Origin of the sequence: Williamwhitmania sp. (assembly GCA_035529935.1) — a bacterium.
In the GTDB taxonomy this organism is placed as follows: Bacteria; Bacteroidota; Bacteroidia; order Bacteroidales; family Williamwhitmaniaceae; genus Williamwhitmania.
On sequence record DATKVT010000198.1, the window covers coordinates 1 to 57148 of the forward strand.

Annotated in this window: 50 protein-coding genes; 17 read left to right on the forward strand and 33 right to left on the reverse strand. The window is 43.5% G+C overall.

Going from position 1 to position 57148, the window contains the following annotated elements:
- The coding region (locus tag VMW01_15015; GenBank protein HUW07556.1) for a transketolase C-terminal domain-containing protein at positions 1-548 on the forward strand (548 nt) is incomplete at its 5' end.
- Between the two features lie 53 nt (positions 549-601).
- Here the strand turns inward: VMW01_15015 and VMW01_15020 are convergent.
- The gene (locus VMW01_15020; protein HUW07557.1) at positions 602-2518 is read right to left on the reverse strand and encodes a Na+/H+ antiporter NhaC family protein; all 1917 of its coding nucleotides are present in this window, start codon (positions 2516-2518) and stop codon (positions 602-604) included.
- A gap of 178 nt (positions 2519-2696) precedes the next feature.
- Between VMW01_15020 and VMW01_15025 the strand changes: the two genes are divergently transcribed.
- On the forward strand, positions 2697-3287 hold the full coding sequence (locus VMW01_15025) for a YqgE/AlgH family protein (protein HUW07558.1): 591 nt from the start codon (positions 2697-2699) through the stop codon (positions 3285-3287).
- On the opposite strand, the gene VMW01_15030 is transcribed toward VMW01_15025, so the two are convergent.
- The 6 genes from VMW01_15030 to VMW01_15055 form a co-directional block, all read right to left on the reverse strand.
- Positions 3284-4153 carry an aminotransferase class IV gene (locus VMW01_15030; protein HUW07559.1) on the reverse strand — a complete coding sequence of 290 codons (870 nt, stop codon included), beginning with the start codon at positions 4151-4153 and terminating at the stop codon, positions 3284-3286. The genes VMW01_15025 and VMW01_15030 overlap by 4 nt on opposite strands.
- Positions 4154-4156: 3 nt before the next feature.
- Entirely contained in the window at positions 4157-4642 is a 486-nt protein-coding gene (locus VMW01_15035) for an HAD family hydrolase (protein HUW07560.1), read from the reverse strand.
- A gap of 90 nt (positions 4643-4732) precedes the next feature.
- Positions 4733-5362, reverse strand: a complete 630-nt coding sequence (locus tag VMW01_15040) for a rhomboid family intramembrane serine protease (GenBank protein ID HUW07561.1) — start codon at positions 5360-5362, stop codon at positions 4733-4735.
- An 8-nt stretch (positions 5363-5370) separates the two neighbouring features.
- Positions 5371-6399 (reverse strand): DNA polymerase III subunit delta, encoded by a 1029-nt coding sequence (holA, locus tag VMW01_15045; GenBank protein HUW07562.1) that lies wholly within the window; start codon positions 6397-6399, stop codon positions 5371-5373.
- A gap of 5 nt (positions 6400-6404) precedes the next feature.
- Positions 6405-7175 carry an AMP nucleosidase gene (locus tag VMW01_15050; protein ID HUW07563.1) on the reverse strand — a complete coding sequence of 257 codons (771 nt, stop codon included), beginning with the start codon at positions 7173-7175 and terminating at the stop codon, positions 6405-6407.
- 80 nt (positions 7176-7255) lie between these two features.
- Positions 7256-7519: a cupin domain-containing protein gene (locus VMW01_15055; GenBank protein HUW07564.1), complete on the reverse strand. Its 264-nt coding sequence runs from the start codon at positions 7517-7519 to the stop codon at positions 7256-7258.
- A 181-nt stretch (positions 7520-7700) separates the two neighbouring features.
- On the opposite strand from VMW01_15055, the gene VMW01_15060 reads away from it, so the two are divergent.
- Together VMW01_15060 and VMW01_15065 are read left to right on the forward strand one after the other, a co-directional pair.
- The gene (locus VMW01_15060) at positions 7701-8156 is read left to right on the forward strand and encodes a type I restriction enzyme HsdR N-terminal domain-containing protein (protein HUW07565.1); all 456 of its coding nucleotides are present in this window, start codon (positions 7701-7703) and stop codon (positions 8154-8156) included.
- Positions 8157-8290: 134 nt separating this feature from the next.
- The gene (locus VMW01_15065; protein ID HUW07566.1) at positions 8291-9775 is read left to right on the forward strand and encodes an aminotransferase class V-fold PLP-dependent enzyme; all 1485 of its coding nucleotides are present in this window, start codon (positions 8291-8293) and stop codon (positions 9773-9775) included.
- A 77-nt stretch (positions 9776-9852) separates the two neighbouring features.
- On the opposite strand, the gene VMW01_15070 is transcribed toward VMW01_15065, so the two are convergent.
- The 9 genes from VMW01_15070 to recR all read right to left on the reverse strand — a co-directional run bounded on the left by VMW01_15070 (position 9853) and on the right by recR (position 23270).
- Positions 9853-10413, reverse strand: a complete 561-nt coding sequence (locus VMW01_15070) for a GNAT family N-acetyltransferase (protein ID HUW07567.1) — start codon at positions 10411-10413, stop codon at positions 9853-9855.
- A 5-nt stretch (positions 10414-10418) separates the two neighbouring features.
- Positions 10419-12929, reverse strand: coding sequence for an OmpA family protein (locus tag VMW01_15075; GenBank protein HUW07568.1), 2511 nt, complete (start codon positions 12927-12929; stop codon positions 10419-10421).
- Positions 12926-15373 carry a hypothetical protein gene (locus tag VMW01_15080; protein ID HUW07569.1) on the reverse strand — a complete coding sequence of 816 codons (2448 nt, stop codon included), beginning with the start codon at positions 15371-15373 and terminating at the stop codon, positions 12926-12928. Before VMW01_15080 ends, VMW01_15075 begins: the two co-directional genes overlap by 4 nt.
- A 138-nt stretch (positions 15374-15511) precedes the next feature.
- Entirely contained in the window at positions 15512-16795 is a 1284-nt protein-coding gene (locus VMW01_15085) for a hypothetical protein (protein HUW07570.1), read from the reverse strand.
- 238 nt (positions 16796-17033) lie between these two features.
- Positions 17034-18326 carry a dihydrolipoamide acetyltransferase family protein gene (locus tag VMW01_15090; protein HUW07571.1) on the reverse strand — a complete coding sequence of 431 codons (1293 nt, stop codon included), beginning with the start codon at positions 18324-18326 and terminating at the stop codon, positions 17034-17036.
- Positions 18327-18392: 66 nt separating this feature from the next.
- The gene (locus tag VMW01_15095) at positions 18393-20330 is read right to left on the reverse strand and encodes a glycosyltransferase (protein HUW07572.1); all 1938 of its coding nucleotides are present in this window, start codon (positions 20328-20330) and stop codon (positions 18393-18395) included.
- Between the two features lie 73 nt (positions 20331-20403).
- Entirely contained in the window at positions 20404-21612 is a 1209-nt protein-coding gene (locus VMW01_15100) for a PLP-dependent aminotransferase family protein (protein ID HUW07573.1), read from the reverse strand.
- A 274-nt stretch (positions 21613-21886) separates the two neighbouring features.
- Entirely contained in the window at positions 21887-22621 is a 735-nt protein-coding gene (locus VMW01_15105) for a tetratricopeptide repeat protein (protein HUW07574.1), read from the reverse strand.
- 19 nt (positions 22622-22640) lie between these two features.
- Positions 22641-23270: a recombination mediator RecR gene (recR, locus tag VMW01_15110; protein ID HUW07575.1), complete on the reverse strand. Its 630-nt coding sequence runs from the start codon at positions 23268-23270 to the stop codon at positions 22641-22643.
- Positions 23271-23377: 107 nt separating this feature from the next.
- On the opposite strand from recR, the gene VMW01_15115 reads away from it, so the two are divergent.
- Together VMW01_15115 and VMW01_15120 are read left to right on the forward strand one after the other, a co-directional pair.
- A complete protein-coding gene (locus VMW01_15115) occupies positions 23378-24832 on the forward strand; it encodes a sodium:solute symporter (protein HUW07576.1) in 1455 nt (484 codons plus the stop codon).
- Positions 24833-24922: 90 nt separating this feature from the next.
- Positions 24923-25792, forward strand: a complete 870-nt coding sequence (locus VMW01_15120) for a ChaN family lipoprotein (GenBank protein HUW07577.1) — start codon at positions 24923-24925, stop codon at positions 25790-25792.
- A 69-nt stretch (positions 25793-25861) separates the two neighbouring features.
- On the opposite strand, the gene VMW01_15125 is transcribed toward VMW01_15120, so the two are convergent.
- Both VMW01_15125 and alaS read right to left on the reverse strand, forming a co-directional pair.
- Positions 25862-26356: an RDD family protein gene (locus VMW01_15125; GenBank protein ID HUW07578.1), complete on the reverse strand. Its 495-nt coding sequence runs from the start codon at positions 26354-26356 to the stop codon at positions 25862-25864.
- 111 nt (positions 26357-26467) lie between these two features.
- On the reverse strand, positions 26468-29089 hold the full coding sequence (gene alaS, locus VMW01_15130; protein HUW07579.1) for an alanine--tRNA ligase: 2622 nt from the start codon (positions 29087-29089) through the stop codon (positions 26468-26470).
- A gap of 146 nt (positions 29090-29235) precedes the next feature.
- On the opposite strand from alaS, the gene VMW01_15135 reads away from it, so the two are divergent.
- The 5 genes from VMW01_15135 to VMW01_15155 are packed head-to-tail and all read left to right on the forward strand — an operon-like array spanning position 29236 to position 33426.
- Positions 29236-30207, forward strand: coding sequence for a M23 family metallopeptidase (locus tag VMW01_15135; protein HUW07580.1), 972 nt, complete (start codon positions 29236-29238; stop codon positions 30205-30207).
- Between the two features lie 10 nt (positions 30208-30217).
- Entirely contained in the window at positions 30218-31189 is a 972-nt protein-coding gene (locus tag VMW01_15140; protein ID HUW07581.1) for a M23 family metallopeptidase, read from the forward strand.
- An 8-nt stretch (positions 31190-31197) separates the two neighbouring features.
- Positions 31198-31533: a MerR family transcriptional regulator gene (locus VMW01_15145; GenBank protein ID HUW07582.1), complete on the forward strand. Its 336-nt coding sequence runs from the start codon at positions 31198-31200 to the stop codon at positions 31531-31533.
- A 10-nt stretch (positions 31534-31543) separates the two neighbouring features.
- Entirely contained in the window at positions 31544-32647 is a 1104-nt protein-coding gene (locus VMW01_15150; GenBank protein ID HUW07583.1) for a Nif3-like dinuclear metal center hexameric protein, read from the forward strand.
- Positions 32648-32652: 5 nt separating this feature from the next.
- A complete protein-coding gene (locus tag VMW01_15155) occupies positions 32653-33426 on the forward strand; it encodes a C4-type zinc ribbon domain-containing protein (protein ID HUW07584.1) in 774 nt (257 codons plus the stop codon).
- Positions 33427-33496: 70 nt separating this feature from the next.
- On the opposite strand, the gene VMW01_15160 is transcribed toward VMW01_15155, so the two are convergent.
- From VMW01_15160 to VMW01_15170, 3 genes are read right to left on the reverse strand one after another with little or no spacing between them, the layout of a single operon-like run.
- Positions 33497-34288 (reverse strand): TPM domain-containing protein, encoded by a 792-nt coding sequence (locus VMW01_15160; protein HUW07585.1) that lies wholly within the window; start codon positions 34286-34288, stop codon positions 33497-33499.
- A 10-nt stretch (positions 34289-34298) separates the two neighbouring features.
- Complete coding sequence (locus VMW01_15165; GenBank protein ID HUW07586.1) at positions 34299-34733, reverse strand: TPM domain-containing protein; 435 nt, start codon at positions 34731-34733, stop codon at positions 34299-34301.
- 3 nt (positions 34734-34736) lie between these two features.
- The gene (locus VMW01_15170; GenBank protein ID HUW07587.1) at positions 34737-35327 is read right to left on the reverse strand and encodes a LemA family protein; all 591 of its coding nucleotides are present in this window, start codon (positions 35325-35327) and stop codon (positions 34737-34739) included.
- A gap of 229 nt (positions 35328-35556) precedes the next feature.
- On the opposite strand from VMW01_15170, the gene VMW01_15175 reads away from it, so the two are divergent.
- Together VMW01_15175 and VMW01_15180 are read left to right on the forward strand one after the other, a co-directional pair.
- Positions 35557-37566, forward strand: coding sequence for a urocanate hydratase (locus VMW01_15175; GenBank protein ID HUW07588.1), 2010 nt, complete (start codon positions 35557-35559; stop codon positions 37564-37566).
- A 58-nt stretch (positions 37567-37624) separates the two neighbouring features.
- Positions 37625-38044, forward strand: coding sequence for a hypothetical protein (locus VMW01_15180; GenBank protein HUW07589.1), 420 nt, complete (start codon positions 37625-37627; stop codon positions 38042-38044).
- Here the strand turns inward: VMW01_15180 and VMW01_15185 are convergent.
- The 5 genes from VMW01_15185 to porU are packed head-to-tail and all read right to left on the reverse strand — an operon-like array spanning position 38041 to position 44278.
- Positions 38041-38367 (reverse strand): thioredoxin family protein, encoded by a 327-nt coding sequence (locus VMW01_15185; GenBank protein ID HUW07590.1) that lies wholly within the window; start codon positions 38365-38367, stop codon positions 38041-38043. The genes VMW01_15180 and VMW01_15185 overlap by 4 nt on opposite strands.
- A gap of 5 nt (positions 38368-38372) precedes the next feature.
- On the reverse strand, positions 38373-38732 hold the full coding sequence (locus VMW01_15190) for a CoA-binding protein (GenBank protein HUW07591.1): 360 nt from the start codon (positions 38730-38732) through the stop codon (positions 38373-38375).
- A 6-nt stretch (positions 38733-38738) separates the two neighbouring features.
- On the reverse strand, positions 38739-39221 hold the full coding sequence (gene ispF, locus VMW01_15195) for a 2-C-methyl-D-erythritol 2,4-cyclodiphosphate synthase (protein ID HUW07592.1): 483 nt from the start codon (positions 39219-39221) through the stop codon (positions 38739-38741).
- Between the two features lie 3 nt (positions 39222-39224).
- Positions 39225-40415, reverse strand: a complete 1191-nt coding sequence (porV, locus tag VMW01_15200; protein HUW07593.1) for a type IX secretion system outer membrane channel protein PorV — start codon at positions 40413-40415, stop codon at positions 39225-39227.
- A gap of 44 nt (positions 40416-40459) precedes the next feature.
- Entirely contained in the window at positions 40460-44278 is a 3819-nt protein-coding gene (gene porU, locus VMW01_15205; protein ID HUW07594.1) for a type IX secretion system sortase PorU, read from the reverse strand.
- 93 nt (positions 44279-44371) lie between these two features.
- Between porU and VMW01_15210 the strand changes: the two genes are divergently transcribed.
- The 4 genes from VMW01_15210 to VMW01_15225 all read left to right on the forward strand — a co-directional run bounded on the left by VMW01_15210 (position 44372) and on the right by VMW01_15225 (position 49094).
- Positions 44372-45406, forward strand: a complete 1035-nt coding sequence (locus VMW01_15210; GenBank protein ID HUW07595.1) for a PorP/SprF family type IX secretion system membrane protein — start codon at positions 44372-44374, stop codon at positions 45404-45406.
- 106 nt (positions 45407-45512) lie between these two features.
- Positions 45513-47054 (forward strand): gliding motility lipoprotein GldJ, encoded by a 1542-nt coding sequence (gldJ, locus tag VMW01_15215; GenBank protein HUW07596.1) that lies wholly within the window; start codon positions 45513-45515, stop codon positions 47052-47054.
- Positions 47055-47066: 12 nt separating this feature from the next.
- Positions 47067-48407: a UDP-N-acetylmuramoyl-tripeptide--D-alanyl-D-alanine ligase gene (gene murF, locus VMW01_15220; protein ID HUW07597.1), complete on the forward strand. Its 1341-nt coding sequence runs from the start codon at positions 47067-47069 to the stop codon at positions 48405-48407.
- 9 nt (positions 48408-48416) lie between these two features.
- Positions 48417-49094 carry an inorganic pyrophosphatase gene (locus tag VMW01_15225; GenBank protein HUW07598.1) on the forward strand — a complete coding sequence of 226 codons (678 nt, stop codon included), beginning with the start codon at positions 48417-48419 and terminating at the stop codon, positions 49092-49094.
- 92 nt (positions 49095-49186) lie between these two features.
- On the opposite strand, the gene VMW01_15230 is transcribed toward VMW01_15225, so the two are convergent.
- The 7 genes from VMW01_15230 to ppk1 all read right to left on the reverse strand — a co-directional run.
- Entirely contained in the window at positions 49187-50812 is a 1626-nt protein-coding gene (locus VMW01_15230; protein ID HUW07599.1) for an AMP-binding protein, read from the reverse strand.
- Positions 50813-50858: 46 nt separating this feature from the next.
- Entirely contained in the window at positions 50859-51890 is a 1032-nt protein-coding gene (locus tag VMW01_15235; GenBank protein HUW07600.1) for a glycosyltransferase family 2 protein, read from the reverse strand.
- A gap of 4 nt (positions 51891-51894) precedes the next feature.
- Complete coding sequence (locus VMW01_15240) at positions 51895-52773, reverse strand: lysophospholipid acyltransferase family protein (GenBank protein ID HUW07601.1); 879 nt, start codon at positions 52771-52773, stop codon at positions 51895-51897.
- 92 nt (positions 52774-52865) lie between these two features.
- Entirely contained in the window at positions 52866-53663 is a 798-nt protein-coding gene (locus VMW01_15245) for an inositol monophosphatase family protein (protein ID HUW07602.1), read from the reverse strand.
- Complete coding sequence (gene mtaB / locus VMW01_15250; protein ID HUW07603.1) at positions 53660-54967, reverse strand: tRNA (N(6)-L-threonylcarbamoyladenosine(37)-C(2))-methylthiotransferase MtaB; 1308 nt, start codon at positions 54965-54967, stop codon at positions 53660-53662. Before mtaB ends, VMW01_15245 begins: the two co-directional genes overlap by 4 nt.
- Before the next feature lie 35 nt (positions 54968-55002).
- Positions 55003-55932, reverse strand: a complete 930-nt coding sequence (locus VMW01_15255) for a hypothetical protein (GenBank protein HUW07604.1) — start codon at positions 55930-55932, stop codon at positions 55003-55005.
- A 15-nt stretch (positions 55933-55947) separates the two neighbouring features.
- Positions 55948-57148 (reverse strand): polyphosphate kinase 1 (gene ppk1 / locus VMW01_15260; protein ID HUW07605.1); only part of this gene is annotated, 1201 nt, incomplete at its 5' end.

Genomic DNA, 57148 nt, shown 5'->3' on the forward strand with positions numbered 1-57148 from the left:
GATGTTACGTAGGTAACCAACGTAACATCCTTACCCTCGTTAAGTATCTCAACGGCTATCGACTAAAGGAGCGACGACCTGAAAATATGGGGGAATATACCGTGCCGCTTGGTGTGCCAGAGATACTTAACGAGGGTAAGGATGTTACGTTGGTTACCTACGGTTCTTGCGTGCGCATTGCACAGGATGCGGTGGCTCAGCTCAAAGAGTTTGGCATTGGTGTGGAGTTAATCGACGTGCAAACGATGCTACCCTTCGACATCAATGGCGTTATTGTTGAATCGCTGAAAAAAACCAGCAGGGTTGTCTTCTTCGATGAGGATGTTCCCGGTGGAGCTACGGCTTACATGATGCAGAAGGTGTTGGAAGAGCAGAAGGGATTTCGTTACCTCGATTCGGAGCCACGCACCGTTACTGCTCGCGACCATCGGCCTGCCTACACCACTGATGGAGATTACTTCTCTAACCCAAATGCGGAAGATGTGTTTGAAACCATTTATGGCATTATGCACGACGCTAATCCAAAACGGTTCCCCACTCTCTACTAATTTTTTAAGATGATAATCTTATGTGACGATCGTAGAAAATTACGGTCGTTTTTTTATAAAGTCTCCTTACCAAATTTTGTTATTATAACCCAGATAGCTAGCGTTCCAACGGGGTAAAGAATCCATGTAGAGATGCCAAATGATGCTGGAAGAATTCCGAATACCAACGATATGCCTGCAACCGTTAGTGCATAGGGCATTTGGGTATTCACGTGGTTTATGTGGGTGCAACCGCTGGTTAGCGAGCTGAGAATAGTTGTGTCGGAAATTGGGGAGCAGTGGTCGCCAAAGACCGCCCCGGCAAGTATGGAGCTAATTACACCGTAGAAAAGGTTGATGGAGATATCGGCATTGAGTCCGTGCTGCTGGTTAATCATCCATGTAGCTGGTAGGATGAGCGGGTATAGAATGGCCATGGTACCCCACGATGTTCCGGTGGAAAAGGAGATGGCTCCAGCTAAAATAAAGGTAAGCGCGGGCATAAGGTAGGGTGATACCTTTGCCTTGATGAGTAATCCGCTAATGAACTCCGCAGTGTGCAGCTGCTGCGTCATGCTGGCAAGTGCCCAGGCGAGCACCAGTATCAAAATCGCTGGTAGCATAGTTTTAATGCCGTTAATCAGGGCATCAATGGACTGGCTGAGGTTGAGTAACCGCTGGGATAGGGTAAGCATCATGGCGGCAACTACGCCTGTAATCGACGACCAAAGGAGCGCCTTAAATGAGTCGGCACCACCAATAATGGTCAGCAATTTTTCCCAGAAGGTAAAGTGTGAGTCGCTCCACAAGCCTGGCTTCCATCCAGTGTAGATTAGGGCTCCAAAAGTTCCCAAGATTACTATTAGCACTGGGATGGCGGCGTTGTACCATCGTGGATTTATCGAGGATTCCTTCACCATTTCGCCAGTTATACCCACGTCGTTGTTATCGTAGGTGATTTCGCCTGCCCGTGCCTTTTGTTCAAATTTGAGCATTAACCCAAAGTCGCGCTTCTTCCAAATAAGCACAAACATAAATATGATGCTGAAGATAGGGTAGAAGCGGGTGTTTAGCGACTTGATAAAAACGGCGTAGGCGCTTTCGTGGATACCTACGCTGTTGAGCCCCTCTTGGATGTAGCTGAGTTCAATGCCTATCCATGTGGTTATGAGGGCAAGTGCTGCAACTGGGGCTGCTGTAGCATCCACAAGGTAGGCCAGTTTTTCCCTCGAAATCTTAAGCCTGTCGGTTATGGGCCGCATAGTGGTACCCACAACCATGGTGTTAGCATAGTCGTCGAAGAAGATGGCAAGCCCCAAGAGGTAGGTAATCATTTGGCCCGAGCGAGGCGTGCTGGCTCTCTTTGCAAGAGCATTCACAATGCCACGCATTCCACCATTGAGGGTTACAAGGCTCACCATGCTACCAATGAGCAGGGAAAATACGATAATGGAGGCGTGGTTGGAATCGGCTAAAGCGTTGATAATATAGGTATCCACAATGGAGAATATGCCCTTAAAGAGTGCCACCAAGGCGTTGCTCCCGGCGTAGAAGTGCATGGTGGCGGCACCAATTAGCAGTCCAAGGAAGAGAGAGGTAAACACCTCTTTTAAAACCAACGCTAGGGTTATGGCTAGCAGTGGAGGAATTATGGAGAACCAGAGAGGGATGGGGTTCACCTCCGTGTGTTGGCTCCATGAGCCAACGGTAACCGTGACAGTTTCCTTGCTCCGAAAGGATAAGCTAATGCTTCCTTTCCCATTTTGGAGGGCCACTCTCACCGTCGTGTCAGCCGTTGTAACCGTTGCAAAGTTGTGTGCTGTGCCTATCATTGTGCTATCCACCGAAATATTGAATGCTCCTGGAATCTCCTTAACTAGAATCCACGGTGCTTCAATGGTTATGGGTTGATGTTTTTCGTTGGTGGTGGCATTGGCTGATGCAGTAAAGGTTATAATGCCAAAAATGGTGATGCAAAGCTGTTTAAACATATCCCATGAAAATTTGCTTAATGTAGCAATTTTGATTTTTGGCGAGGTAGGGTAGAGGGCAATTATTCACGTTTTTTTTTGAAAATTGCACGTTTACTGGTTTTTTAGGTCAAAAGATAGTGTATGTGCGATTTAGAATAAAAAAAATCCTTAATTTGTGCTAAGAAAGTAAACCTGTATGCCAATAGAGAATCACGACTTCTTTAAGGTTGAACATTCCAGGATTCAACCTGCTCAGGGAAGAGTGCTGGTGTCGGATCCTGCACTAAGTGACTTTTACTTTTCCAGAGCGGTAGTGCTGCTTACCGAACATAATGAAAAGGGCACCATCGGCTTTGTGCTAAATAAGCCCATTCAGGCTTCTCTTGATGAACTTCTAAAAGATTTTCCTGAGTTTAAGGCGCACGTTTCGGTGGGTGGCCCAGTCAATCCTAATTCGGTTCATTTTATTCACACCTTAGGAATGCAAATTCCAGGAGCTGTGCACATTTTTGCCAATCTCTTCTGGGGAGGCGAGTTCGAAGAGTTGAAGGGGCTGATTAGGCAGGGTTTAGTAACGTCACATCAGGTGAAGTTTTTCTTTGGATACTCTGGCTGGGCTCCAAAACAGCTTATAACCGAAATGAAGTTGGACTCTTGGGTGGTTTCCATTCTCGATTCCGATATGATTATGGAGCAAGGTCGAGACATGTGGAAACAGGCTGTAGAAAATTTGGGGGAGGAATTTAGAGTTTGGCTCAACTACCCTGAGAATCCTAATATGAACTAGCCTGCAAAGGTTGCAGTGGTAAGTGCTGTCAGCAATCTTTTAGCCGTGTTGTTAAAGTAGCGCCTATCCTTATAGCCCATCACCCAACGAATCCCGTTTACTGCATTTGTGAGGAATATTTCGTCGGCCTGTAGAAGCAATTCAGGCCCAATTGCAAGATCGGTTTTTACTTTTAAACCAAGTGTTGGTGCCAAACCAATAATTATCTTGCTCATAATGCCATCAACACAACCCTGCTCAATTGAAGGGGTGTAGAGCGATTTTCCTTTAACCAGAAAGAGGTTGGAGCTTGTTGCCTCAACAATCTTATTATCGGTGTTTACCAAAAGACAGTCGCCAAGGTCATTGCTTTTCTTGAATTTTGATGCCATGACGTAAATAAGGGCGCTGGTGGTTTTGAGGTTAGAGAGGACGTTAACCGGTTTTTTGAACTCAGTGAAAAGGTCAATAAAGAGTCCTTTCTCGTTCAGCTGATATTTATCCTGCTCAAGAGGTAGCGCTTCAATGGTAAACGAAATGTCATCGTACTCTGGAGTATAAAGCCCACCCTCCTTACGAAATACAGATATCCTAACACGAGCGCTGCCAAATATTCTCATTTTATTCAGCAACTTAACAACAAGCCCAAACAGTTGTTCCTCTTCAAAGTAGAGAGGTTTAGTCATGCCCAGAATCAGCATGCTTTTTACGAGCCTTTGGTAGTGAAGTGAAAAATGTCGGGGTTCCGTTCCATAGGCGTGGATGGTTTCAAAGAGCCCATCGCCATAGCAGAAGCTCCTGTTTTGAAGTTTCAACACCGGCTTGTCAGGGTCGAAGAAATCGCCATTGACGCAGCACCAGCTTTTGTACGATCGCAGTTTCTCCATGTGTTAAGGGATGTTTTTTATTCCGTCAAGAAGGTTTCCGTTGGTTCTCACAAGAATACCCTTGACTCCTGCGGCTTTGGCGGCTTCCATGTCGCGAGGGCTGTCTCCAAGAAAGAACGATTCCTTGAGATTGATATCAAACCGTGCTGCCGCTTTTTCTAACAGTAGTGGCTGTGGCTTTCGACAGAGGCATCGGCTGGTGCTTTCGTGGTGAGGGCAGTAGTATATTTCGTCGAATTTTATGTTCCAAGGCAGAAGTAGTCGTTGCAACTCCTCGTGGAAGGCATCCACCTGTTCGCATGTGTATTCTCCTCTTCCAACTCCGCCTTGGTTGCTAATAACGATGAGCAAGTAGCCCTTACTTGCCAGCATTTGTAGTGCTTCACCCACGCCTGGGTTTAGCATACAGTCTTCTACTCTGTATACATAGTAGTGCCCTTCGTCGCTGTTTAGCACGCCATCCCGGTCAAGAAATACCGCCTTATTCACTTTTAGTTTTCATTTTGTTGATAACTGAATCGCATAAATTAAATGCTACAATGTATACTAAATATTTCTCTGAGCGTGGTTTATGCCTTGCTATTGATGAAGCAATCCAATGCCCGTAAGAAAGTAAATGTAGAACTTAGGATTCATTAGTAGTGGGAATAGTAGTCCAAAGATAGCACCCAACAGGTGAGCATCATGGTTAATGTTGTCCTTGCCCTTGCGGCTCATATACTGTGAGTAACCTAGGTAAAGAATACCAAACACGATTCCTGGTATTGGGAGCAGAAAGAAGAAGAGTAACTTCCCCATTGGATCAAAGAAAATGGCTGTGAAGACCACCGCCGAAACGGCACCCGATGCCCCAATGGAGGTGTAGGCGGGGTTGTTCTTGTGCTTTTTCAGTGTTGTTAGTGTCGAAATAAGAATGCCACCTAGGTAAAGCGTGAGGTAGCTTACATTGCCCGAAAGTATTAGCTCTTGGGCCTGAAGTTGTGAAAAGATATGTTCAACGTAGGTGCCGAACGACCACAGCACAAACATGTTTACCCCAAGGTGGATGTAGTCGGCGTGAATAAACGCATGCGTAAAAATACGGTAGTACTGCTTGTTATGGACCACATCGAAAGGGGTAAGCTTCATCCTGTGGAATACCTCTTCGTTGTTGAATGCCCATATTGATACAAGGGAAGTAACTATAATGATGATTGTGGTTATGTTCATTTTACGTTTTAGATGTAAAAAATTTTAAGAATTAACTCCTGCAGTAAATCGCCGTCCGATGATGTATTGCCACCCCACCCTTTGGACTTCATGTCGTATTCTCGCAAAAGTGCAATAATCGCCACAGCTTTGGTTGGATTAAAGTTTTGGGCTGCCAGCTTATAGTCGTTCACAAAAAAGGGGTTTACCCTGAGCTTTGCTGCCACATTATCCTTCGACTTGTCCTTCAGTAGATTGTAGATGAGAACCTTGCTAAAGTGGTTGAATAGTGAAATAATGGTCAGCACAAATGGGTTATCCTTTGGGTTGCGCTTGAAGTAGTCGGCAATCAGCAGGGCTTTGTGGAAATCCCTGGTGGAAACGGCTTTGTTCAACTCAAAGGTATTGAAATCCTTGCTTATACCGATATTCTGAACCACATTGTCGTCAGTTATTGTCTTGCTTCCCTCTGGCAACGTGATGATCAGCTTTTCCAGCTCGTTAGCAATCTTTGAAAGGTCATTTCCCAAATACTCCTTTATTAGAAATGCTGCCTTTTCATTAATGCCAATACCCCTCGCTTTTAGGTAAAGGTTCACCCACTGAGGGATGTCGCTATCGTATAGCTTCATCGACTCAAATACCTCTCCAATTTCGGCACAGCGCTTAATGAATTTTGTTCGCTTGTCGAGCGCCTTATGCTTAGCCGCGATAACCAAAATGGTTGATTTTTGTGGAGACTGTACGTATACCTCTAGATCGGTAATGTTACGTATGTTCTGTGCCTCTTTTACTATCACCACCTGATAGTTGGCCATCATTGGAAACTTGCGTGAGGCATTAATTATTGCTCCGGCATCTACATCTTTGCCATAGATTATCAGTTGGTTAAATGCCTTCTCTGCCTCACTCAACAGGTTGTTAGCAATGTAGTTGGTGATTTGGTCAATGTAGTATGACTCTTCACCCATCAGCACGTAAATGGGCTTGTAGATCTTGTTCTGTAGATCCTTTAGAATGCGTTGGTATTCAGAAACGGCATCGTTCTTCTTTGCCATACAGCTTAGAATCTCAGGTGTTTAACGGACTCACCGTTGTTAATAATTTCGTGCATTGCCTCCAACCCAATGCGTAGGTGGTCGTTTACGTATTGGTCGGTAACCATCCTGTCGCTTTCCGACGTTTTAACACCCTCCGATATCATGGGTTGGTCGGTTACAAGCAGAAGAGCACCGCAAGGAATCTCGTTTGCAAAGCCAACCACAAATATGGTTGCCGTTTCCATGTCGATGGCCATTGCCCTCGTTTTAGTAAGGTAGTTCCTAAATCGCATATCAAATTCCCAAACCCGACGATTGGTGGTGTAAACTGTTCCAGTCCAGTAGTCTCTGCCATTATTGCGGATTGCCGACGATAGGGCACGCTGCATATTAAATGCGGGTAGCGCTGGAATTTCAGGGGGTAGATAGTCGCTGGATGTACCATCGCTTCTAATGGCGGCAATTGGAAGAATGAGGTCGCCAAGGCTGTTTTTTCTTTTCAAACCACCGCATTTGCCAAGGAAAAGCAGCGCTTCGGGATGGATGGCGCTGAGCAAATCAACTATTGTAGCAGCGTTTGGGCTGCCCATGCCAAAGTTGATCATAGTGATTTTTCCAGCCGTTGCTGCCGGCATGTTCGCCGTAGGATCCTTGACTTCAGTATTGTTCCACTCACAAAAAAGGTTGAGATAGTGGCTGAAATTTGTGAGCACAATGTGTGAGCCAAACTCGTTGAGAGCTAAACCGGTATATCGGGGTAGCCAGTTTTCGACTATTTCCTCTTTTGTTTTCATCTCTTCCTTTTTTTGTGAAATTATACAAAGGTAAGTTTTTTGCCGCAGTTCGCTGTTGCGCGAATGTGAAAAGAGGTTAACTAGCCAAAGGTGTAGTGTTTCTTGATGGGCTTTGTGATTTTCCAGATACAGGTCAGCCCCTGCTCAAACTCCACCCAGTCTCCCGGGCCAAAAGTCACCTTGTTCCCCTGCGAGTCGGTCACTTCAGCGCTGCCTTCTAGAATGTAGCAAGTCTCCTTTTCTTCGTATTCCCAAGTGAAAACGGACATCTCCTTTGTCCATATTCCCCAGCTGCTTGCTTTGAAAACTTGCGCTGCAGAGGGTTTGGTTACTCTCATTTTCATAAGTTACTAACGTTTGTAGTGTTGGTGAATTTTATTCGAAAATTGAAAAGAAAGTTTCCATCTCTCTTTTACTTCATCTCTTGACTGCCTAAATTAGCTCACCTTGTTGAGGTGACAATACTAGAAATAATTTTTTTTGTGGGGTGTTTTTATTTTCTTTGAGGTAGCCAACCCTATCTAAATGCAGCTCAATTTACCGGAATGTAACCTTTCTATTCGTGAAACCCTTGTGGGGAAGGAGGTTTTTGACCCCTTTCGAAATAAGTTTGTAACCTTAACGCCCGAAGAGTGGGTTCGCCAAAACTTTTTGTCATTTATGGTTACGCAGCTGGGTTTCCCAAAAGGGTTGGTTGCTGTTGAGCAGCAGCTGAAAGTAAACGGGCTGGTGCGGCGCTGCGATATACTTGCGTTTTCTCGAACGGCAAAGCCTATTTTATTGGTGGAGTGCAAAGCATCGTCGGTACAGCTATCCAACGAGGTTTTTGCACAAGCAGCGAGATATAATTTAACACTGCAAGTACCCTTCATGATAATTACCAACGGCCTTACCCATTATGCAGCGCAGCTCTTCCTTGAGGAGAAGCGGTTTAGCATGCTCAATACCTTTCCCTCTTTTGAAATGATTGCAGGTGTGTAGAACTTTTAATTGCACAATGTTTGCTAAAAGTTTGCGCATTTAGGATAAAATATGTTTTGCAGCTTTTACACAAATGCCAATATTAAATCGATTGCAACAACTAATTATTTTACTACTTTGCAGCGGTTTTTAAAGTGAATTCAACAGTTTCTTACAGCTATATGGAGTCCTTGCAGAATCATTTTGAGAAGTTTAGAAAGAACATCGTTGGCATTGATGCTACCTACCAGTCTCCTTATGGGACAATGCCGGTAATTTATGCTGACTGGATTGCAAGCGGTAGGCTTTACCGCCCCATTGAAGAGAAAATGTTGGAGGTGTTTGGCCCAATGGTTGCCAATACCCACACAGAAAGCAGCGAAACCGGTCGATTCATGACCGAGGCTTATCACTTTGCTCTCAAGGATATTAAGAGGCACGTAAATGCTGGACCGGCTGATGTGATTATAACGGCTGGTTTTGGAATGACCGCCGTTGTCAACAAATTTCAACGAATTCTTGGGCTGAGAAACAGAGCCGTTCAGTTCGCCTCTCCCGATGATAAACCGGTGGTTTTTGTTACTCACATGGAGCATCACTCTAACCAGACTTCATGGTACGAGACTAATGCGGATGTAGTGGTTATGGAGCCCGACGAGAATCTCTTGGTATCTGCCGAAAAACTTCGGGAGGCCGTGGCCCCATACCGAAATCGCCCTTTGATAATAGGCTCCTTTAGCGCAGGTAGCAACGTAACAGGTATTCTTACTCCATTTCATCAGCTAGCAGCTGTGATGCATGAGATAGGCGGCTACTGCTTTGTCGACTTTGCTGCTTCAGCACCCTACGTTGCAATGGACATGCATCCAGCGAAGGAGGAGGAGCGCTTAGATGCAGTATTCTTTTCTCCACATAAATTTTTGGGCGGCCCTGGAACTTCTGGTGTGTTGGTATTTAACTCTGTTCTCTATAAAAACAGGGTGCCCGATCAGCCTGGCGGTGGAACTGTGGACTGGACTAATCCTTGGGGGGAGTATAAGTATATCGACGATATTGAACGCCGTGAAGATGGTGGAACGCCAGGATTTCTACAAGCCATTCGGGTGGCTTTGACCATAAGGCTGAAGGAGGAGATGGGCGTTGAAAAGATTCATGAACGCGAGAAGGAACTGGTGGAACATGCTTTCCGTCGCTTAGATGCCATACCTCGGGTGATTACCTTAGCCACCGATTGTAGATGTAGAATTGGTGCCGTTTCATTTTATATGGAAAACCTCCATTACAACTTGGTGGTGAAATTGCTCAGCGACCGGTTTGGCATTCAAATGCGTGGTGGCTGTGTTTGCGCAGGCACCTATGGCCACTTTCTGCTACATGTTTCCAAGGAGCAGTCGCACAGCATTAGTGAAATGATAAACCACGGGGATTTATCCCAGAAACCTGGCTGGATTCGGTGGTCGATTCACCCTACTACTACCGATTGGGAGGTTGATTACATTGCAGATGCACTAGATAAAATTGCCCAGCATTCTGATGAGTGGGCGAAGGATTACCGTTACTGCAAACGGTCGAACGAGTTTTTCTATTCCGGGTCAAATCCGGTGGAAAAGATACCTGCTGAAAACTTTTTTGAACTATAACAATCTCAACAACACCTAATCTAAACCTAACCTGTGGAGGCTTGCACCGTTTTTGGTGCAGGCCTTTTTTGTGCTTGCTAGCTCTTACTCGAAATGGTAAGGGGGTTTATCATTTGTAACATCAGTTCGTCGTCCCATCCGATGGCTGTTTTCAACCATTGCTCCTTAATGCCGATTACTTTAAATCCCATGCGCTGGAATATTTGTAGACTGGGAAGATTGCTTGAAGCAATGTTGCAAAAAAGTTGATGAAGGTGGAGCGTTTCAAAGGAGTATTTAACTAACAGTTTGAGCGCTTCAGTGGCATAACCCTTGTTTCTCTCCTCTGCGTCATGAATTAGAATACCAATACCGGCCCGTGAGTGGTAGGGGTCGAAGTCAAATAGGTCGATGGCTCCAACAGGATGAAACATTAGCGAACTTTGGTTCTTGGCTTCAATAATAAGGCGGAGTTGCTTGGTTTCGTATATATCCAAGTGCGATGAATCGATATATTTTTTCAGTATATATTTTGAAAATGGGGTAATGGTATTGCTCACGCTCCATATCTCCATATTGTTCTCCCAGCTATACAGCAAATCCACATCGCCCGGTTCAAGCGCCCTTAATCGAATATTTGAACCTTGAAGGCTACCCATCTTTTTTACTTTTTAAGGGTAGTGATAAATGCATCAGCGAATTGTTTCTTTATCTTGTTCTGCAGTTCGGATAATGCTTCTTTTTTTGTGCCATACTCGCCATAATAATAACGGAAAAAACCATCGTTACCCTTTTTCTCAGTTACCAAATCACTCAAGTTGCCAAACTTTGTCAGAGGTGTTGGCACCTTTGATGCCAGGATTTGTATGGTAAACATTGCCTTTGGTTTTTTGGGCGTTGGCGTTGCAGCATCAGGAGCCTTTTTTGTAACTAACTGATCAATTGCAACATTGCTAACGATAGCTGCCGATGGAAAACCTCCATCAATGCACTGCCCAAGAACTTTTACTGCATCGCCCTTATTGGTAAATCGTCCAGCTGTTATAAGGATGCCGTCACTAATGGGCAATACATTTATAGCTATGCTGCTTAAATAGGGGAGCGATTTAAACCAGCTGGTATCTGCTTCGGCTTTCTCCTTACAAAGCAGTATGGTAAAGTATTCCTCTTTCTGAACTTTGAGATTTTCAGGGATGGAAACATCTTCGGTGATGATAAGGGAAGCATTGCCCTTAATAACCTTGACGGAGGCTCTTCGATTGAATCGACGCCCGTCAGGATTATCGGTTCCATCTGGATTCTTGTCGACGGCAATATTTTCAGATGATCCGGCTGCTCTGGTAACAAACCGATTCGCCTCTATCCCCTTGTTGGTGAGAAAATCGACAACCGACTTTGCCCTTTTCAGTGAAAGAGTTTTGTTGTATGCTGGAGAGCCCTTGGAGTCAGTATGGCCACTAACTTCTACTAGTAACGATGGGTAGGTCTGCATTATGCTGTAAACCTTCTCAAGGATGATTTGGGCATCCTTGGAGAGCTCATAGCTGTTGAAGCCAAACTGAACCGATTGGACGGTTAGGTAATTACCGGAGGAAACTTCCGTTGGTATGAGGAAGATGGAGACAGGCAGTTCCGTACCCGACATCTCTGCTGGAATATACAGATGCTGCCTTACTTGTTGGTAACCAGGAATACTAGCCGTTAGCTGGTAGTTTCCCGTTTTTAGGCTTAGCATGAAAGTGGTGCTGCCATTTCTTTTAATCTCCGGTTTCAGAGTATCACCTGTTGCAATATTTACTATTGCTAGGTTGATTTTCGAATCACTAAGATCGGCCTGGTCTTGGGTAATCAGCACACCATTAATTGTGGCGTTGTCGGTTTGGGGAACAAGGGCAATTTCTGCTAAGCTAACCCGTTCGTGAGGACTGTTGTCAGTGTGATGGAAAATAATTCCCTTGATTCCCTGGTCGCAAATGGGGCAGAAGAAAAGGTTGTCATCAGTGGTGTTGATGGGGTAACCAAGATTAATTGGTGTTGAGAACTTTCCATCATCTCCAAGTTTGGAGAAAAAAATGTCGTAGCCTCCCATGTTTTCGTGCCCCTGAGAGGTGAATATCAAGGTGTTTTTGTCTTCGCAGAAAAAGGGAGATTCTTCGTTGTAAGGTGTGTTAATCTCCGGACCTAGATTTTCTGCTGGGCCCCAGTTGCCCTCTGCATCCTTCATCGATTTATAGATGTCAAGGCCTCCATAACCCCCTTTTCTGTTGGAGGTAAAGTATAGTGTTTTTCCATCAGTGGATATGGAGGCATTGGTTTCCCAGAAGGGGGTGTTAATGTTCTTGTTCAATTTTTCGGCTCTAGACCAACTTTTCCCGTTGAACGTGCTGTGATAAACTTCCCCATTGCCATGGTCGTTTACAAACACAAAAATTTCCTTCCCGTCGGCGCTGCAGCTGCTAATGCTGATTTCCCCTTCCAGCTGAAGCGGTATGTTGAGGCTTTCCGGCTCCGACCAATTACCGTTCTCCTTTTTGCTCCAGTAGATAGCTTGGTAGAACTTTTTATGCTGCGTGAAAAACAGCGAACTGCCATCTTCTGATATAACTGGGTTGTAGGCTAACTCTAGGTTAGGAAAGTTGAAGTTGATGATTTCGAGATCTGTTTTTACTGGTTTTTTGAGAAAAAGTTCGGCCTTTTTACAGGCACTAATTTGCTGGTCAACAAAGTCATGATTGTATAAATCCTTGGTGTCGAGCTGACTTTTAAACTTTTCATAGCACTCAATGGCTTCTTTAAGTTTGTTGTCAATTCGGTAGGCATCGCCCAAGTATAGCCATACCGTTGTTGGAGCGAATGTTTCTTTGTACGAGCCTTCCTGATACTGGCTGCTAACGTGTTGTGAGGCATATTCTAAGTAGGCTAGCGCTTTTGTCTTTAGGCCCGAAATGTTTAGAAGGCACACACCAATTCGGTAGTTGATGTTGAAGTTTGCTGGTTGCATCTTCTGCGCCTGCTGGTATAACGCAAGCGCTTCCTGATAGTCAGTGTACATGAAGTAGTACTCGGCATCGGTAAAAACATCTTTGAATGACCGAGGCAAATTGCTTTCTTGCGCCATGCCAGTAATGAACAGAAGCAAGGTAAGAAGAGTTAATAGTAGCCTTTTTCCTATCATGCGGCAGAGTTTCTTTGCTTGTTTGATTTTTTTCTCCTTACAAAAAGAATAAGTAGTAAGAATAGTAAGCCAATTCCAATTGCAGACCCTACACCATAGGTTAGGTATCGGAGACCATTTTTATGCTCGGCGGATGCAACAAGTTGACTCCTAGTCTGTGCGTCAAGATTCGAGAATTCATCAATCGTAATTTCTGAAAGAAGCTGTGCAAGCTCACTCTTGTAGCTTTGAAAATCTACTTCGTCCAGCGAGTGTAAAAGGTCTATCAGCTGGCTGAACGACTCAATCTGATTAACTTCTGGGTCAATGCTGTTTAGCATTAACCTCAATTTCCCACTTGCCTTAGATTTTAGCAGGTTAAAGAGATTTATAAAGGATGAACCTTTGGTTTCTTTAACAATATTGCGCGACCTGTTGCTCGCGGTTGAAAGTTTGTCCTGCTCCTGCACAAGCTTGTCGAGGAAAGTTGCCATTACCTTAATCAGATCGTCGGTAGTATAAGTCCCTGAGTCGGTTTGGTTAAGTAGGGTTGCCATAAATAAATGAGGCGATACACCTTGTAACTCAGCACTTTTGTCAATTAGGCTGTCTGAAATATTAAGTCCATATGCTCTGAATATTGTCAATAGTTGACTTGATGGATTATCGGCCAGTGACTCACTGGAAGGTCGTATTTCGGTTGCCTGCAGGGGCATTCCGGGAACGCTAAAAATTGAAGCCATCCGATTTTTAAACTGTAACCCAATATCTGTTTGGTACCTAATGTCGAGCAAATATGGAGTGGAATCCTTTAGGTTTGCACCGTTTATTTTCTGAGATACTTCTTTGGCGCTTTGCCCTAATTCCTCGGATTCAGAGAGGTTGTTGATGCCAATGCTCGCAATTTTTGGAACCATATTCATATTGGGTTCCGCCAAAGAGGCATTTTTTGATGAAAGTATGGCAACCTTATCCCGTAAGTCATAGCGCTTACCGTCGAAGTATAGTTTATAGCGTAGGTTGGGATTAGTATATTCGGCTTGGTCCTCATTTTCAGGAACAACCAAGGCGAGTTTTTGAGTATTCAGTGTGTCAATCACAAGCAGCTTTTCCTTTGCATTGCGGTTCCTCCTGAGGGCAAGTTGGTTACGAAGAACAACCTCACGGGCATATCTATCCGAAAAGATTTCGACCTTAAAGAGGTCCATCTCACCATAGCTATCCGGATCGAATCGAGCTATTAATCCGTATTGGCCATCTTCAAGGGGCATAAAGTCATTGTCATCGTCCGTTGTGTTGATTGGATATCCTAGGTTCTCGGGTTTTGACCAGTGATTAGGGGGAGTTAAGTTACTAAAATAGATGTCGTATCCACCCAGCCCAAGGTAACCGTCGGATGAGAAAAAAAGCGTTTCGCCCGTTACTGTGAGTTTGGGGTTTGTTTCGTTGAAAGGTGTGTTGATATCCTTTCCTAAGTTAATGGCAGGTCCCCAAGTGCCATCGGGCTGAAGGTTGCTTTTGTAGATGTCTAATTCGCCAGATCCGCCTTCCCTGTTGCTTGAAAAGTAAAGCGTTTTTCCATCTGGTGAAATACACGCACTCGCCTCCCAGTATTTCGTGTTAATGTTTGGCCCAAGGGGCTCAATGGGATTCCAACGACCGTTACGATAGTGGCTCACGTATATATTCCCATCCCTGTTGTCATCCTTGTAGAGGTATAGGTCGGTTCCGTCGTAGTTGAGCGATAGCGTTTGGAGGTTCTGGTCGGTCTCCAGTTCGGCGGTAATATTTGAAGGTGTTCCCCATCCTTGACCGCTTTTTCGCGCTACATAAACCGCTTGGTAGAACTTCCGTTTGGATGTAAAAGCTAGAACTTGTCCGTTGTAAGAAACCGTTGGGCTATAGTTGGAGAATCTGTCATTCACAGTCGGGCCTAGGTTGCTGAGCAGAAAGTTAACAGGCATATGCTGCAATTCTGCAGAACTCTCAATGGTTTTCGTTTGCAAATCGAACAATGGAATATCGAACTCCTTGCTCTCTTTCTTTGTCAGTTGTCGGAATTTTGAGAACACACTTTTTGCCTTGCCCAGCAGATTGTTTGTGAGGTACGCATTCCCTAGAAAGTAGTATGTTTCAAGCGGAGCTTTCTCTTCTTTAATGGAGTTTTCCCTATAGTTCTTTGATGTATTTTTTGATGCTTCTTCTAAAAATGGGATTGCTTTGTTCCTTCTGCCAGGAAGGTTAAGGTAGCAAATACCAATTCGATAGTTGAGATTAGCCGTTCTGGGAACATCCTTTATAACTTGAAGATATAGGGACAGAGCTTCTTCATAATCTTCGTAAAAAAAATAGCTGTTTGCGTCAAGGTATAAATCACTTGCCGAAGATTTCGGTTCCTGTGCCTGCAAGCATAGTGTTTGTATGAGGATAATCAGCAGTGCTGACAATAGGAGTTTAGATTTCATTTATTGTTTAGTTCCGGTTCTTTTTATAGGAATTGCATTGCACCAAATTGCAAGCCAAGTTATGGATTTTTTTGGAATTCATGAAGACTTAAATACGCTGATTTTGACTCATGGGGATTGTTTTAATCGACTTACTAGCTATGGAAGTAGGTCCATAATTACCAAATCGTAATCGCCAAAGCCGTTTGGATCGCGCTTAGAAACTAGTGCTTGTTTGCCATCGCCCAATGGGCAAAAGTAAATGTCGTCGTCGGTGGTGTTTATACCGTAACCTAAATTGTGGACATCGGTAAAGCTGTTACCAGTTATTTTTGCTGTATAAATATCAAAACCGCCATATCCGTTATGTCCATTGGAAGAGAAAAAAAGTGTTTGTCCATCATTGGTAAGTGCAGGGGAGTCTTCGTCGTAGGGGGTGTTGATTTCAGGGCCAAGGTTAATGGCTTCACCCCATTCACCAGCAGCGTTCATCACCGATTTATAGAGGTCATATCCTCCGTATCCTCCGTCCCTGTTACTGCTAAAGTAAATTGTCCTTCCATCTTTGGAAAGGAAGGCGTCCAACTCAAAAAATCGGCTATTAATATTTTTATTTAGGCGTTCCATTGCGTTCCACTTACCCGACGTGGAGTCGTACCGGCTCATGTATATATTAAAATCGTCTATGTCGTTTCGCGTAAAAAGGAGGATATTGCCATCGAAGGAGAGAGAGCATGTATAAACGGGCCCTTCTGCGTTAACTTCTGCCGTAACATTTTTTGCTGGTATCCATTGACCTTTAGCTCCAATTCGGCTAATAAATATTGCATTGTAAAAGCGCTGAATGGAGGTGTAGGCTATTACTCGCCCATTGCCCGAAATGCAAGGCCTGACTTCTGGAAAGGAGGTGTTAATGTTCCCTCCAAGATTTGTCTCTGTTGGTTGGGTTGGTCCATTGGTTACAGCGAGGGCGTGGCTTACGGAATTGAGATCTTGAACTACTAAGTCTTTCAGCTTTGTCTCCTCAGGTTTTAGTAGGTGCAGGTATGATTCATATGCAATCTTGGCTTTTTGGAGTTCACCTGCAATACGGTAGGCATTACCAAGAAGTAGAAATGCTTCTCTCGGGGCTGAGGTTTCAGTATAGTATCCCTCTTTATATCCTTGGTTTATTTGTGTGGTGGCCTTTTCAAGATAGACGATTGCTTTCTCCTTTTCTCCGGGAATATTGAGGTAGCACTGCCCAATGCGGTAGTTAATATTTGCAGTGTTTTTCCCTGCTTTGTATAGTTCTTTGTAAAGTGGCAGGGCGTCTTTATACTCTTCATACAAGACGTAGTACTCTGCATCTACAAACACACGCTTGTAGTAAGATTCTTTTTGAGCAAATCCGTGTGATATGGATAATAGAAGAAGTGTTAATAGCGCAACGATTCCTCTCACAACCTGCCGTTTAATTTTCAGTATGTTTACGAAACTTCCTAAGTATGAACAAAAATGAGAAAAAGTTTTTATTAAACGAAGACAATGAGTGATATTTTTTACGCATGTTGTTCGTTTCCATTAATCTATTAAAATAAAAATGGAACCCGCGGTTCCATTTTTTTACTTAAACGTACAGCTGCGTTTGTTGACTTGCTGTTGAGTGGTTTGTGTGTGAAAATTAGCGTTATGGGTATTGTTATAGCGTTCTTTTTACATCAAATTGCTCAAGTAAATCTTTAACTCGTTTCAAAAACATTCCGCCAAGGGCACCATCAACAACGCGGTGGTCGTAAGCAAGCGATAGTATGGCTACCGACCGGATTCCAATGCTATCGCCCTCCGAGGTTTCTATTACCACTGGGATTTTCTTTATGGCTCCTATGGCAAGAATGGCTACCTGCGGCTGATTGATAATTGGGGTGCCTGCAAGCGTATCAAAAGCACCAAGGTTAGTAATGGTAAAGGTCCCTCCTTGAATCTCATCCGGAAGGAGCTTGTTTGCACGGGCCCTGTTGGCAAAGTCGTTTACAGCGATGGCTAGTCCCGTTATGTTTAGCCTTTCGGCGTTCTTAATTACAGGAACAATGAGATTGCCACTCGGAAGCGCAGTGGCCATGCCGAGATTTATCCGTTTTTTAATTAGAACTCTATCTCCATCAACAGAGGCATTAATCCCAGGGAACTCCTTAATTGCTCTTGCAATAGCCTCGAAGAAAATAGGGGTAAAGGTGAGCTTTTGTCCCTCCTTTCGCTGGAAGTCAGCCTTGTTTCTTTCTCTCCACTTTACGATATTGGTGAGATCGACATCGATAAAGCTGGTTACGTGAGGCGAGGTTTGTATGCTCATGACCATATGGTCGGCAATTAGCTTTCGCATACGATCCATGGGAACTACCTCAATATCTTCAACTTGTTCTATCTTGTTTGGAGGAACAATCTCCTGTTTTGAGGAAGTTGCTGTCGATACATTTTTTGTCTTTAGAACTCCTGAATTTCTACTGGAAATAAATTGGAGCATGTCTTCCTTGGTTACTCTACCGCCCAAACCTGTGCCAGTAATTTCTTGCAACTCCTCTTTGGAAATATGCTCTTTCTTTACAATGCTCTTAACTAACGGGGATAGGTAAGCCTCGTCAATGTTGGCAACTGGCTTCTCAGGTTCAACCTCCTGCTTTATTTGGCCAATGCCAGGAATTTCACTAATTATCTTATCGAGTTCAGGTTGGTCGCTGTTTGTTGCGGCTTCACCTTCGGCTTCTATAACGGCAATAACCTGTCCAACCTGCGGCACATCCCCCTCTTTAAAGGCAATGGATGCTAGGCGACCAGCATGAGGTGCGGGAATCTCGGAGTCAACTTTGTCAGTTGCAATTTCCACAATTGGCGTATCTTCATCCACATGATCGCCAACGCTCACCAACCATCTGGTAATAGTGGCATCCGTTATTCCTTCACCCATGGCGGGCAGGGTAACTTCAATCCTTTTCATTGCATTAGGGGCTTTGTTTTTCCTTCTATAAAAGGAAAATGAATGGTTTTTGTTCAATGTTGAGGGCTAAAAACTTCCTCTTATCAACATCCTTATGTTTCTTGCAATGATGCTAAAGTCGAGTGCCACTGAGTAGCTTTTGGCATACAAGAGGTTTGTTGTAGTGGCATGTGTTTCGTCAGGACAGTTTCGAGTAGGTGAAAAGATACCCGTTTTGAGTTTTGGAAGTTTGTAAAGCGAAGGGTCTTCTACATGATAGCCTACCATTGTTTTCGCCCCCACCAGCACTTTGGTCAATGCTTTTAGTGTTCGGCCCACTCGCTTACCTACCGTAATCCATAGCGGTGAAGTAAGCAGCAAAACGATACTTACAACAATATCCAATAGCCGCTTTAACCTTCTGTTGGTGTGTGATGCAAGAGTCTCCTGTCCAATGGAATATAGATCGCCAGCCGTTTCAATTGAATTGCTGCCAATTAGCGAAATGCCCTTCGGTGGTGCTAGCTTGAAGCTGACGCCAGTGTAGGAGAGGCGAAGCATGAGAAGAACTATTTGCGTTGAGGAGATATCGGAAGAAGAAATTATGAGTTCATTAATTTTTTCAACGCGAATTCGCTCCGCTAAGTGAGAAAAAACGGCTTCCTCATTGTTTTTGTCGTCCCATGGTGACTGTTCTAAGAGCTCGCCTTTAGCCCCTGAGAGCTCAATGAGCTGTTTGATTCGCATTGCTTCATCGGGTGAGGAAAGAATCAACTTTCTAAGTCGCTCTGGTTTGTAGGGAACTAGACTATTCCCAAACACTTTTCCGATAAGACCTCTTGTCAGAGGAATCAATAGAAGCGAAGTTACTGAGCTAATGGTGATGATTGCTCTTGAAAATCGGATTGATTCTGGCAGAAAGGTGTAGATTATAAGAACCCCAACTGCGCCAATGGCAACTCCCTTCCAGACCTTCTTTTGGCGCAAGGGTCGGTCGTATCCGCCGCTCAGGAATATTGCCAAAACAAAGGTGAGAATAAAGCCTGCAAGGAAAGAATAAAGCAGTGGTCGAGCGTAGTCGGTATCTTTAACAAGCACCTCCCAAGCAAGGGTAGAGGTGAGGAAACTGCATGCCAGCACCGAGGCATCAGCAAGCGGGAGTATGAACATTTGAAAGGCACGCTTGGCTAATGAAAGGGCTGCTCGAAGGTAAATTGCTAAATAAATGGCGGTTGAATAATATCGTGCTTCGCTGGTGTTAAAGTGTTTCTTGGCAAAAAGGATCATTGCCTTATAGAATATAACTACATAGTTGATGCTTCCCTTTTTGGTGCTTTCCCCCTTGTAGTGAATTATGGAGGTTTCGGGTGTGTAGTAGTTTTTATAACCAGCTTTTAGAATACGGTATGAGAGGTCAATGTCCTCACCATACATAAAAAACGCTTCGTCGAGGAGACCGGTTTGTGCCAGCACGCTAGTGCGCATAAACATAAATGCACCAGCTAGAATTTCAATTTCGTGCGTTTCGTTTTTGGAAAGATGTCCAAGGTAGTAGTGGGCAAAGCGTTTGGAGCGAGGAAAAAGTTTGATTAGCCCCGATATTTTATAAAAGGCAACGGCGGGTGTTGGAAGTCCTCTTTTTGATTCTGGCAGGTAAGCTCCCTTGCCATCAATCATTTTTACTCCAAGTGCTCCTGCCTCCGGATGGCTATCCATGAATTGGATGCAGGTGGTGAAGGTATGCTCCTGCACTAGCGTGTCAGGGTTGAGTAGCAAAACATATTCGCCAGATGATTGCCTAATGGCCTGATTGTTGGCAACAGCAAAGCCACTGTTTTTATCGTTTTCGATTAGCTTAGCCCAAGAGTGATGCTCCCTCACCATCTTGCTGGAACCGTCCACCGATAGGTTGTCTACTACAAAAACTTCTGCATCAATTCCATTTATCGCTTTCTTTACCGATAAAAGGCATTGGTCGAGGAAATCCTTTACGTTGTAGCTAACAATGATAATGGAGAGCTTCATGGTGTAAATGTAAAAAAAAACAATCAAGCCACATTGCTGCAGCTTGGTTGTTGTCCTTACTTCAATTGTTGACCTATTCCATTAGTTTTTTGATGGCATTTGCCAAACGCTTTGCACCTTCCCTGTTTAGTTCTGTTGACATGTAGGAAAAGTTTATTCTCAATGTATTTCGTCCACTTCCATCGCAATGGAAAACATTACCAAGCACAAATGCAACGTTCTCCTTTAGCGCAATTTCAAATAACTTTTCGGCATCCATGTTTTCAGGAAGGGTCATGAAAAGAAACAGACCACCTTCAGGCTCTGTCCAGGTAACGCCTTTTGGCATATAATCGCGGAAGGCTGCAAGCATTGCATCGCGCTTTTCCTTGTAGGAGGCAATAATTTTTCCGAGATTTTGGTCGAAATAACCCTTTTCGATATAGCTGGCAGCGATTTTTTGAACAAAAGGTGGGGTGCACAGATCGGTTGCTTGCTTGGCCATCACAATTTTGTCAATAATGGCTTCGTGTGCAATTACCCAACCAATTCGAAATCCTGGAACAAATATTTTGGAGAAAGTGCCTAGCAAAATTACATTGCTATCATTATCGATCTCAAATATGGTTTTTTGTGGTTTCCCTTCAAAACGAATTTCTCGGTAGGGGCTGTCCTCTATCATCAGTACGTCATATCTTTTGCAGATATCGATGATCTCTTTTCTGCGGAACTCAGGCATGGTGATACCGGCAGGATTTTGAAAGTCGGGAATGATGTAAACAAACTTAGGCTTCTCCCCATTCTTCTTCAGCTCTGCCATCTTCTGTTCCAGCAGGTCGCTACGCATTCCATGCTCATCGAGCTTAATGCCAAGCATGTCGGCACCATAGTTGTGGAAAGATTGCAGCGCACCAAGGTAGGAGGGAAGTCCACAGATTATTTTGTCATCTGGGTTTACGAAAATTTTTGGTAGAAGGTCAAGACCTTGCTGCGATGAGGTTAGTATTACAAGGTTTTTCAACTCAATGTTGAGCCCCATTTTACGGTAGCGATCAACCATAATCTGGCGTAGCTTGGTGTCGCCTTCGGTGGCACCGTATTGAAGCGCTTTAGCTCCATCGTTTTCCAAAACGTCTATGCTAATCTCCTTAAGCTGCTCAATTGGAAATGACTCTGGTGCCGGCAACCCACCAGCAAATGAGATAATATTGGGGTTTTGTGTAAGCTTTAGCAGTTCCCTAATGGCCGACCGCTTCATTCCTTGTCCACTCCTTGACCAAATCTTGTCCAAATCGCTAATCATATTAATCCCTCCTAGTTATGTTTAACTTTCATATTGTATGTAAATATGAAAAAATAGTTTCAATAGTGAATTATTTTCGTGTTCAAAGTTACGAACTGTCATGAAAATAACCAATGTTTTTGATTCTATTTGTTTTGATGTTCTATGTTTTACAACAGGGTTTGTATTTAGATAGTCATTGAAGTTTAAACACCATGGTCATTGGTAAATTCCACATAAAAAAACCGGACTGGCTACTTATGCCGTCCGGTTTTTGCTATAGAAATGTGTGGTGTTAGTCGTTCTTTTGTGGGGTAATGCAATAGGTAATAATCATTTTGCAAGCATTTGGATTCCTGAGTTTACAGGAGTGTTGGAAATCGAGGCATGCCTCTGGTTTGAGATTTTGCTTGTAGTAACACATCCCTCTATTGTAGAGCGCAATTGTATTTTCAGGCTCAATTTCCAAGGCTTGGTTGAAGCTATTAATTGCATCCTGAAATTTCTCAGTTTTGTAGTAGGCAATTCCCATGGTGCTGTATGCCCCGCTGCTACTGGGATTTATTACTAAAATGCTTTTGCAATCGGCAATGGCACCCTCGTAATCCTCTTTGCGAATTTTAAGGGCACCTAAGTTGAGGAGAATTTGCTCTTCAAATTTTTTATCGTTGAGGGCTGCTGCTTGATTTAGGGTTTCTAGAGCTTGATCCAAATCATTCTTTTTTATACTAATAATTGCCTTCGCCAGCAGGAATCCTGCATAGTTGGCGTTTTTCTCCATGGCAACAGTCAACAGCTTCTGGGCTTCTTTGATATTATCGGAAAAGAGGTTTCCTGCAATAAGACCATAGGTTGCCTCCAGATCGTCGGGCTTGAGGCTTAGGGCTGCTTTGAAGTTGGTAATTGCTTCTTGAAAATTCTTGTGGTCCATGTTGTCGAACCCGTTTTTCAGAGAGGTTTCGTAATCTTGTCCAAAGGCAAGCCCTACAAAGCACATAAGGAGGGTGAGGGTAGTAAACGTTTTTCTCATATTTGCTACAATTCAAATCCTATAAGTCGTTGTTTCCGCTGTCGAACGGTATTCGATTTTTAATTGATCTGCTTAGCGTAACCTCGTCGGTATATTCCAACTCGTCGCCAAATCCAACACCTCTGGCAATAGTTGTTACCGAAACAGGATAATTTCTAATTTTCCTAAAGATATAAAAATTAGTTGTTTCTCCCTCCATTGTCGTGCTGAGTGCTAAAATTACCTCCTTTACTTGACCCTCTGCGATTTTGTTAATGAGCGATTCAATATTTAAATCGGCAGGGCCAATTCCATCCATTGGTGAGATTATGCCACCAAGAACATGGTAAATTCCGTTGAAAATCCCAGTGTTTTCAACTGACATAACATCTCTTACCGACTCAACAACACAAACAATGGAGTGATCCCTACGTAACGAGGCACAAATGTCGCATGTTTCAGAATCGGAGATGTTGTGGCACGAGTGGCAGTAGCGGGTTTTCGACCGCATCTCTACTATGGCGGTACCAAACAAGGTGACATTTTCTTCTGGCTGCTTGAGTAGGTGCAAGGCTAGCCGAAGGGCAGTTTTTTTCCCGATTCCGGGAAGTTTCGCCAGCTCTTCAACCGCATTTTCAAGGTACTTAGATGGAAAGTGAGAGAGATTCATGCTGCCAGATTTTGGATGCAAATTTACCAATATTTGAATGTATTGCTAATTATCTTTATCCCTTTGGGTTTACAGCTAATTATATTTTCTTTGCTAAAAATGCTTTTATGTCGCCTCTTTCCATTGCACTTATAATTGTCGCTTATTTTGCCGTGCTGGTTGTTGTTTCAACCCTAACTGCACGGAAGGCTAACAATCAAAGTTTTTTTAATGGCAATCGGCAGTCACCTTGGTACGTGATTGCCATTGGTATGGTAGGTACCTCTATTTCTGGTGTCACTTTTATATCTGTTCCGGGTTGGGTTGTAACCGATCAGTTTTCCTACATTCAAATGGTGTTGGGGTTTCTTGTCGGCTACATGGTTGTTGCCAATGTGCTTTTACCCCTCTACTACAAGCTAAATCTAACATCGATTTATACATACCTTAGCATTCGTCTAGGATTTTGGTCTTATAAAACGGGGGCTACCTTTTTTTTAATAAGCAGAACTATAGGTGCAGCGTTCCGTCTTTTTCTAGTGTCGTTGGTGCTACAAACCCTCATATTTGCAAAAATTGGCGTTCCATTCTGGGTCACCGTTTCAGGTACCATCGGACTTATTTGGCTTTACACCAATAGGGGCGGGGTGAAAACTATTATCTGGACCGATCTCATTCAAACTGTAGCCATGCTACTTGCTGTAGTTCTTTGTGTGGTGCTGGTGGCCGATGCGCTGGGAATTACCTCTTTTGGACAGATGGTGCACGTGGTTAGGACAAGCCAGTTTTCTCGCGTTTGGTTCTTTGATGATCCTTCTAGCAAGCACTACTTCTGGAAGCAGTTTCTTGCGGGGGTATTTATTCCTATTGTAATGACAGGGCTCGACCAGGATATGATGCAGAAGAATTTAAGCTGTCGTAGTCTTTCCGATGCCAAAAAGAACATGTACTGGTATAGCTTCATGTTTTTACCCATTAATCTTATTTTCCTGACAATGGGTGTGTTGTTGGCTATTTTTGCGCAAACGAAAGGCATTGGTATTCCCGCTCAAACGGACAACCTCTTTCCTCTCATTGCAACCGGCGGTTATCTCAATGCTGCCTTGGGTGTTTTCTTTGTAGTGGGTGTAGTTGCTGCCGCCTATTCCAGTGCCGATTCTGCCCTTACGGCACTTACCACCTCGTTTACTGTCGATATTCTTGAGGCCGATAAGCTTGGGGAATCTCAACTTCGACGCACAAGAAAGTTGGTTCATGTTTTAATGTCGTTAGTGCTAATTGCCACCATTATCCTTTTCAAACAAATAAATGATGAAGCTGTAATTAAGGCTATATATATGGTGGCAGGATACACGTATGGTCCGCTGCTTGGGCTTTACGCCTTTGGCTTGCTAACCAAATTCAAAGTTCGAGATTTTCTTGTACCGGTGGCGGCAATATGTGCCCCAATCCTGTGCTTTATTGCCAGCCATTACTTTGCTATTGGATTTGAGCTGCTTATATACAATGGAATTGCTACCTTTGGGTTGATGATGTTGTTTAGCATTGGGGTTAATTCAAAAAAAAGGTCGATTAGACAATAGAGCACCTCGCCTAATTATGCTGGGCGAGTTGGGATAATCTGGATTGGCTGAGCATGGTGCTGCTGGTTATTAACCATTAATACTTAAGATATGAAGAAAATTGTTTTTGTCTTTGCCTTTGCCATTTCATTCTTGACAATTAAGGCACAGGATGTGGTTGCCTATCGCATCTTCACCTCCGATGGTGTTGAGGTCCCTTTTAGTAAAGTTATGGAGGCTGCCTACAATTCGGATGTTCTTTTTTTTGGTGAGCAGCACAACAACCCTGTGGTGCATTGGCTCGAACTCCAAGCTGAAATGGCACTGCAGCAACATTTTTCAGACAGTTTGGTGCTTGGTGCCGAGATGTTTGAGGCAGACAACCAACTGCTGCTGGATGAACTTTTTCAAGGGCTCATTCCTCTCAAAAAGTTTGAAGAGGAGTGCAGGCTATGGCCAAACTATAAGAATGACTACAAGCCACTGTTGGAGTTAGCGTTGGAGAAAAAGTTACGCTTTGTTGCAACCAACATCCCTCGTCGATATGCGTCTGCTGTTGCCACCTCTGGAATTGATGTGCTTGCAAAATTCTCAAAGGAAGCCCACCTCTATATGGCTCCGCTTCCAATTAAATACAATGCTGATTTACCGTCGTACAAGGCAATGGCTGCAATGGGAATGGCGGGAGGTGCCCATGGGGCTTCTCACATTGCAGAAGCACAAGCCGTAAAAGATGCCACAATGGCCTATTTTATTGTAAAAAATCTTCCGGTAAAGGGCTGCTTCTTACACTTCAATGGTAGCTACCACTCCGATGACCATGAAGGAATTCCATACATGGTGAAGCAGCTGCGCCCATCGTTAAAAGTGTTGACCATTTCCTCTGTTGAGCAGTATAAGGTCGATTCACTTGCTGCTGAAAATAAGGGGAAAGGTGACTTTGTGGTAGTGGTCAATAGCACCATGACAAAAACTTACTAACCGTTTCTTTGGTTAATAAAAAAAACTCCGAAGCAGGTATGCCTCGGAGTTTTTTTAGGTTTATTCCGCTCAATAGTCCTTGCGAACTACCAAACAGTCGGCCATAATGTCGTGCAACGCTTGTTTCTTTTCAGTGAAGCCGGCCATGATAAATCCTACATAGAGAATCATTTTAGAAATTATCTTTCCAAAGAAACGGCCAGTGGCCCGAGCAAAGGTAATGCGGTTTCCTTGCATGTCGGTAACCTTAATGCCAACCGCCATTTTCCCCAAGGTTCCCTGTGGGGTTGATGATTCCATTATGGCGTAGTATAGCCATCCAATGGTGAGGAATATAAGAACCAAGAGAAGGATTGATCCTGCAACAACGCTAATTATTCCAATTACTTTGGTGGTAGTTTCGGGCTGTTGAGAGGCTGCAATTATTCCGCCAACCATAGTGAGAATTATGGGCAATGCAATAATTCCACCTGCCAGCTGTAATATAAAAGAATCGATGATGAATGCGGCTAGTCGTAACCAGAAGCCTGCGTAACGGGGAGTGGGTTCTTCAATAACTTCCATGGCCTTTTAGTGTTAAAATTAAAAACCTAAGTTACACCATTTAATAGAAAAACGCAGGTGGTAAGCCTGCGTTTTTCATAATTATTTTCAGAAAGCGATTTTTAAATAAACTTAAGCCTTGGAAGTAATGAGTTCAACGGCTTTGTTAATTGACGCTTGCAGCCCAGCAGCATTCTTGCCACCAGCAGTGGCAAAGAAGGGTTGACCACCTCCACCGCCATGAATTTCTTTGGCTGCCTCGCGAATAATGTTAGCCGCGTTATGCGATTTTTTTACCAATTCGTCACCGAACATGATGGTAAGCGATGGTTTGTCGCCCAACACGCTGCCTACAACAAAGGCAATATTGGCAATTTCACCACGTAGCTGGTAGGCTAAATCTTTAACTGCGTCTGGCGAAAGGTTCAGTGCGGCAGTAATTAGGGTTATTCCATTGATCTCTTTGGCGTTGTTTTTAAGCTCACTTTTAAGAACAGACAACTTTTCCTTTAAGTAGGCCTCAATTTCTTTCTCCAGCCTTCTGTTTTCGTCCATCAACTTTTGAATGCCATGTGCCAGATTGCCAGTGATGTTCAGCGTGGCTTTTGCCTCCTTTAGCTGGCTGAGTGATTCGTTGACAAATTGCTCAGCTTTGTCTGCTGTGATGGCCTCAATTCGGCGGATACCTGCAGAAATAGCACCTTCGCTCACAATTTTTAAAAGTCCAATTTGACCGGTGGCTGGAACGTGAGTTCCACCGCAAAGTTCAATGGATGTGCCAAACTGAATTACCCGAACGCTATCGCCATATTTTTCGCCAAAAAGCGCCATTGCACCCAACTTTTGAGCTTCAGCCATAGGTAGGTTTCTGCGCTCAACCAAGCTGTGGTTTGCTCTTATTTTTGTGTTGACGATTTTTTCTACTCTTGCAAATTCCTCTTCCGACATTTTTTGGTAATGGGAGAAGTCGAATCGGAGATAGTCGGCATTTACCAGTGAGCCTTTCTGCTCAACATGGGTTCCCAAAACCTCGCGGAGTGCCTCGTGCAGCAGGTGAGTGGCTGAATGGTTGTTTGCAGTGAGTCTACGCTTATTGATATCCACATGTGCCTGAAAGTTGGACGCCGGATCGGCTGGCAGCTTTGCCGTGATGTGCACAGTTAGATTGTTCTCCTTTTGAGTGTCGAGTATATCAATGCGTTCTGTTTCCGACTCAATAAAGCCGCCATCTCCAGCCTGACCTCCCGATTCTGCATAGAAGGGAGTCTTGTTGAAAACCAGTTGGTAGAGTGTTTTGGTCTTTGTTTTAACAGTTCTGTACCGGCAAATTCTAACGTCAGTTTCGGTAAAGTCGTATCCTACAAATTCCACCTTTTCAAGTTTACGCAACTCTACCCAGTCGTCGGTTTCGGTGGCCGCCGCCGCACGGCTCCGCTCTTTTTGAACCTCCATGGCCTTGTTGAAACCATCACGATCTACCGTTAACCCCTTTTCTCTTAAGATGAGTTCGGTAAGGTCTAGCGGGAAACCAAATGTGTCATAAAGTTCAAAGGCGCTTTGACCTTCCAGTTCATTCGCATGCTTTTTGCGCGCTGTTTCAATGTGCTGGTCGAGCAGCCGAATTCCTGTTTCCAGTGTCCGAAGAAACGATGCCTCCTCTTCTACTATAACCTTCTCAATCAGCTGCTGCTGCGACTTCAATTCAGGGTAGGCGTCACCCATCTGATTTACCAGGGTGGCTACCAGCTTGTATATGGTTGGGTCCGAAAATCCGAGAAAGGTGTAGCCGTAGCGGACAGCCCTTCGAAGGATGCGCCGAATAACATAGCCCGCTTTTACGTTGGAAGGTAGCTGACCATCAGAAATGGAGAAGCTAATTGCTCTAAGGTGGTCCGCAATAACTCGCATGGCCACGTCGCACTGCTGGTCTGCACCGTATGTTTTTCCAGCTAGGGCGGCAATGTGCTGGATTAGTGGTTGAAAAACGTCAGTGTCGTAGTTGCTCTGCTTGCCTTGAATTGCCATGCAAAGGCGCTCGAACCCCATGCCGGTATCCACATGTTGAGCGGGAAGCAATTCCAACTCTCCACTGGCCTTACGGTTAAACTGCATGAACACGAGGTTCCAAATTTCTATCACCAGAGGGTTGCTTGTATTTACCAACTTTTCACCGGGAACTTTTGCTCTTTCCGCTTCGGGTCGGAGGTCGATGTGCACCTCGCTGCAGGGACCACAAGGACCTGTATCCCCCATTTCCCAGAAGTTGTCTTTTTTGGAACCCCATATAATATGGTTATCTGGAAGATATTGCTTCCAGTAGTAGAGGGCTTCATTATCCGGATCAATCTTCTCTTCGGTATTACCTTCAAATACAGTTGCGTAAAGGCGATCCTCTGGTAAATGAACAACCTTTACCAGAAACTCCCACGCCCAGTCGATGGCCTCCCTTTTAAAGTAATCGCCAAACGACCAGTTGCCAAGCATTTCAAACATGGTGTGGTGATAGGTATCGTGCCCTACCTCCTCCAGATCGTTGTGCTTTCCCGAAACGCGCAAACACTTCTGAGAGTCTGCAATTCGCTTGGATGCTGGTTCCGATATATTGAGGAAAATGTCCTTAAACTGGTTCATCCCTGCATTAGTGAACATTAGCGTGGGATCGTTTTTTACCACCATTGGAGCAGAGGGCACAATCTGGTGCCGTTTGCTTTTGAAAAACTCCAAGAAGGTAGTCCGAACTTGGTTCGAATTCATAAAATTCTATATTTTAACGTTTTATTTAGCCCTACTTTACACTTTAAATGCAATATTTTGATGAAAAGAGGTTGTAAAATTAATTTATTTCGTCTAGTTTTGAAGCGCTATTATAACTTTATCCTAAAAATTAGGTATTTATAGGCATGGCAAAACATCATTACAGATTTAATCCACACACCCTCAGTTTTGACTTAATTGCCACAACGTTAAGGCATAAGTTATTACGTGGTTTAGGTTACCTAGTGGGTGGCTTCATTATCGCTTCCAGCTTTAGTCTTGTATTTTCCTACTTCTTCGATACGCCACGAACCTTATCCTTAAAAAGAGATCGAGCCGATGTTCTAGTAAAGTATGATTTGCTGGAGAAGCGATTCGATGATGCAAAAAAAGTACTTGTGGACATGGCCCAGAGGGATAACAATATTTATCGCAGTATTTTTGAGGCTGATACCATACCGTCATCAATACGGGAGGCTGGATTTGGAGGAGTTGATCGTTATGGATCATTCTCAAATTTGAAGCATGGAGAGGTAATCATTAAAGCTTCTCTTGACCTTGATGAGATCACCCGTCAGGCATTCATTCAAAGTAAGTCGTTTGACGACGTTATTAAAATGGCAAAGCAAAAGGAGCTAATGGCTGAAAATATGCCGGTTATAGAACCTCTTTCGCAGCGTTCCAACGTTAGAATTACCGCTCCCTTTGGCTTCCGTCAGGACCCTTTTAAAGCTTCGATAGAGTATCACGAAGGGGTTGACTTGGCTGCACCCGAAGGGACTGCCGTCTATGCATCAGGCAATGGCGTTATTGAACTCACCAATTCCTCTGATCATGGCTATGGTAATCAGATTATTATAGATCATGGATTTGGTTATAAAACTCGGTATGCTCACCTCAAGTTAATAAAAGTAAGAATTGGGCAGCACGTGAAGCGTGGTGAGGAAATTGCACTCCTTGGTAATACGGGTCGAAGCACTGGCCCGCATCTTCATTACGAGGTCATTTACCACAACAAGCCAGTTAATCCGCTTAACTATTTTGGCGATATAGATCAAGCCGAGTTCGATAAAATAGTAGACAGAGCCGATCTAACCTCTGGCGTTGGTCAAGATTAATTATTTGTAGATGGGTAAAGGTAAGTATCACTTTAATCCGGATTCTCTAAGCTTTGACAAGGTTAGGTTAAGCCTTCGTAACAAAATTACAAAGGGTGCAACCTATTTTTTTGCCAGTGCCGTAATTGCCATTGTTTATTATATTGGGTATTCCTTCTTTTTTGATACACCAGTTGAGCGCGGGTTGAAGAGGGAGAATGCGCAGCTATACAATCAGTTTGATACGCTTTCCAAAAGGTTCGATCAGGTGGAAAAGGTTATTACTGACCTTGAGCAACGCGATGAAAATATTTACCGAACTATATTTGAGGCTGAACCCATTCCGTTATCTGTTCGGACCGCTGGAATGGGGGGTGTTGCTCGATATGACGAGCTGGAGACTATGTCAAACCCTAAAATTGTAATAGAATCTTTCAAAACGTTAGAAAAACTAAGCAATCGAGTAAAAGTACAGAGTCGGTCGCTCGAACAATTAACCGAGCTGGCTAAGCGTAAGGAGGAAATGATGCAATGCCTCCCTGCTATACAGCCTATTAGAAATACCGATCTCAGGCGCGTCGCTTCACCCTTTGGTATGCGGATTCACCCCTTTTATAAAGTGTTGAAAATGCATACTGGTATGGATTTCACTGCTGCTACAGGAACTGATGTTTTTGCTACAGGAGATGGTACAGTCACTAGGGTTGAGCAATCCCAACGTGGGTTTGGGAACGTGGTGGAAATCGATCATGGTTTTGGCTATAAAACGCTCTATGCGCATCTAAGTGCCTTCAATGTTCGTCAGGGTCAGCATGTGAAACGTGGCGATGTTATTGGTAAGGTTGGGAATTCGGGGATGTCAATGGCTCCTCACTTGCACTATGAGGTATGGAAAAATAATTCTCCGATAAATCCTATTAATTTTTACTTCAACGACCTTACCCCAGCCGAGTATGATAGGTTAATAGAGTTAGCTGCAAATAGTGGACAATCCTTAGATTAGCATAAGCCATGCCCTATAAAGAAAAAAAGGTAGAGAAACTTTACTACACCATTGGTGAAGTGGCCAGTATGTTCGATGTTAACACTTCCCTTATCCGGTTTTGGGAGAAGTCATTCGACATTATTAAACCCAAAAAGAACAAAAAGGGCAATCGCCTCTTCACAAAAGATGATATTGAAAACTTCCATCTTATCTACTATCTAGTAAAGGAGCAGGGAATGACTTTGCAGGGCGCTCAAAAGCGTATTAAAGAGAACCGAGAGGGCACGGTTAACACCTTCGATATCGTAAAGTCGCTTACTGAGATTAAGGAAATGCTGCTCGAGGTAAAAGAGTTACTTTAAACAGGTTAAAATGGAAAGTTCCACAGTTGCCGAATTGGCCAGCTGCATTGAGAAATTTGCCCCTTTGCGGCTTCAAGAGTCCTACGATAACTCAGGACTTCAAGTTGGCTCTCGATCAATGGTGGTTAATTCTGTTTTGCTTACGGTGGACATCACCCTTGAAGTTCTCGAGGAGGCAATTGCCAAAAAAGTGAATATGATTATTGCCCACCATCCCGTTATTTTTACTGGCCTTAAGCGAATTACTGGTGAAAGTGAGGTGGAGGAAATCGTATATAAGGCCGTTAAGCACAACATTGCCCTTTATGCTTCACACACAAACCTTGACAGTGCTGCCGGAGGGGTGAGCCATAAAATGGCTGAAAAAATTGGGCTAACGGAAATCTCTGTATTGGAACCAGCTGAATCAAAATTGGTCAAGATAGTTGTATACGTGCCTGTTATTTTTGTTGAAAAGGTTAGGGCTGCGATGTTTGAGGCAGGAGCAGGCAGTATTGGAAACTACGATTCTTGCAGCTTTACTTCCCGCGGTGAAGGAACTTTTCGAGCAGGCGAAAACGCAAACCCATTTGTGGGAAATGTTGGGCAAAGGCACGTTGAGCAGGAAGTCAGGCTTGAGTTAGTATGCCCTGAATATCTAGTTCAGAATGTAATATCAGCCATGTTGGTTGTGCATCCATACGAAGAGGTGGCATACGATATCTATTCACTTGAAAATAAGGATACTCGTGTAGGACTGGGCGTGATAGGTAGTTTACCACAAGCGATTCCACCTGCGGAATTTCTTCAGTTGGTTAAAAAAGTATTTGGTGCTGAATGTTTGCGCTACACCAGCCCTGTTAAGCATAGCATTCAGCGAGTTGCCCTTTGTGGAGGTAGTGGTTTTTCGTTGCTTCCCAAAGCCATAGCAGCGAAGGCCGATGCCTACATTACTGCTGATATTAAGTATCACAATTTTTTTGATGCCAGGGGTAAGCTGCTGCTCGTGGATATTGGGCATTTTGAGAGTGAACAATTTTCTTTGGAAATAATTTCTAGCCTTTTAAAGAAAAAATTCGCTAATTTTGCCGTTTATATTGCAGAAAAAAATTCAAACCCGATAAATTATTTATAGGCCGTATGGTGACAGACAAAGGTAAGGTTGCTGAATCCAATGAACTTTCGGTTTCCGACAAGCTCAAAGCATTATATGATCTTCAGATCATCGATTCACAAATCGATAGGATCAAGCTGCTAAGGGGAGAACTTCCTCTTGAGGTGCAGGATTTGGAAGACGAAATTGAGGGTCTTGAGACCAGAATAAAAAACTTGGACCAGGAGGTGACAACGCTTGACACCTCTGTTACCAAAAAACACCAGGAAATTGCCAACTCTCAGGAACTTATTAAGAAGTATGAGGAGCAGCAAAAACACGTTAGGAATAATCGTGAGTTTGACTCTTTGAATAAGGAGATAGAGTTCCAAAATCTGGAGATTGAACTTTGTGAAAAGCGAATTCGAGAGTTTACTATTCAATCTAAGGACAAGCGTAAGTTAATGGAGGATTCTCAAGCGCTCCTGGACGAACGGAGGATTGACCTTACGAATAAGCAAAACGAACTCAATGAGATTGTTTCCGAGACTCAAAAGGAGGAAGACTCCCTTGGCGAACGGTCGGAAGCATGTCAGCGCTTAATTGAGCCAAGATTGCTAACTGCGTATAAGCGCCTTCGTACCAACGCAAGAAACGGGTTGGCTGTAGTAACAGTAAAGCGCGATGCATGTGGTGGCTGCTTCAACAAAATTCCACCTCAACGTCAGATGGATATTCGTCTTGGCAAAAAGGTTATCGTTTGCGAATACTGTGGTCGCGTGTTGGTTGATGATTCCATAACCGGTGAAGACGCATACTAGCCTACCGCATAAAGCACAAAAAAAGGGAATTCAAACGAATTCCCTTTTTTTGTGCTTACAATAGTGTTGACTACCAGCTTCCACCAGCGCCACCGCCGCCAAAGCTGCCGCCGCCACCGCCTGAGAATCCGCCACCAAATCCACCTCCACCTCCGCCGAAACTACCGCTTCCAGAACTGAAGTTTCCAAAGCTGCTGGCTCCCAGTAACATCCAGAATGGTAGTGAGCTGCCTCGCGAGGAGAAAGTCTTTCCACTGCTGCCACCCCGCCGTCCGAGAAGAAGCATAAAAATGAGTAGGCCAAAGAATAGAATGGCACCAAATGCACCACCTGATTTGCTCTTCTTTTCACCTTTGTAGAGTCCCGACGCAAGGGCGATAATGGTATTTGTACCTTGGTCGATTCCCTCGTAGTATTTTCCCTCCCTAAAGGCAGGGAGAATTTGTTGCTCAATAATTCTTCTCGACATGGCATCGGTAATCACCCCCTCCATGCCGTAGCCCGTGGCAATAAATACTTGACCTTTTCCTTCCTCGTTTTTTGGCTTTATGAGCAGCAGAATTCCATTGTCTTTTCCCTTCTGACCGATACCCCACTTCTGACCCATTAAAGCAGAATATTCTGCTATATCCTGACCATCAAGTGTATTCACGGTAACCACGTATATCTGAGTTGAGGTAGTATCGTGGTAGTTACGCAGCTTACCCTCCAGCGCATTTTGCTCTTGAGCGTTCAGCAAACCTGTAAAGTCGTTCAGCAGCCTTGGAGGCGACATTGGATCTGGAATTTGCTGTGCAAAAGATGTATGTATGCCTCCCAAAACGAGAATGAAAAGCAATCCAAGAATTTTTAGTTTTCTCATCGTTTTGGTTTTAAGAAAATGAAATATCGTCGGGAAGTTCATTGACGTCATCCTGCTGGTAAGGGAAGTGAACCTTGAGCTGCTCACCTGCCTTTAGAATTCCACCAACAAGCCCCTCGGTAAGCTGACCGTCTTTAAATGCCTCGGCCATCTCCAGCTTTATTGCATCCCAAAAATGGGTACCCGTTTTGGCGTTAATTCCGGCATCGCCAAGAATGGCAAACTTGCGGTGCTCAAGCGCGAGGTAGAATAGTACCCCGTTGCGCAGCTCCGTTTTGTGCATTTTTAGTTTGGCAAAAACCGTTGCAGCCCTGTCCAGCACCTCACCCTTGCACCTATTTTCGATGTGCACCCGTACTTCTCCAGACGAATCCTTTTCAGCGTGCTTAATGGCTTCCACTATCCGTTGCTGATCTTCCTGCGAAAAGAAGTTCTTTGCTTTCATGGCTTAGAATTGAACCTTAGGTGGTTGGGCAGCTGTCTTGTCGGCTTCAAAGTATGCTTTCTCCTCAAATCCAAACGATCTGGCAAAAAACAGATTCGGGAAGCGTTTTATGTAAGTGTTGTAGATTCGAGCAGCATCATTAAAATTACGACGCTCTACTGCAATTCTGTTTTCGGTACCTTCGAGTTGCGATTGTAAATCAAGAAAACTTTGGTTTGCCTTTAGGTCGGGATACCGCTCTACGGTAACCATTAGGCGTGAAAGTGCACCGCTAAGTTCTCCCTGCGCTTGCTGGAATTGCTGCATCGATTGTGCATTCAATTTGGAGGGGTCAATGGTAACTTGCGTAGCCTTTGCCCTAGCCTCAATTACTGCAGTAAGCGTGCTCTTCTCAAAATCGGCATATCCCTTTACCGTGTTTACAAGATTTGGTATTAGGTCCATTCTTCGCTGATATTGATTTTCCACATCAGACCATGCCTTGCTTACAGACTCGTTGTAGGTAACCATTTGGTTGTAACCATTCTTAACCCACATAAAGAGTATGATTACCAATAATCCAATTGCGGCCAGAATAATCCAAGATTTTTTCATGTCAACGTTATTTTCGTTTATATCATTTTTACTTTACCTCGCAATGTGCTTACCACAACGCTCTGGTAAATGCAACGCTCCGGTTTTGTAGTGGAGGTTGTTATGGAGCTAAGGTATCAAAAAGTATGCAATTATTTTTGCACCCGTTCTTAATGCCGTAGTGGCTGAAATTTTGGCCATTTGTTTTAACTTTGCTCCTCCAAGAGCATAAATTTAAATCGATTTCGACATGACCAGAGATGAATTTCAGCACCTGATTCTTCAAGGGATTCCGGACACGCTACCTTCGCCTAAACCTTACGATCCTTCCATAAATCATGCACCTAAGCGCAAGCATATCCTTTCGAGAGAGGAGCAGAAGTTGGCGCTAAAAAACGCCTTGAGGTACTTTCCAACAAAGCACCATGCCGTTTTGGCACCGGAGTTTGCCAAGGAGCTGGAGGATTATGGACGAATCTACATGTATCGGCTTCGTCCAGATTACAAAATCTACGCTCGACCAATTTCCGATTACCCACATAAGTCCATTCAGGCTGCCTCCATTATGCTCATGCTGAGCAATAACCTTGACTATGCCGTGGCGCAGCATCCTCACGAGTTGATTACCTATGGTGGAAACGGTGCGGCATTTCAAAATTGGGCGCAGTATCTGCTTACCATGCAGTATTTGGCCGAGATGACCGACGAGCAAACCTTGGTTTTATACTCTGGTCATCCCATGGGGCTTTTCCCCTCGCATAAAGATGCTCCACGAGTGGTCGTAACTAACGGTATGGTTATTCCAAACTATTCATCGAAGGACCATTGGGAGAAGTTTAACGCACTTGGCGTTTCGCAGTATGGGCAAATGACCGCAGGATCATTTATGTATATTGGTCCGCAGGGAATTGTGCATGGAACAACCATTACAGTGCTTAACGCAGCCCGCAAGCGAATGAAGGCGGGAGAAACTGGTATTGGTGGCAAGCTGTTTGTCTCCTCCGGATTGGGAGGAATGTCGGGCGCTCAACCGAAGGCCTCGGTTATTGCTGGCGTTGTAGGAGTGGTGGCAGAGGTTAATCCAAAGGCTGTTCATACCCGTTTTTCGCAGGGCTGGGTGGATGAGGTGTTTACCAATCTCGACGAACTGGTGCCAAGAATAAAAAAAGCGGTTGCAGGCAAGGAGACCGTTTCCATCGCCTATCAGGGAAATATTGTTGACCTGTGGGAGAGGCTTGCTGCCGATAAGGTTAAGGTGGATCTTGGGTCGGATCAGACTTCGTTGCACAACCCTTGGTCGGGTGGGTACTACCCCATTGACCAGAGTTTTGAGGAGTCGAACCGAATGATGGCCGAGGAGCCGGAAACCTTTAAGCAAAAGGTTGAAGAGACGCTGCGCCGTCATGTTGTTGCCATCAATAAGTTGGTTGACAACGGCATGTATTTCTTCGATTATGGAAACGCCTTCCTGCTGGAGGCAAGCAGGGCAGGTGCCGATATTTTAAATAGCAAAGGCGATTTCAGGTATCCTTCCTACGTTCAAGATATTATGGGCCCCATGTTTTTCGACTATGGATTTGGTCCGTTCCGTTGGGTTTGCACCTCAGGTGATCCCAAGGACCTTGAGGTTACCGATCGACTTGCTGCCACGGTTTTAGAGGAAATCTACCAGAGCGCACCGTCTGAAATCAAAACGCAGCTGGCAGATAATATTCATTGGATTAAGGAGGCTGGCAAGAATAAGATGGTTGTTGGATCGCAAGCAAGGATTCTATATGCCGATGCTGAAGGAAGAATTAAGATAGCCGAAGCATTTAACAAGGCTATTTCCAAGGGTGATATTTCAGCACCCGTTGTGCTTGGTCGCGACCACCATGATGTTTCTGGTACCGATTCTCCCTACAGGGAGACTTCAAACATTTATGATGGCTCCAGCTTTACTGCCGATATGGCAGTGCAGAATGTTATTGGCGATTCATTCCGTGGCGCAACTTGGGTTTCTATCCACAATGGTGGTGGCGTTGGATGGGGCGAGGTAATTAACGGTGGGTTTGGGATGACGCTTGATGGCTCTGCCGATTGCGATAGGCGCCTAAAACTTATGCTGCTGTGGGATGTAAATAACGGAATCGCTCGAAGGAGCTGGGCTCGTAACGAAGGTGCTGTATTTGCCATTAAGCGCGAAATGGAACGAACGCCTCAGCTTAAGGTTACTTTACCCAACCTCACCGATGACGATTTAATTGACAAACTCTTTTAATGCTCATATTGTAGGCCCCGTCAGAATAATATGACGGGGCTTTTCCTATATTTACTCCATGAGAAATTTTGTGCTTGCGGGGGTTACGTGCCTCCTTTTCATTGGGACTTCGTGCGTTAAGGACAATGTTTCAGACAATGGAACCATTTATGGACTTTGGAATGCTAAAGATATTCTCAGTTCCTACCGTTCTCCAACCACTTACATTGTTTCCGTTGACCGGGATGATATAGATACTTCGGTTATTAATGTTTCGAACCTTTACGGCATTAATGGAAATGGTGGTGGATATGATGGATTTGTGTCGTGCAGTAGAAGTGGAAATACTTTAACAATTTTCAACTGTTCCCTTACAGGATACCACTTTACCGGCACAGGAACATATGATGAGGCTGGTAGAAAGATAACATGGAACTATACTGTTTCCACTCCCGAAGTTCAGAACGATCAGGTTTACACTGAATTTACGAGAAACTAATCTTCGAAGAAGAGGTTGTAGATGCGCTCAAGTGGTTGACGAACTTCTCCAAGAGAGAATCGTCCAGCCTTTCTTATTTGTTCTTTGCCATCGAAGAAAACCACCAGCGTTGGTGCAGAGAAAATTCCCATAGGTCCCGAAAGTTCGGGATGATCTGGTAACGAGATGTGAAAGGCTTCTATCTTAGGAAAATCTGCAGCCATCTCCTTGACCTTTGGTAGAAGCGCGTGGCACGAAACGCAGTCGTTGGTTGTGAAATAGACCAAGCAAGCCTCCTTGCTGGTGAAGAATTCGGGTGTTATCTTTTCGCTTACCGTTATCATGGTATTTAAAATGATTTGTTGTGAAGCATTACTAAGGTGCATCCAATTACAACTTCTATGCCAGCCTCTCGCGCAAGCTTAAAGAGTTCCCCATTTTCAGTACCTGGGTTAAAAATTATTCTATTTGGCTTAAGTGATAAAATGTAGTGGTAGTATTCTTTCTGCCTCTCAGGATTAAGGTAAAGCGTGACAGTGTGGATATTGCTCAGTTCGGGCAGTCCCTTTTTTATTTCAACGCCAAACGCCTCCCCTTCCTTTGCCCCAATGGCTGCGAATTCAAATTGGTGCTCATGGAGCGACTTCATGGCGAGGTATGAAAATCGTTCCTTACGCATACTAGCGCCGAGCACTAAGGTTCTCCCCATAAGTTATTATTGTGCGTTGTAGATTATAACAACGGCATACGCCTCAATCCCCTCCTCTCTTCCAACAAACCCCAATTTTTCTGTAGTAGTGGCTTTTATCGAAATATCCTCCTCGTCCACAGCTATAATGTTGGCCAATGTTTTAACCATTTTTGGGATGAAGTCTTTTATTTTCGGCTGTTGAAGTGCAATCACGCAGTCGATGTTGCCGACGGTGTAGCCTTTTGCTCTTACCAAAGCCATAACCTTCGTCAATAAAATTTTGCTATCGATACCTTTGAATGTTGAATCAGTATCCGGAAAGTGAATTCCAATATCGCGTAATCCGGCAGCACCAAGAAGTGCATCGCAAATGGCATGGATTAAAACATCACCATCGGAGTGGGCTTCGCAACCTTGATGGTGAGGTAATAAAATGCCACCCAGCCAGAGCGGAAGGCCGGGGGCGAGGCGATGTACATCGTATCCATTACCAATTCTAACGTTCATACCCTATCTTCTGGATTTAACGCTGTTCGACTCCAGTTCGAAAATTAATGAAAACCTTACGGTGTTGGAAAGTGGATTGTTTCGTCCACTCGATGGAACAAGGTAAGCAAAATCGAGCGTGAGAATATTATACTTTAAACCTGCTCCAAAAGTGTAGTACTTTCTATTCCCCTTCATTGCGCTTTCGTGGAAATAACCGCCTCTTACAAAGAACTGATTGGAGTATGCATATTCCAAGCCAATGGAGTAAGTAATCTCTTTAATCTCTTCCGACATACCACCAGGTGCATCATAAAAGGATTGAAAAATCCCCTTGGTTATAGAAACATCGTTATTCATTCCCTGAACTATTGCACCTGTTGAGTCAACAATAGGAGGAGTTGGTACAAGCAACTTATTTAGGTCTAAGGTTCCTGAAATCTTGTTGTAATCGTCCATGTTAAGGGTAAGCCGGCCACCAACGCGTAAATTCATTGGAAGAAAATCTTTCTTTTGATCTTGGTTGTAGGATAACTTTGAGCCAATGTTGGAAATGTTGATACCAAAGGCCATTTGCCCTGTTTTGTCTGCTAGGTGTACGCCATTTTGGTAGTATACTGAAATGTCAGATGCAAATGCTTGACCGGCACTTGATTGGGTGGTGTTCGAGTATCCACCGGTAAGGTCGGAACGAATGAAACGAAATGCGATGGCTCCAGAAATTGTTTTTCCAAAGAGACGAGAGTATCCAACGTCGAATGAAAATTCATTGGGGCTGAAGTTTTTTACCGTATTACCCACTCCGTCGGTGAAGGTGATGTCGCCAAAGGAGAAGTACCGGAGCGATGCCGAAACGGTTTGGTCTTGTGCAAATCTATAGTAACCAGCGAGGTATGAAAGGTTAATATCGTTAATTAGATTGCGCAACCAAGGTGTGTATGTAAAGCCAATAGCCATGTCACTTTTGGCAAAGGCATATTTTGCAGGATTCCAGTATTGTGAGTTCACATCGGGTGAGGTGGCAACACCTGCATCTCCCATGGAACCTCCGCGGCTGTCGGGAGCTATGGTAAGAAATGGAACTGCAGTTTGTATGGAGTTGGTCGATCCTCCGCCAAGCTGATCCTTTGAGATTGTGCTGCTAGTTTGCGCAAAAAGACTAGTCGAAATTACAACGAAAGCCAGTATTAGCAAGTGTTTCCTGAACATCTTCATAGGTCTGAATTAAGGGTCAAATATAAGGATTTAGATTTAGGGTTCTATTTAAGAATTACAAGCTTCTCGAATTTTTCGGTAGTCTCCCCGGAGGCCGTTCTAACGCGGACCCTGTAAACGTAGGTACCTCTCCCTATATTGTCTCCAAAATCATCTTTTCCATTCCACATGATTGGGCCAACCCGGAGTGAACCAGCCTGAATGTTCAGCTCTTCAATGGTCTTTACCAGTTTACCCGATATGGTAAAAATTTGTATGAGCACGTCAATATTGTCGTTAGGCCGGTTATGCTCAAAGTAGAATGCGGTAGATACTGTAAATGGATTAGGATAATTAAGCACGTGATCGAGGGTGAATTTCTCATCGTTTACAACTTTAAAGGCCAAGGTCTTAATGGACGAGTTGTTGTAGGTGTCCCAGACTTTAAAATTTAAGGTGTAGTCCCCAGGAGCAAGTTTCTCCATTGGATACTCAATTCGACCACTTTGGTAGCTGTCGGTGTTAGCCGTATAGTAATCGTTGAGCGTAATCTTTTCTGCAGTTGGCCCAGTGATATCGGCAATAATGTCGTGGCCGATACCATTGCCAGTGGTGTTAATGCCACTGCTATCCGAAAGAACCGCAATAAGTTTGGGTTTAGAGTTAGTGATACCTCCATCCACAAAATTTTCGTCATTGAGGTATAGATTTACCGTTGGTCCTGTATTGTCAGTCAGAGGATTAGACGAAATGCCACCTACCAATACCTGATCGTAGTATCCCGACCCAATTTGTCCATTAGCCTTTGCCTGAAAATAAAATTTACCCTTTCCTATTTGATATACAATATCTTTGGGAACAATGAATTCCAATTTGAATGTGTTGTTTTTAAGGCTTGCTTTACCTTGGAAGAGCATGCTGTTTCGAGTCGTATATACAAAAGGTGTCCCATTATCGTTGGCAAGGGTTGTAACTTGTTTCTCTTTATCGAAGAGGGTTATGGTTACTGCACTAGCACTGGTGTCCAGCAATGTTCTGGAACTGGGGGCGTTGGTTGAGCCTTCAATTATAACTTTGGATAGAGCCTTAACGGTGTCCTGAAGCGTGAGAGCAATGGCTTTCCCGTTGAGTTTTTCTGGGGTCACAGAAAATTTAGGGTAGGAGAGCATTAGGGCTGGGTCGCCAAGGAGTGAAAAATTTAGCTTATTGGTTCCAGTGCCTGTTAAATTTTTTGTAATTTTTACTAGGTCTCCAAGTCTATCGTATTCCCCTTGACTATTTTTCTCAAATACAGCATGGAAAAAATTGTTATTAAGATCGGTGTTGGAGTTTTCGTATACTAACCTGGTTGTGGAGAGAAGAGCAACTCCACCACCATCGGGGTTTTCCAAAATATACTCACCTGCAGAGGTTCTATGGTAGTCGTCGTAGCGGCTAAATTCACAGGTAGCTGTAATAAAAAGTGGCAGCTTAGTGCTGTTTGTCCATGACATGATGTCGGAAATGGATACAACTCTCTCCTGTGCGAGATATTGCTCGTTTCCATGTCCAGTATAGTTCATGATAAATACTCCCTTGTTTACCCTACGGTTGATGGCTGTTGTAACATCGGGATATCTAGCGCCTGAGGGAGAGTTCACCTGCTGATAAGCATCGAGATATATCTTTTCAACCATATAGTCGGGGTAGGTTGATTCCACAAAGTTTGCGATGGTATCAGCATCTTTCATAAATATATTGTTCTCCTCGTCATCGGCAATAAAGGTTATCTGGTTTTGCCAATCGCCGGGAACTGTTGCTGAAGTATATGTGTAAACCTTGTCGACCATTGTTTCGGCCTCTGTACTGTTGCCAGCAGGGAAACGGCCAATACCAATGTCTAGCAACCCAGTTGATGGCACTTCTCCATTGTCGAGCAATCCATAATAGTCATCGCTTACGTAGGAACTCAATGGATCCAATGAGTTATCGGACTGGTAGGTTAAAATATTGGGACCATCGGGAGGTAGATTCCTATTTTTAAAGGTGCCATCCCCAAAAAGAAGCAGATACCTGAGTTCAGTTGCAGCGGTTGATGGCAATTCTTTGAGGTATTTCATGTAATTTCTGATGGCCGCAACATCCGACTTTCCACCTGAAAATTCATTGTAAATCTGTTGTGGCTCAACTATTAAAACGCTCAATCCATCTCTTGTTCTATGAAGATCGGCAAGTTTCTCGGCCTCAGAAAGGAATTGTGGTGATGAGATGATAATAAGGTTTGCAGAGCCGGTTCCTATAAGGTTTTGATTTTCAACTTTTCCTACTAACGTTGGCTTTTCAAGGTTAGCAACGTTGAATGCAACAAAATCGTTGAGCACAGCGGTACTACTAATTCCGTGGAGTTGGCCTCCGGTAAAGGAAGTCGATACTTGTTCAATGTCGTTGGGGGAGTTAATTTTCCACATGAGGGTGGATGATTCTGCTCCACTTATGGAAAAATCGGTGATGTTTGAACTACCAACAACATTTGGATCTCGAAAAAGCAGAAAAGGGGAGGTTAGATTCAACTTTCTTCGTGCATTCACTTCGAGAAAATCTAGCCATCCTGACGAAGAGGGTGTTGGGCGAGAGTAGGAAACCGTAATGGTTAAAGGAGAGGTGGTGGCATTGAAACTTCCCGTATTATCGATAATGTTGGCCACTGTTGCCGTTTCGCTGGCGTCATTCACCGCATTATGATAGTTTACAATAAATGTATTGCCATTGGCTATGGCTTTAAAGTTGCTTGCGGAGGCCGAGCGTGCAGCCGTTCGTAACCTTACCCTTACAGGTGAGTTTATATCAATATCTGGGAAACTGAAAGAAAAGTCTCTGCTGCTATATATGTCAAAACCTTCTCCAAACCATGTTCGTCCTGAATTTATTAGGTTGGTGTCCTCAATTTCGTGGTAGGCGTAGTCTGCAAATGATGTTGTTGAAATGTTTGCCACTCCAGGATTTGTGGCGTTGATTACTTGTGATGCAGTTCCTTTTGAGTCGGTGAGGTAGTAATAAGTATAGTCGGAATAGTCGTGCAGTTGGTGTGAAAATAGTTGTGTGGTTGAGTTGTAGGTCCAAGTCACCGGTCCCTCCACATAGAAAATAAAATAGTCGCCACTATTAAAAACGTTATCGGTTCCATTGGCAAAGTATACTGGTATTTGCTTCAAGTCAACAGGATAGTTGGCAGTAGGTGCTTTTGTTAGCATTTCTGCCTGGGAACCCCACAGGCTAACTTGGGATGGGTTCGAAAACCCCATTGCTTGCAAATCATCGTATGAAAGCCGAAAAACGCCGGTGGTCGGCACCTTTATCATTTGCCAATTTCCATTGGCAAGCACCGACTGGCTCGAACGTGAGGTCAGCCTCTGGCTACTTGCACTGGCAACCGGAGTAATACTTACCGAAATATTGCACGATAAAAGTTTCTCAATGCTACCACCTTTTCTTCTCAATGGCACAATGCTGACGCAAAGTTTGCTCTTCCCATTTTCTATTGCGATATAGCCTGTTGCTTCAAAGTCGGAAGATAGTTTTTGAGAAGCACCGACGTATTCAGCATAGTTATTTCCAGAAGCAACGGAAGTATTCTTTATTGTAACAACAACTTTTCCAGATAATTTTCCAAAAGGAGATGGCGATAAATAAAACAAGTGGGGAATAGAGTCGTTATATGGGAAATACATACCTTCGAATCGCGGAATCTTTGAGGATGCATTCGAAATAGTTTTGGTGTTTTGAGAATTTTGAACAATTTCGTCGAACCATCTAACTTGAATAGGAATTTCCGTATAAGTTGATTGGGCAAAGCTTGGTTTAACGATCGAGAAAAACAATATAATTGCTGTAATTAGGTACCTCATGGGAATAATTTTATGCAAATAAACAAAATCTTGGTATTTTAGCATACAACTTTACCTCATGAACAAACGCTTACTTTCCTATATTTATTATTGATGAGAGGCATAATGCATTCTATTTGGATATTGTTGATCGTTAGTTTTCTGATGCTTAGCAATGTGAGCATGGGGCAGGACTTCACGTTCGACCAGTTCTATGCAAATAGGATGCGCTTCAACCCTGCCTACGCAGGTTCGGAGTATTATAACCACGTTAGTGCAGTAACGCAGTATCAATATCCAGGATTAGGAAATCCTTATATTACCTATGGCGTGTCCTTCGACACCTATAGAGAGAGCATTCGAAGTGGGTTTGGATTGATGATTACCCGCGACGATCAAGGTGGCGGCTACCTTAGCCGTAACTATGCTGAATTTGCTTATTCGTATCAATTTAAAGTGTCGCATGCAGTGGTTATTCGACCTGCATTACAACTGGGTGTTGGGTATTATCAGGTTGATCCCCGCGGCTTGCACTTCCCTGATATGTATGACAATATGGGAGGTATTGCAAACTCCAATGATTATGTGGCTCAAACCAGCATGCTTTATGATTTTGCCGCTGGAGCGATAATGTCCTATCATCGTTTTTTTGCCGGAGTTGCCGTTCATCACATGCTAGAGCCTGTTGAATTCAATACAGCCGTCGGTGGATTTGTCCTCCCTCGAAGAATCACCATTCATGCCGGTAGTGAAATTCCGATTGAGAGCGGGAGCCGATTTCGATACCGAAAAAAGTATGGGCATACGCGCATTGGTCGCGTTTCGGCTTATCCTACTGCAGTTATCGAAATACAGGATGGTCAAACACGCGCCCAGCTGGGAGGACTTTTAGCCATGGAGTCTGCTTATGTGGGCGGTTACATTCGAAAAACATTTCCCAACGGTGATTTTCGCACCACCTTTATTTTTGGAATCTATTCAGACAGCTATAACTTTGGCTACAGCTTCGATCTGGGCTCTCTAAATGGGAAAATATTTGGCTTTAACTCTAGCATTCACGAGGTAACCTTAACCTTGAAAATGGAGTATAAAAAGCAGAAAAGAAAATTTTGGTGGCAGCGTAAAGCAATATTTGGACCAGAATTTTAGTTATTGTTGAAAAATAATTGCTAATATATTCCTTGCTACTTGTTATTATTTTTTAAATTTGAGCGGTGTTGTAAGATTAACCTCCAAGCATCTAAAATTGTTACCTATGAAATTCAGGTTTAGTTTTCTACCTCTTTTTGCCGGTTCTATGTTAATGGTTTCTGGCTGTGGAATCCTCGGTGGTGGGGGCAGTAGCGAAACATCTCCTACTACTGGTTGGCGATACAATAGCTACGATAATGGTGGATTTGAAGTTAAAACTAACTACCAACAAGAGGCGGGTCCTGGCCTTGTATTTATTGAGGGAGGTACCTTTACCATGGGAAGGGTAGAGCAAGACGTAATGTACGATTGGAATAATATGCCACGTCGGGTTACCGTTGCCTCTTTCTATATGGACCAGACTGAAGTTAGGAATGTGGACTACAGGGAATATCTCCATTGGATTCGTCGTGTGCTGGTTTCCTATCCTCAGGTATATCGCAATGCTTTGCCCGATACGCTTTGCTGGAGAACCAAAATGGGATTCAATGACCCATATGTTGAAACCTATTTCCGTCACCCTGCATATAATGAATACCCTGTAGTTGGTGTTAACTGGTTGCAAGCCGAAGATTATTGCAAATGGCGTACTGACCGTGTGAATGAGCAGCTCCTTGTGGACGCTGGAATTCTTGAATTTTCGCTTGATCAGAAGGATGCCGACAACTTTAATACAGAGGCTTACCTTGCTGGCTTATACGTTGGTACAGTTAAAAGAAACTTACCTAGTCTTGACCCCAACGCTAAGGAGGGTCGTCCTGTAACTTTTGAGGATGGAATTCTTCTTCCACGGTATCGCCTTCCAACCGAGGCAGAGTGGGAATATGCTGCTCTTGGTTTGATTGGTAACACATATGAAGAACGCCTTACCGATAGAAAGTTATATCCTTGGAATGGTCATAACGTTAGGAACTCGGACGTGAAGTATCGTGGTCAGATGATGGCTAACTTTCGCAGAGGTCGTGGTGACTATATGGGAACCGCCGGTTCTTTGAACGATAATGCCTCCATTCCTGCTCCTGTTAAATCATACTGGCCCAACGATTTTGGTCTTTACAACATGGCCGGTAACGTAAATGAGTGGGTACTAGATGTATACCGTCCACTATCGTTTCAGGATGTTGATGAATTCCGTCCTTTTAGAGGTAACGTTTTTAAGGAGGTTAAGCGTGATGAGGAGGGCCGAATTGTGGAAAAGGATAGCATTGGACGCTTGATTTACCAAAATGTTAAACCTGAAGAAGTTGCTGGTAGAACCAACTATAACAAGGCAGATTACCGTAATTACCTTGATGGAGATTTGGCTTCTAGCATCGACTATGAAAGTATAAACGATATGACTCAGCCAGAAGATTCTGGGTCTTCAAGAATGTACTATCAAGGTGTTTCTAGGTCAAAAAATAAACCTAACGATGGTATGGCTTCTCTGATTAATGACCATGTTAGAGTTTATAAAGGTGGTTCATGGAAAGACAGAGCTTACTGGTTAATTCCCGGTACTCGTCGTTATCTGAATGAGAAATCTTCTACTGACGACCTCGGTTTCCGTTGTGCAATGGAGAGCGTAGGTAGCCCGTCAGGTAAAGGAGGTAAAAATAAAAAATAGAATCTGAATAGGTTGAAAGATAAAATAGACCCCATTTGTAATGGGGTCTTTTACTTTGGGAACATGGAGAATATTGAAAAAATATACAGTTTCTTAGTAAATGGAGGTAAAGCTGTTATCGATAGCCGATTGGTTGAGGAGGGTGATGTTTTTTTTGCTCTGAAAGGTGAAACCGTAGATGGAAATCTCTTTGCCAAGGAGGCACTTGCAAAGGGAGCTGCCATTGCAGTTATTGACAATCCTTCACAAGCAGCAGAAGGTGCAATATTAGTTCCCGATTCACTCAAATGCCTTCAGCGGGTTGCGCATTATCATCGCAAGCAACTAGGTATACCAGTATTAGCAATTACTGGGAGCAATGGGAAAACAACAACCAAAGAGTTGCTTAGCGCTGTGCTGAGCAAGAAATTCTTTGTTACTTTTACCAAGGGAAATTTAAACAACCATATAGGTGTACCGCTCACCATTCTTTCATTTGACCGCAATAGTGAGTTTGGCGTTGTGGAGATGGGGGCCAACCATAAACGTGAGATCGGTGAACTAGCTGAGATTGCCGAGCCCGATTATGGCATTATTACCAATATTGGAAAAGCCCATTTGGAAGGTTTTGGCTCGGTTGAAGGGATTATGGAAGGGAAAGGTGAACTCTACGACTTTTTAAGTAGACACGGCGGCCTCGCCTTTTACAATGCTGATAGCACTCTTTTATCCAAAATGGTTAGTACCCGCACAAAAATGAGAACTTTGCCATATTCAAAGGAAGTATTAGGTGCAACTGTGGTGGATTCACCCGCAGAATCACCCTATCTTTGTGTTGAGATTGAGGATATTGGCTTGGTAAATACTCATCTCTTTGGCGATTATAATGTGGAGAATATACTTGCCGCCGCTTCAGTAGGACGCTACTTTGGCATTGCAAATAGAATGATTAAGGAGGCGATTGAGGGTTTTGTACCGAGCAATAATCGGTCACAAATTGCCAAAACAGCTCACAACATAGTATTGCTCGATTGTTATAATGCAAATCCTTCAAGCATGCGTTCGGCACTTGCTGGAGTGGTACAAGTCGATCATCCAAGCAAGGTTGCTATTTTGGGAGATATGCTTGAATTAGGTAATTTCTCCTTGGCAGAACATAAGGAGATGGTTGAACTTGCTCTGCAATGTGGGTTTCAAAAGATTCTCCTAGTGGGGCCAATGTTTACAAAAGCTTCTGAAGGTATTTCCCTTCTAAGCTTTAATAGTTACAAGGAGTTGGAGAAACATTTGGAGGAGATGCCCGTTATTAACTCATTTGTATTAGTAAAAGGTTCTAGAGGAATTCAACTGGAGCGTATATTTGATAAACTTTAAAATATTGTAATGGAACACGGTAATAGAACGATGGATCCCCTGGTGGGTAGGTTGATGGGTTTGCGCTACAAGTCTCACCCTTGGCATGGAATAAGTTTGGGGAAGACAGCTCCGAATGTTGTTGCCGCTTTCATTGAGATGGTGCCAACCGATACGGTTAAGTATGAAGTCGATAAGGTTACTGGTTACTTAAGGATTGATAGACCTCAAAAATACTCAAATGTAATTCCAGCCCTCTATGGATTTTTGCCACAAACATACTGTGGTGATTCAGTGGCTCAACTTAGTCGGGAACGTTTAAACAATGAAAAGATAAATGGAGATGGTGATCCTCTTGATGTTTGCATCCTAACTGAGAAAGTGATTACTCACGGCGATATAATCGTAGATGCAAAACCTATTGGTGGTTTTCGTATGATTGATGGTGATGAAGCAGACGATAAGATAATTGCCGTTCTTAACAATGATGCAGTTTACGGCAGCTACACCGATATTCAGGATGTTCCAACATTGGTTATCGATAGGTTACGCCATTACTTCCTTACTTACAAGGATCTGCCAGGCGAAAAGCGCAATTGTGAAATCACCCATGTCTATGGAATTGAGGAGGCTCATGAAGTAATTCGAAGGGCAATGGAGGACTATACTAAGCGGTTCAGTAACTTGGAATCGATGCTCTACCTCTAGGAGTTGTCGTCACAACAACTAAATAAAAGAGGTCGCATCATAGAATGCGGCCTCTTTTATTTTGGAGTATACATACCTTTTAAGGGAGAACCCTAGATGTAAAGGTAGCGTTTGATTTTTTGTGTAGGTGTTTTTTCAAATGGCTCAGATTGAATTACAACAACTGAAAGCCGTGATGAACGATTTACCTGATTGTTGACGTAGGCCTGAAGTTCAGCAAGCACTTCATCAACTTTTCTCTCCATTTCCTGCTGGAAATTTGCTGCAGCCATCTTCATTTCCTGATATTTCTGCTCAAACTCCATCTGATTTAGATTAACCTTGGCAATCAACTTTCCCTTCATTTCGTAAACAAGCGAATCCATTACCAGCTGATGTCGATTAAGGATGGCCTCAATATCTTCTGGGTAGATGTTCTCTCCATTGGGACCAAGAATTATATTTTTTAATCTACCGCAAATATATAGGTAGCCATTGGGCTGTAACTTTCCAAGGTCCCCAGTCTTCAACCAGCCTTCAGGGGTAATCAACTCATTGGTAAGCTCTGGTAATTTGTAATACCCCTTCATAATATTCCTTCCTCTAGCCCATATCTCACCAATTCCAGTTTTGGGATCAGGATTGCTGATCTTAATCTCTTGGTTTTGGACGACTTTTCCGGTAGAAAATAGCTTTGTTTCGCGAGGTGGTGAGCCGGCTATTAGCGGTGCCGCTTCGGTCATGCCGTAGCCAATGGAGTAGGGGAATTTGGCTTCCTTTAAAAATTGTTCAGTTTTGCCATCAAGCTTAGCTCCTCCAACGCCAAAAAATCTAATTCTACCGCCAAATTTTTGTTTCAACTCTTTGCCTGCCAAACGGTGCATTAGTTTTCGTCCAAGTATTGTGCTGTAGAGTGTCCGCTTCAAACGGCTATCGGTAAGCTTTGGCTTAATACCATTCTTAAAAATCTTCTCCATAATCAGTGGAACCGTAAGCATGGTAGTGGGTCTAATCTCTGCCATTGCTGGAATTAGGGTCGATGCTGTGGGTGGCTTGCTCAAATAGTGTATGGTTGAACCAGCTACCATTGGTAACAAAAGACCGATGGTAAACTCATAAGCATGAGCTAATGGCAATACCGAGAGGAAAACATCATCGATGTTAATATCCTGAACCGTAAAGCACCCACTGGTATTGTGGATAAAGTTGTCATGCGTAAGCATTACTCCTTTAGGGGTACCTGTTGTTCCAGATGTATAGATGATAGAGGCAATATCGGAGGGTAAAACTTGCTTCTCTACTGTTTTTGTTCCGACGAGAGAGGTGTGCCTAACGATCTCACATTCAGTAATTTCAAAAATTGAAAGTGGTAAGGTTTTGTCAATCTTGGGTAGCTGCTTAGTAGAAACTATAATTCCCTTGGCTTCTGAATGATTCGTGAGAAGCGAAACTTCATCGGATGTAAAATCTGGCAGAATGGGTACCGCTGTGGCATCGCTTAGGATTACTGCAAAGTAGGCAATTGGCCAAAATGGATTATTTTCGGAGAGAATTACAACTTTATCATTTTTACCTATTCCCGTTTCCCTTATTTTTTCAGCAAGATTGAGTGTCAACCTTTTTGCTTCAGAGTAAGTTATGCTAAGCCCTTGGTCGTTATTCAAAAATGGCTTGTCAGCAAACTTGTTTGATGAGAATAGGAAGGCTTCTTTTAGGTTTGAGAAAGTTAAGGCTTGCATAGGCTAAATGAAAAGTAATTTTACTAATTGTAGACCTAAAAGTTCGCTATTTATTGAAGTAATTGATGGATGAAAATGTTTTTTTCTTTTTCAGGAAGAAGTCATATACGATACTTCCTCTAAAAATTTGCTTATGAAGGGTATTGCGCCTCGGATGGGCAAGTTCTTTTCTAAGCCTTTTATAGTAAATGGAATGCTTGTAAAAATCCCAGTAGGCCTTGATTATAGCAGTAAAGAAGCCAACCTTACCTGTTAATAGGAAAACCATGGCCGAGGCCATATCCATAAAAATACGGAAGAATAGGGTGGTTACTAAAAGACCAGATGGTAGGTTCTTTACTAAAAGTATGAGGTTGTTTCTATAGTTAAAGAAAAGTTTTCGAGGATTGTTGTTGGGAAGTGTGCCTCCACCGACATGATATACAGTAGAATCTGGCACAAACATTATAGAATATCCCAGATTTTTCAGCCTCCAGCATAGATCAATCTCCTCCATGTGGGCAAAAAAGAACTCGTCGAACCCACCAGCTTCCTTAAATGTGGAAGCTCGAACCATCATACAGGCACCCGTTGCCCAAAAGATTTCGCATTGGGTATTGTATTGCCCATTGTCCTGTTCAACCTTGCTAAGTATTCTTCCACGGCAGAATGGGAAGCCAAACCTATCGATAAATCCACCAGCTGCGCCCGCATATTCAAAGTAGGTAGGGTGGTCGTATGATAGAATTTTTGGCATACAAGCAGCTACCTCTGGCCGCTGGTCCATCAGCGCAAGCATTGGCTCAAGCCATCCTTCAGTTGGATTAACGTCTGAGTTTAGGATGAGGTAGTACTCTGCTTCAACTTCCCGAAGGGCTTTGTTATAACCACCCGTGAATCCATAATTCTTGTCCAGCTCAATTGTTTTTACCTCAGGATAGGTGGCTTTTAACCAGGCTACTGATTCGTCGGATGAGCCATTGTCGGCCACAACAACTTCTACACCCGGAATATTCGCGGTTCGGACAACTTCCGGGAAGAATTTCTTGAGAAACGAAATTCCATTCCAATTAAGTATTACTATTGACAGCTTTTCCATGGCTTTAGGTTGCAGTTGGACGTTTATGCTTCCACCGACGATGCGACCAGAGCCAGTATTCCGGTTGCTGACGGATAATTCTTTCAAGTATTCTTACGTGTTGTTCTGTTATTTCAAATGGTTTTGTATCCTTAGAGTTTTCAGATACAGGGATGGCCTCAACGTTGTATTTGCCTCTTTTTATTTTCTGAATATGAAGAAAGACAACGGGATACCCCATCTTTTGAGCAATTCGCTCAACTCCAGTAAATACCCCTGTTTCCTGATTCAAAAAGGTGGTCCAGTAATGAATTTGGCTCTCTGTGGGTGATTGGTCGGCAACGAATAAGGAGAGAGTAGGCTGATTCTGTGCATGGTATCGAATGAGGGTTCTTACCGTATCCTCCATAGAAACCGCTTTTACACCGAACCGTTCCCTTGTTTCAATGAAAAAATTATCGAAGTATTTGTTGGTTAGTGGTTTATAAATTCCAAATACCTGAAAACTAGATTTTTGTTGATAGATAGAAAGTACCTCCCAGTTGCTATAGTGCCCCGTAACGCAAATTATGCTTTTACCTTGCTTACGGTAGTTCTCCATGATTTCAGGGTTGGAGAAGGAGACGATCTTTTTCATTTTCTTCTCACTGATGTGTCTAAGTATGGCCGATTCAAGCGTTAAGTCACACAAATGGTGGTAAAATTTTTTCTCAATGGCTCGTAGTTCTACCTTGCTTTTCTCGGGGAATGAGTTGGCCAAGTTGTTGCGTACCACCTTTATTCTATAGCCCGCAACATAGTATACAATCAAGAAAAGAAAGTCGGAAATGGCATAGAGTACTCTCAATGGTAGAAGACCAAGTATCCATGTTAATGCGAAAAACAACCAAAAAGCAATTCTCACGATAAGTAGTTTTGTGCCTGCAGCAAGTTAAATATTCGTAGTTAGTTTCAAAAGATCGCCACTAAATAGTTTTTGTACTGCCAGTATTTAGCTTAAATTTCTGCGAAGAAGCCTTGAATCTTTGCAAGAGACTCCTTAAATACGTTGGCGTTTGCAGCAATAATTTGTTTGTTGAATATATAATTATTTCCCCCACTAAAATCACTTACTTTTCCACCTGCCTGCTCAACAATGAAAGCTCCAGCTGCAACATCCCATGGTTGAAGACTATACTCATAAAAAAGTTCAAACCTACCTGCTGCTACATAAACTAAGTCTGTGGCTGCTGATCCCAATCTGCGGATGCCGTGCGATTCTTGCATGAAAAATTCAAGAGAATCTTGGTAGGACTTCATCTTTGAAAAGTCGTAGTAAGGAAATCCCGTTGCAACGAGGCTTTCGTTGATGGTAGTTGCAGCCGATACCTTAATTTCTTTTCCATTGAGGTAGGCGCCACTGCCTTTCCATGCATAGAAGCACTCGTTGAGCGAGCATTCCAGCACCACGCCAACCACCACGCTATTCTCGTGCATGAGCGCCACACTTATTGCATAAGGTGAAATGCCGTGAACAAAATTGGTCGTTCCGTCTAGTGGGTCGATAATCCATTGATATTCTGCATTTACATGCTCCACAGTACCCTCTTCGGCTAAGAAAGAGGCTTCAGGCATAATTTCGTGCAGCCCTTTCACCAGCATCTTTTCAGAGGATTTATCAACATATGACACAAAGTCATGTAGGCCTTTAACCTCCACCTTGCTCATGGTGAAAGTTGCTTTTTCCCTTTGGATAAACTGGCTTACTTCTTCTTCAAGGGTGATAACTTGGCGGCAAATGGATTCAAAGTTCATGGTCTTGTTATTTCGATGGTTGCAGTTCCAATATTGGTGGTTCCAATGAGCTTGGCGGGAACAATGGTGTTTGCCATGTTTTTAATAAATGGGGCTTCAACAAGAATGTAATTTTCGGTATAGCCAAGCATTTGGTCTCCCTTACGTCGTGCTTCAAACAGCACGTTAACTGCTCGTCCAAGGTTGTCTTGGTAAAACTGCCGATGCAGCTTGTCAGAAAGATTTTGGAGCAGGTGTGTCCTTCGGCTAATTTCGGTTGAGGAAACCCTCTCGGGCATTAACTCTGCTGGGGTATTGGGCCTTACCGAATATGGGAAAATATGCAGAAAAGAGACGTTTAACATTTCAAGGAGGTTGTAGCTGTCCATGAAGTCGGCGATACTCTCTCCCGGAAATCCTACTATTACGTCGATTCCAATAAATGCCTCTGGAATTGCACTTTTAATTTCCAAAATCTTTGCCGCGAATTGCTCCCGAGTATATCGGCGCCTCATGGCCTTTAGTATATTGTTGGAACCTGACTGTAGTGGAATATGAAAGTGAGGTAAAAATTTTGAGGATTGGGCAACGTGGCCTATAATTTCTGATGTTAACAAATTTGGCTCAATTGAGCTAATCCTATACCTCTCAATGCCATCAACTATTTCAAGTTCTTGGATAAGATTCAGAAAGGTCTCGCTGGTTGTTTGGCCAAAATCTCCAATGTTGACTCCAGTAAGAATGATTTCTTTAACTCCTCTTGTCGCAATCGCCATAGCCTCACTGACAATCTGTGCTATGGGTAAATTCCTGCTTTTCCCTCGGGCAAGAGGAATGGTACAGTAACTACAGTGGTAGTTGCATCCGTCTTGAACCTTAAGGAACGATCGGGTGCGATCGGCGGAAGAGTATGCTGGGAAAATGGTCTCAACTGTTTCTATGTTGCAGCTGTATATGTCAGTGTTACCACTATTATTTGAATTAAGTAGGTGAAATATGTTCCCCTTTTCTGAGGCTCCAACTACTATATTTACCCCTTCAATGGCCGCTAATTCGTTGGGGTTGAGCTGAGCGTAGCATCCGGTAACCACTACCTTGGCGTTGGGCGATTGGCTGATTAGTTTTCTAATAGCTTGGCGGCATTTCTTGTCAGCATGTTCAGTTACCGAGCAGGTGTTGATAACATATACCTCGGCGATAGAGGAGGGAGGCACGCGACGATATCCATTCTCCTCAAATTCCCTTGCAATGGTTGAGGATTCTGAAAAATTCAGTTTGCAGCCAAGCGTGATAAAAGCCACCCTTTTATTTGGGTTAGAAGCCATTCAGTAATACAAATTGATACAGGGTGACAAATGTACTACTTTTTTAGTCGTTCAATTTTAGCATTTAGCTTATTCTTGTCCTTCTTAAACTCTTTATAGAGCTTTTTAGCAATACCGTCGGATACACCAATGGTGGGAACAATTATGTTTTTGGAACCTAACCATCCTGAAACCGACAAAAAAAGTTGGGTGGCAGGAACTATAACATCGGCTCGGTCCGGATTCAGACCAAGGTCGGAAACACGCTCTTCGTAGGTGAGTTGGGTTAACTTTTTAAAAAGACTTTTTAGCTCCAAGGGGTCGATGATGTTTTGATCTTTTTTGCCCAGCATTCGGCTAATCTTATTTATATTACCACCTGAACCGATAATGTCGACCTGTCCAAAGTCAGCTTTAATCTCTTTTACCCAAGCTTCCAGAATGTTCCATTTTTCTTTAGGAACTTGCTTATTCAAGAGCCTTAGCGTTCCAATGTTAAATGATCTTGAACGTTTGACTTTTTTATCAATAAAAAGGGAAAGTTCCGTGCTTCCACCACCAACATCCATGTATAGGTATGGCTTGGCGTTGATAACTTTATCGGTGATTTGGTTTGAGTAGATAATCTTCGCCTCTTCTTTTCCGTCTATTATCTCAATCTCAACCCCGCTCTCAATCAATATGCGTTGGGCAATTTCTTCTCCATTTTGGGCTTCACGCATGGCGGAGGTGGCACAGGCTCGGTATGCCTCAACCTCATTTACCAACATAAGGTGCTTAAAGGCTAGCATTAATCTCGTTAGACGATCTGCGTTTCTATCGCTTATCCTATGCACGGTAAAGGCATCCTCTCCAAGTCTAACCGGCATGCGGATTAAAGCAGATTTTTTAAATTCTGTTTTCCCTTTATTTTCAACTACATTGGTAAATAGCAGACGAACTGCATTTGAGCCAATGTCTATTGCGGCAAATTTGTGTATTTCCAATATTTCTCAGTTTTTTTAGTCCTCTGAAATATGCCTATAATACTTGCGTAGCTCTAATTGTGATCGAAAAGGCGGTCGGTTGTCGCTGCCTTTATAGCTATTGGTCTGGTTCTCATCAATGATTCTTGCTTTCTGATTATCCATCAAACCATAAAGTACAACAGTTTTAAGTTCATCTTTTAGGCGTGGATCAAAAATAGGGGCTGCAACCTCCACTCTACGGTCGAGGTTTCTACTCATCCAGTCTGCGGAGGATATGTAGCACAGCTCGTTACCGTTATTAGCAAAAATGAGGATTCTTGAGTGCTCTAAAAATCTGTCTATAATGGAAACAACTTCAATGTTTTCGCTCAGGCCTGGTAGGTTTGGTATTAGCGCACAGACACCCCTAACGACCAACCTTATTTTCACCCCTGCATTATTGGCTTCATACAGCTTATCTATAATGACCTCGTCAACTAAGTTGTTTATTTTGCCAAGGATATAGGCTGGTTTTCCCTCCATGGCATTCTCAATTTCTTTGTCTACAAGAGACAAAAGTCGCTTACGCATGTGGTTTGGAGATACCAGCAAGTGCCTGTATGGTAGCACTCGGTATGGATGTTCCAGAAAGGTGAAAACCCGCTCAACCTCCGAAGTTATTCGCCCATCAGAGGTAAGCAAGGTGATATCGGTATAGACATTGGCGTTTCCTTCGTGAAAGTTTCCTGTGCTCACCGATGCATAGCGCATGAGTTTGTTGCCTTCCTGGCGGGTAATAAGGGTCATCTTACAATGCACCTTCAGTGCTGCCACGCCAAAAAGCACGTTTACGCCCGCCTCCTCCATTTTTTCGGACCAATAAATATTTGATTTTTCGTCGAAACGAGCCTTGAGCTCTACCATGGCGGTCACCTCTTTCCCGTTTTGTGCAGCGTTAATCAATGCACTAATAACTTTCGACTCGGTAGCTACTCGGTACAGCGTTATCTTTATTGACTTTACTTCCGGGTCAATGGCTGCCTCTTTCAGCAATCGAATGTAGTAGGAGAAGTTATGGTAGGGATAATGGAGCAGTAGATCCCTCTCTTTCATTACTTGTAGAATGGACTTATTCTTGTCTAAAACAGGAATAGGAACGGACTTAAGCGGCTCATATACCAAACTCTTTTTCCCAAGATTCGGGAATTTAAGGAAGTCTTTAAAGTTATGGTATCTACCTCCAGCAATTACCATG

Bases quoted from the DNA above. Each gene is read 5' to 3' on its own strand.
- VMW01_15020 (HUW07557.1), bottom strand. From the start codon at position 2,518: ATGTTTAAACAGCTTTGCATCACCATTTTTGGCATTATAACCTTTACT.
- VMW01_15025 (HUW07558.1), top strand. From the start codon at position 2,697: ATGCCAATAGAGAATCACGACTTCTTTAAGGTTGAACATTCCAGGATT.
- VMW01_15030 (HUW07559.1), bottom strand. From the start codon at position 4,153: ATGGAGAAACTGCGATCGTACAAAAGCTGGTGCTGCGTCAATGGCGAT.
- VMW01_15040 (HUW07561.1), bottom strand. From the start codon at position 5,362: ATGAACATAACCACAATCATCATTATAGTTACTTCCCTTGTATCAATA.
- holA (HUW07562.1), bottom strand. From the start codon at position 6,399: ATGGCAAAGAAGAACGATGCCGTTTCTGAATACCAACGCATTCTAAAG.
- VMW01_15050 (HUW07563.1), bottom strand. From the start codon at position 7,175: ATGAAAACAAAAGAGGAAATAGTCGAAAACTGGCTACCCCGATATACC.
- VMW01_15055 (HUW07564.1), bottom strand. From the start codon at position 7,519: ATGAAAATGAGAGTAACCAAACCCTCTGCAGCGCAAGTTTTCAAAGCA.
- VMW01_15060 (HUW07565.1), top strand. From the start codon at position 7,701: ATGCAGCTCAATTTACCGGAATGTAACCTTTCTATTCGTGAAACCCTT.
- VMW01_15070 (HUW07567.1), bottom strand. From the start codon at position 10,413: ATGGGTAGCCTTCAAGGTTCAAATATTCGATTAAGGGCGCTTGAACCG.
- VMW01_15075 (HUW07568.1), bottom strand. From the start codon at position 12,929: ATGATAGGAAAAAGGCTACTATTAACTCTTCTTACCTTGCTTCTGTTC.
- VMW01_15080 (HUW07569.1), bottom strand. From the start codon at position 15,373: ATGAAATCTAAACTCCTATTGTCAGCACTGCTGATTATCCTCATACAA.
- VMW01_15090 (HUW07571.1), bottom strand. From the start codon at position 18,326: ATGAAAAGGATTGAAGTTACCCTGCCCGCCATGGGTGAAGGAATAACG.
- VMW01_15095 (HUW07572.1), bottom strand. From the start codon at position 20,330: ATGAAGCTCTCCATTATCATTGTTAGCTACAACGTAAAGGATTTCCTC.
- VMW01_15100 (HUW07573.1), bottom strand. From the start codon at position 21,612: ATGATTAGCGATTTGGACAAGATTTGGTCAAGGAGTGGACAAGGAATG.
- VMW01_15105 (HUW07574.1), bottom strand. From the start codon at position 22,621: ATGAGAAAAACGTTTACTACCCTCACCCTCCTTATGTGCTTTGTAGGG.
- recR (HUW07575.1), bottom strand. From the start codon at position 23,270: ATGAATCTCTCTCACTTTCCATCTAAGTACCTTGAAAATGCGGTTGAA.
- VMW01_15115 (HUW07576.1), top strand. From the start codon at position 23,378: ATGTCGCCTCTTTCCATTGCACTTATAATTGTCGCTTATTTTGCCGTG.
- VMW01_15120 (HUW07577.1), top strand. From the start codon at position 24,923: ATGAAGAAAATTGTTTTTGTCTTTGCCTTTGCCATTTCATTCTTGACA.
- VMW01_15125 (HUW07578.1), bottom strand. From the start codon at position 26,356: ATGGAAGTTATTGAAGAACCCACTCCCCGTTACGCAGGCTTCTGGTTA.
- alaS (HUW07579.1), bottom strand. From the start codon at position 29,089: ATGAATTCGAACCAAGTTCGGACTACCTTCTTGGAGTTTTTCAAAAGC.
- VMW01_15135 (HUW07580.1), top strand. From the start codon at position 29,236: ATGGCAAAACATCATTACAGATTTAATCCACACACCCTCAGTTTTGAC.
- VMW01_15140 (HUW07581.1), top strand. From the start codon at position 30,218: ATGGGTAAAGGTAAGTATCACTTTAATCCGGATTCTCTAAGCTTTGAC.
- VMW01_15145 (HUW07582.1), top strand. From the start codon at position 31,198: ATGCCCTATAAAGAAAAAAAGGTAGAGAAACTTTACTACACCATTGGT.
- VMW01_15150 (HUW07583.1), top strand. From the start codon at position 31,544: ATGGAAAGTTCCACAGTTGCCGAATTGGCCAGCTGCATTGAGAAATTT.
- VMW01_15155 (HUW07584.1), top strand. From the start codon at position 32,653: ATGGTGACAGACAAAGGTAAGGTTGCTGAATCCAATGAACTTTCGGTT.
- VMW01_15160 (HUW07585.1), bottom strand. From the start codon at position 34,288: ATGAGAAAACTAAAAATTCTTGGATTGCTTTTCATTCTCGTTTTGGGA.
- VMW01_15165 (HUW07586.1), bottom strand. From the start codon at position 34,733: ATGAAAGCAAAGAACTTCTTTTCGCAGGAAGATCAGCAACGGATAGTG.
- VMW01_15170 (HUW07587.1), bottom strand. From the start codon at position 35,327: ATGAAAAAATCTTGGATTATTCTGGCCGCAATTGGATTATTGGTAATC.
- VMW01_15175 (HUW07588.1), top strand. From the start codon at position 35,557: ATGACCAGAGATGAATTTCAGCACCTGATTCTTCAAGGGATTCCGGAC.
- VMW01_15180 (HUW07589.1), top strand. From the start codon at position 37,625: ATGAGAAATTTTGTGCTTGCGGGGGTTACGTGCCTCCTTTTCATTGGG.
- VMW01_15185 (HUW07590.1), bottom strand. From the start codon at position 38,367: ATGATAACGGTAAGCGAAAAGATAACACCCGAATTCTTCACCAGCAAG.
- VMW01_15190 (HUW07591.1), bottom strand. From the start codon at position 38,732: ATGGGGAGAACCTTAGTGCTCGGCGCTAGTATGCGTAAGGAACGATTT.
- ispF (HUW07592.1), bottom strand. From the start codon at position 39,221: ATGAACGTTAGAATTGGTAATGGATACGATGTACATCGCCTCGCCCCC.
- porV (HUW07593.1), bottom strand. From the start codon at position 40,415: ATGAAGATGTTCAGGAAACACTTGCTAATACTGGCTTTCGTTGTAATT.
- porU (HUW07594.1), bottom strand. From the start codon at position 44,278: ATGAGGTACCTAATTACAGCAATTATATTGTTTTTCTCGATCGTTAAA.
- VMW01_15210 (HUW07595.1), top strand. From the start codon at position 44,372: ATGAGAGGCATAATGCATTCTATTTGGATATTGTTGATCGTTAGTTTT.
- gldJ (HUW07596.1), top strand. From the start codon at position 45,513: ATGAAATTCAGGTTTAGTTTTCTACCTCTTTTTGCCGGTTCTATGTTA.
- VMW01_15225 (HUW07598.1), top strand. From the start codon at position 48,417: ATGGAACACGGTAATAGAACGATGGATCCCCTGGTGGGTAGGTTGATG.
- VMW01_15230 (HUW07599.1), bottom strand. From the start codon at position 50,812: ATGCAAGCCTTAACTTTCTCAAACCTAAAAGAAGCCTTCCTATTCTCA.
- VMW01_15235 (HUW07600.1), bottom strand. From the start codon at position 51,890: ATGGAAAAGCTGTCAATAGTAATACTTAATTGGAATGGAATTTCGTTT.
- VMW01_15245 (HUW07602.1), bottom strand. From the start codon at position 53,663: ATGAACTTTGAATCCATTTGCCGCCAAGTTATCACCCTTGAAGAAGAA.
- mtaB (HUW07603.1), bottom strand. From the start codon at position 54,967: ATGGCTTCTAACCCAAATAAAAGGGTGGCTTTTATCACGCTTGGCTGC.